This window comes from Pseudoalteromonas sp. NSLLW24 (genome assembly GCF_015864725.1).
In the GTDB taxonomy this organism is placed as follows: domain Bacteria; phylum Pseudomonadota; class Gammaproteobacteria; order Enterobacterales; family Alteromonadaceae; genus Pseudoalteromonas; species Pseudoalteromonas arctica.
On sequence record NZ_JADYWQ010000013.1, the window covers coordinates 57,672 to 115,342 of the forward strand.

Sequence of the window (57,671 nt, forward strand, 5' to 3'; positions counted from 1 at the left end):
CTGTTTCACAGTCAGATACTGGCTCTAGCCGTGTATCACTATCTAATCACTTTTATGACCAAAGTGCAGAATTCACTTCAATCATTGCATCTGTTTACTCTGATTGGTCAGATGACTTTTCTACTGAAGTTCGTATTGGTAAGTCTGAGCTAGATGCAACAGTACAATCACTAGATGCAGCAAGCAGCTTTGGTGAAATGCAAATTCGTACCGAAGATGGTGGTACAGTTTATATTGGTCCAGATGACTCACGTCAATCTAATGACTTAGACTACGATACAACTACATTTAAAGTTGCAGGTACTTACTACCTTGATCAGCACACAATTACTGCTGGTTACGAGTTTGAAGAGTTAGATGTATTTAACTTATTCGTTCAGCATACTGAAGGTGAATACCGTTTCAACAATGTTGATGATTTTGAAAATGGTATTGCAAGTGCTGTTTACTACAACAATGCTGCTGCTACAAATGATCCAAACGATGCTGCTGCGAGTTTTTCGTACGCTCAGCATACATTTTACGTGCAAGACGAGTATTCGTTTACTGACTTAGACGCAAATATTACGTTTGGTTTACGTTACGATAAATACACCAGTGATGATGTACCTAACTTAAATCAAAACTTTACTGATCGCTATGGCTACAGTAACCAAAGTACATTTGATGGTATTGATTTAATTCAACCTCGTGTAGGCTTCCAATGGTACGCGACAGATGCACTTGAAGTACGTGCAGGTGTTGGCTTGTTCTCAGGCGGTAACCCTAACGTTTGGCTATCTAACTCTTACTCAAACGACGGCATTACTAACATTAGTGCAAACCAGTTTGGTTCTATCGACTTGTTCGCAACACCTAATGTAAATAATGGTACTCCAGGATTTGAAGTTCCTCAGTCTCAATTTGATGCAGTAGCTGACACTGTAATCGGCTCAGGCGATTCACAAGCAAACGCTGTTGACCCAGACTTTGAAATCCCATCAGAGTGGAAATACTCACTTGGTGCAACGTACACAACAGAAAATGAATATGTAATCTCTCTTGATTACTTATACTCGAAGAAAAAAGATGCTGCGTTAATGCGTGACATCGCACTTCAAGATACAGGTACAACTACGTTTGACGGCCGCCCTATTTACGAATCAATTGAAGGTCGTTCTAACGAATACTTACTAACAAATGTAAGTGGTGATAGCGGTGATTCATCTGTTATCTCATTAGCGGTTAGCAAGATGTTTGATAATGGTGTAAGCGTTAACTTTGGTTATGCCTACACAGATTCTGATGATGTTAACCCAATGACAAGCTCTGTAGCTGGTTCAAACTACGGTAACATTGCACTAACTGATCCAGGTAACCCAGGTGTTGCTTCATCTGATTACGAAATCCCACATCGCTTTACTATGACTCTTGGTTATAGTCATGAGTTTGTTGATGGATTTGCTACTCGCTTTAACTTATTTGGTGAAGCATATAAAGGCTTACCATACAGCTACACGTTTGATGGAAGTGATGGTACTTTTGGTGACAACAACTGGAATGGTAACCGCCAACTATTGTATGTTCCACTTGAAAACGATCCTAACGTTGTTTACGACATGAGTGCTGCTGATATCAATGAATTCAATGAATTTATTGCATCAAATGGTTTAGAGCGTGGTCAAACTACTAGCCGTAACGCTGAAAACTCAGATTGGTTTGTTAAGTTTAACTTTAAAATGACACAAGAGCTTCCTGGTTTTATGGAAGGTCACAAAGGTGAAGCATTCTTCGTAATTGATAACCTTACAAACCTGTTAAACGATGATTGGGGCGTACTTAAAAAAGGTCCTTTCGTAGGCGCTAGCATGATCAAAACGTCAATTGATGATCAAGGCCGCTACGTTTACTCTGAATTTAATGCAAATAATGCAAATACATCAGTGCAATCAGATGCATCTGTATGGCAAATGCGTATAGGTGTTCGTTACACTTTCTAATTTAGAACTGTAACCTAAAACATCTTTTAAAAGCCCACTTTGGTGGGCTTTTTTATGCCTTTAATTTGTTATTTAACTTTTCAAAAATACTCACTAGCACTTCGTATTCTTCGTTGGTTAAAGTGCTCAGTAATTGTTTTTCCCAATTCAGTGCATCGGGCGCTATATTTTCATATAAGCTTTGACCTGCTTTACTCAGCACAAGTAATGCTGCGCGTTTGTCTTGCTTATTTAGCTCACTTCTCACTAAACTTTTATCTATTAAAACTTTTACCGCGCGCGACACTGTCGACTTGTCCATATTTGCTTGCGTGCATAAATCCTTTGCGTTGCTTTGGCCATACTGCGCTAAATTAGCAAGTATTCGCCACTGGGGAATATTTAAACCGTACTTAGTTTGATAAACCTCGGCAAAGTCGTTACTTACACGTGTTGCTACATTCGTTAATTGATAAGGTAAAAACGTTGCTAAATCAATTTTCATTTTTGGTTATCCCAGCTTTATAAGGCTTACTTTGGTGTTCATTAATATTTACACAGGTGCGTAGTTGCACATTTGATATTAGTCTCACTTGAGAGTATCTTAACTGAAATAATAATAATATTAAACCAACCCCCTCTCACAGGAGTCAGTAATGGCGACACAATTAAGTTATATGACAGGTTTTGGTAATGAATTTGAAACACAAGCGCTACCCGGTGCATTGCCGATAGGACAATTTAGCCCACAAAAGGTTAAATACGATTTATACACCGAGCAATTTAGTTCGACTGCATTTACGGCTCCTCGCGCTTCAAATCGCCGCACTTGGTTTTACCGCATTCGTCCGTCTGTAGTGCAAGGTGATTACCAAGCAATTGATAACGGCTTAATAAGAACAGCCCCAATTACTGAAGCCATAACACCACCAACAATGCTACGTTGGAATCCTATTGATATACCTTCACAGCCGACTGATTTTATTGATGGCTTGGTAACTATGGCAGCTAATGGCAGTGCCAATGGGCAATCTGGTATTGGCATTCATGTATATGTCGCTAATCGGTCAATGCAAGGGCGTTACTTTTGCAATGCCGATGGCGAAATGTTGTTTGTCCCTCAGCAAGGTGAGTTATTAATTCACACCGAGTGCGGTAAGTTAAGCATTAAACCAGGTGAAATTGCTGTGATTCCCAGAGGAATTAAGTTCGCTGTTGATTTAATTGATGATACAGCCCGTGGTTATATTTGTGAAAATTATGGCCATGCGTTAGAGCTTGCAGAGCGAGGACCTGTTGGTGCAAACGGTTATGCCAACGACAGAGACTTTCAATACCCCGTTGCTGCATTTGAAGATAAAGAAGGTGACTTTGAGCTTGTTTCTAAATTTAACGGTAATTTATTTAGCTGTGAAATAAAGCACTCTCCTTTTGATGTAGTTGCATGGACGGGTAATAGCTCACCCTACAAATACGACTTATCGCGTTTTAATGTAATGAATACAGTGAGCTTTGATCACCCCGACCCGTCTATATTCACTGTGCTAACCTCTCCTTCTGCTACTGAGGGTATGGCAAATGTCGATTTTGTGATATTTCCACCGCGTTGGATGGTAGCCGAAAATACATTCCGCCCGCCTTATTATCACCGCAATATTATGAGTGAATTTATGGGCTTGATAGAAGGTGTGTATGATGCAAAAGAGCATGGTTTTGTACCTGGTGGTGCAAGTTTACACAATTGTATGTCGCCACATGGACCTGAAGCCGACGTATTTGAAAAAGCCTCAAACGCTGAACTTACACCACAAAAATACGAAAATACACTCGCTTTTATGTTTGAGTCGCGCTATATAATTTCACCGACAAAATATGCATTAGAAGGTAGGGAACGCCAACCAAACTACACCGATTGCTGGCGTACTATTAAAAAACAATTTACAGGTTCACAGGATTAATTATGAAATTATACAGCTACTTTCGCTCATCAGCGGCCTATAGGGTACGTATAGCGCTTAACTTAAAAGCAATTGATCATGAACTTGCTATTGTTAACCTTTTAAAATCGGAGCAGCTTGGGGAAGAATACTTAGCTACGAATCCGCAAGGGTTACTACCTGCACTTGAAACCGATAATGGTGTTTTAGCACAATCACTTGCAATACTGGAATGGCTTGATGAAACTTATCCGCAAGCCCCATTAATTACAGGAACTGCGTGGCAAAAAGCACAAATAAGAAATTTAAGCTTTGCCATTGCTTGCGATATTCATCCTGTTAATAATTTACGCGTGCTGAAGTATTTATCGAACGAATTAGGTGTTGATAACGAGGCTAAAAATAAGTGGTATCGACATTGGATAGAAGTTGGTTTTGAAAAAATAGAACTGATGCTAAACGAAAATGATGACTACTGTTTTGGTAACCAACCAACACTTGCTGACATTTGTTTAGTGCCGCAAGTATTTAATGCAATTCGTTTTAACGTAGATATGAGCGCTTATCCAAAAATTGCAGCTATTTACGAACACTGTAATAAATTAGCTGCATTTAATGATGCTGCACCGCAAAATCAACCCGATGCAAATTAAGCTAGTTTAGTAACCATAGTTCAAATTAGCTAGCTTTGTAGCGCACTATGAATAACCGTAATGTGCTCAATTAAATCTAAGCCCAGATCAGTTAAATATCCGCCATCTGGGCTATCTATAATCCCTTTTTCAAATAAACGTTGCGCTGCACTAAGTAAGCTTGGCTCTGCGTCTGAGTGTAATTTAATACCCTGCATTTTACTGTCGCGAGGAAATTTTGCTAATAGTGTGAATTCTTCGATCATTGTTTGATTAAATTGCATTGTGTGCACCTTTTTATTTGAATCCAAGTTGTTCTGTGAGTAACTAAGTTTATAATTAAAATCACTTTGTGTACTTTACACTAGCACGTTTTTTATCTTAATGTATTATTTTTAACCCTCCCTATTTAAAGGCCTCTAATGCGTAACTTTTTAATTCTATGCTTTTGTTTTAGCAGCTTATCGTATTCAATACTTAGTGAAGCAACAACCCTTAAAACCCATTCAATTATTGATGCAAACCAGTTTGTAAATGAAGAATCAAACTGTTGGTACGACAACAAACGCTATAGCGAAGGCGCATTAATACAAATTCACTCATTTACACTTTTGTGCGGTGCTAAAACACCCCAGCACAGTAACAGCCAACTCATTTGGCTTAAAATAGATAAACAGGGTAATGCTATTTACCCAACCGCTCCTAAAACAATCACTGTGAATTAGCGCTAAAAGCTGATTTGAGCTACAATGCACGCAGTTTAAATAAGTAGTATGGCTATGGATAATCAACCTAAAAACCCTTTACATGGGGTAACGTTAGAACAAATACTTGTTGAGTTAGAACAGCGACTTGGCTGGAGAACACTTGGCGAGCAAGTAAAAATCAAATGCTTTACTGATCAACCGAGCATTAAATCGAGTTTAAAGTTTTTGCGTAAAACGCCTTGGGCTCGCGATAAAGTGGAAGCACTTTATATTCACACTATAAATAACAAACCTATTCGTAGACCAAAAAGTGCGCCGAGAGAAACATCTTCTCAAGCGCCGGATACAACAGGGTTTGTTTGGCCATCAATTAAAAAATGATGTAAAAAAGGAGCTAATTTAGCTCCTTTTTTGATTGTAATTAGCGCGATTTATTGCTCTTTGCAAATCACATTTAATGAGGCCGGCTCAATAGTAATAACGAGTTTGTGAGCAGTTTTAACTTCACCGTCAAGTACGTACTTAAGCTCTCCTTCGCCTGTCACCTCGACTCTTTTAGCATTTGTATGATGCGAATTTATAGCTAAATGTGTTTGCGTTAAACTGCTAAACATCAGTTCTGCAATACTCAATACTGTGGTTGAGTTTTCGTCATTTGGTGTTAGCCAATTTACATCAAGAAGCCCGTCACTATGATCTGGCTGTCCGCCACCTTGCGCTAATAGGGTTGTAAAAGGCGCTGCGTTAGCCACAATAAAGCTATTTGTACATATTTCTTTCGGCTCATTATCATCGAGTTTTACACTAAGTAACTGTGATTTTTGCTCGCCAAACGCTTCAAAAAAGCCATTTAAATAGGCAAGTTGCCCCGACTTATTTTTCGACTCTCTATCTGCTTTTTCAATCATTGATTGCTCAAAACCAATGCCCGCTAATAAAAGTACTAATTCGTTATTACAATAAGCGGTATCTATTGTGCTTGTTTGACCATCAATTATTAAATCACAAGCTTGTTCAACAGGAATAAATTTAGAGCTAATCCCCATCAATACATGCGCAAGTGCGTTTGCAGTCCCCATTGGTATAATACCTAGCTTACATTGTGTATTTACAAGTACGCTTGCAACTTCGGCCACTGTACCATCGCCTCCACACGCTATTATCATGTCTGGTTTTTGCGTAATCGCTTGTTTAGCAAGCTCAATACCGTTTACGTCTTGTGAAGTAGTAAGTACTTTTAAATCGTAATAGGCCGATAACCGCGCAACAATTAAGTGCTCTTTTTCTTGCCATAATCGTGTACCAGATACTGGATTTGCAATTAAAACTGCTTTGTTTTTAATCAGCAGCTCGCCTTTTTTATGACGCTTAGCTAAATGACGAAGTTGATGCTTATTTAAGTTTGCGGTTTCGCGGGTTTCTTTTATTTGTGCAAGTACTTCATGTACATCTGCATTTTTGTTTTGACTCAATAAATAAGCCGCCATTACAAAAACAGACCGCCCACGGCCTAAAGCACAATGTACAACTACGCGACGGTTTTCTTTAATATGATGATGTATCCAATTAATAGCCTGATTTAACTGAGAATGGGTAGGAATACTATGATCGAGCACCGGAATGTTTAAGTAATTTATATTCTCTTGTGTTGAACTCCACTCGAGTCCGTCGAATTCACACGTAACGTCTAAAATTGCAGTAATTCCGTTATCTTTTAATGTGTCTATGTCTGAGGGAAATAATCGGCAAGCTAAAAATAGGTTTTCGTTTATTTTTTGAATTGGCGGCACTTTATCGCGCTTACGTGACCAGGCATTATAAATTTGCACACCAAATAAAAATGGCACAAACGCCCACCGTATATAAAATGGGATCACCCCATTTTCACGTTTTCTAAATATTTTTGCTGTATTAAAAATATATGCGGTACTCACTAATAAAAGTGACAGCGCAGTCCAATAAAAAACAATAGCAAAGTAAACAGAGTTTACTTCCCAACCAATAAAAATAAGTAGTAATGCTAAAAGTGAATAACCAATTGCAGCCCACATAGTCTCTCCTTTGTGTAAATAATTCCGATTTTCTAATTTTAATTTAAACGGCTTTATGTACTCTTTTGCAAATATCACGCCATATAAATGGCATTTTAAATTCAAATTAAAATCATAAGCTATTGATATATAATGTTAATAATAAAATAAATTTAAGTGCAATCTGCTCTTTGTGCATTTTTTACAAACATGTGAATAAATTATACTTACACGTCTAAATTTCAAACACTGATCGGTTATTGCTTGTACTAACGTATAAAGCAGCTAATCTAAAAAGCAATTAAATTTTTTGCATCCAAATCACACTCTCAACCGTTTACTCAATGATAATAAGAAAAACAGGACCCCTATGGATAACGATGATTTACTCCCTCTTCTGTGCGCAACAGCACAAGGAGACAAAAATGCTTTCTCAAGTTTATATCAACAAACTAGCGGCAAACTTTTTGCTATTAGTTTAAATATGCTCACTAACAGAGCTTATGCGGAAGAGGCACTACAAGATGCTTTTATAAAAATTTGGCATAACGCATCTGAATATAACGCCTCTAAAGGCACCGTTATTAGTTGGATGATAAGTATAGTTAGGTATAGAAGTCTTGACTCACTGCGCTATCACAAAGTACGAAAAGAGCAGTCGTTAGGCGATGACGAATATGAACATGAAAATGAAAGTGTTGACGTTAATTACGATGAAGAAACAAAACTGGTTAATTGTATCGAACAGCTTGAGCCGCAACAAAAACAAGCTATTCACTTAGCTTATTATAAGGGGCTGAGTCATAGCGAGCTAGTGGATCATATAGAAACGCCATTAGGTACAGTTAAAAGCTGGATCAGGCGTGGGCTTATGCAGCTACAAAGGTGTTTAACATTATGAATTATAATAAACCCGAACTATTAGACGCGCTTGCTGGGCAGTACGTGCTTGGCACACTTAGAGGGCTTGCCCGTAAGCGTTTTCAGCGTCTGTTACTTAACTCAAATCAAGCACGTGAAGCAACAAGTCTATGGGAGCAAAACCTAAACAACTTAGCGAGTGCTATTACACCGCAAACACCACGTGACGATGTATGGGTAAATATACTACAGCGTATTGAAAACAGGCCACAAACAAGTAAAACAGTCATACATACCAAGCCTTCAATTTGGCGTACATGGTCTTTTGTGGCAACTGCTGCGTGTATTGTTTTAGCCTTTTTGGTTATTCAACCTAGTACCAATGTTATGCACACTCAACAAATTGCTTTGGTTCAAAATCAAGATAAACAATCATTGTGGTTTATTGATGTAAGCGAGCAAGGGCTCTCAATTAAAGCCAGTAGCCAATTGGTTGCCCAAACTAATAAAGATTATGAGTTGTGGATGATTTTAAAAGGGCAAGATGCACCTATTTCACTGGGTTTACTGCCCAAGCAAGGCAGTAAAATATTATTTAAAGATAACCGCTTTAACGCAAGTGATATCGCATTGTTAGCAGTGAGCTTAGAACCTATTGGCGGCTCGCCAAATGGCTCTCCTACTGAAGTGCTTTACACCACAGAGCTAGTACTTTTATAACCCTACTATTATGACTAAAGTTGGCTGTTTACTTAAAGCAGCCAACCTTCTTTAAAACTTTTTTAACAAAAAATAAAAATAATTTAACTTTTTTGCATCCAATTTAAATCCTGCCCCGTTATTAGCTATGACTTCAATCAAAACTAAAGGACAAAGTCATGAAAGCTTTAACTCCATCAATACTCGCAGTAGTAATATGTAGTACGTTTGTAAGTGCACCAAGTGAAGCATCTAGCCACAGAGAAGCGCCAAATATAAGCCGTTTCCCGACTTTAGATTCAACCGATTTTTATGTATTTAATAGTTACGAGCAAGGTCGTGATGATTTTGTAACATTAATTGCTAACTATATCCCGCTGCAAGATGCATACGGCGGTCCTAATTACTTTGCAATGGACCCAGATGCTACCTACAGCATTCATATAGATAACGACGGCGATGCTGTTGAAGATATTACATTTGCGTTTAACTTTAAAAGCATGCTTCCTAATGATAACCAAGGTGTGCAATTAACTGTTGGACCTGAAGGTAATCAACGCACCGTGTCTGTACCGCTTAAAAATGTAGGCGGTGTATCTGCCGGTGATGACAGCGCTGCAAATTTTAGCGAATCATACACAATGAGCATGATTAGCGGCGCGCAGCGTACTGGCGAAACAACGGTATTAAACAACACTGCATCAAACTCAAGCACATTTTCTAAACCGCTTGATTATGTCGGCAATAAAACATTTGGCTCAATGAGCGATTACCAAACTTATGCTGACCAATTTGTGTATCAGGTTTCAATTCCTAACTGTGAAAGCATGGCACAAGTTTTTGTAGGACAACGTAAAGACCCATTTGTAGTTAACCTAGGTAAAACATTTGATTTAGTTAACTATGTACCTGTAGAAGGCGATAGCGCCCCTGGTGCTGGTGACGGCGGTGGTTTTCCAGGTGGTATAACGCAATCAGCCGATAATGACGACCTTGCAGATAAAAACGTAACATCAATCGCTATCGAAATACCTAAAAGCTGTATTGTCGGTGAAGGTAACAAAGTAATTGGTGCATGGACAACAGCAAGCTTACCTCAAGCACGTGTATTAAACCCAAATGCTAAATTTGCTAATAATGCGGTAAACGGTGGTGCATTAACTCAGGTTTCACGACTAGGTAGCCCGCTTGTAAATGAGCTGGTAATTGGTATTAAAGACAAAGACACATTTTCTACTGCGCACCCTAAAGACGATGCACAATTTTTAGATTATGTATCTCACCCAGCACTACCAGAGTTATTAAATATTTTGTTTAAAGATGCTGTTAATACCACTCTTGGCGCAAACTTAGAAACTCTGGCACCCACTAACTTCCCGCGTACTGATTTAATCACTGCATTTTTAACGGGTTTTGCAGGCGTTAATCAACAAGCAACAGTAACACCTTCAGAAATGCTACGTTTAAATACAGACATTGCAGCAACAGCGCAAGCTGATCAATCTGCATTTGGTGTAGCGGGTAATGATTTAGCCGGCTTCCCAAATGGTCGTCGCCCGGGTGATGATGTGGTTGATATTGCACTTCGTGTTGTGATGGGTCGTTTATGTCATCCTATTCCTGTAAATGGTGAAGACACTGATTTAGGACTCTGTGTACCAGAGGATGCTAATACAGGCACAGTGCCATTTACTGACGGTGCACCTATTGATGCAACAATGATGGATTCATCATTCCCATACCTTGCAACACCGCTTGCTGGCTCTAAATAAGGAGTAAAATAATGCGTAATTTAAAAACTACCCATATTTGTGTTCTCCTCAGTGCATTAACATTGGGAGCATGTAGTAGCGATGATGATAAAAAACAGCCTACACCGGTTGTAAACACAGCGCCTACCGCAAGTGATGCAATGCTAACTACACAAACTGAGGTAAGCATTACCGATATGCTTAGCGCAACCGACAATGATGGCGATTCACTGACTTACTCGTTAACAAGTGAGCCAACTCTCGGAACTGTTACCGTTAATAGCGATGGTAACTTTACCTATACACCGAATAAAGAAGCGACAGGTTCAGATAGTTTTATGTTTGGTGTAAGTGATGGCGTTAATTCGCAAGTAACTGCAACAGTAAACATTACAATTGACGCACTACAAGTCGACTTTGCTCAATTTGCAACCGATGCATTTAATCAAGCCGCAAATGCAGAGCCATTAACTGTTAACGGTCGGGTGTTTACAAACACAGATACCGATGTTGATGGATTAATTTCAACAAACGGTAACTAACCAAGTAATTAAGCTGACAGGCCATGGATGGCTTTTTTCAAAGGATATTTATAATGCATTTATCAATTTTTAAGTCCGTCGCATTTATTACTTTATGCCTAACACCCCTTGCGTTAAGCGCTGCGCTTTTTACCCCAAAAGATGATGCAGTTATTGCTAAAAGTAATTCAACGCTTAGTGCTTCCCTCTCTGTTGACGAAATAAATACATTAGTCACTAACAGCCAATATGCCGGCCAAACAGAGCGCTTACAGGGGCTACTTAAAACCCGTTTAGCCCAGCTATATAAACAAACACCCTCATCTCAAATTGGTTACTTATATGCTCGCGTTTTACAAAAAGAGCACCTTTTTGACGAAGCTATTGATATTGCTAACAACGTTTTAATTGGAGAGCCAAAACATAGTAATAGCCATTTATTGCTAGCCAATATATTTATGACTCAAGGTAAGTTTGCACAAGCAAAAAAACACTGCGTCGCCTTAATTGGGCAAGTAAGCACTATTACTGCTAGCACCTGTGTACTCGATGTACAAAGCCAACATGAAAGCGTTTTAGACAGCTACCAAGCATTAGTAAAAATTATAAATAATAATCAAACTAGCCTAGCTACAAACCATGTTTTAAGTGAAATGAGCTACCGTTTAAACAACTACAAACAAGCTTTGTCTCACTTACAAAGTGTAGATTTAGTTCAAGCCCCTGTGAGCCTTATTGTTTTATGGGCCGATATTCAAATTGCTCTAAATCAACCGCAACAAGTATTAAATACATTAAGCGTACTGCTTCCTGATAAAAGTAATTTAGAGGATGCTATTTTGCTAAGACTTTCAATCGCAGAAAAAAAACTAAATAAACGCGATAAAAAATGGCAAAATACAATGGCGCAAAGAGTTACACTACGAGAGCTTCGTAAAGATTCTTTTCATGCAAGTGACTTAGCTAAATATTACCTTGATGTACAACCAAATCGCGAAAAAGCACTTTACTGGGCTCATATTAATTGGCAACAGGCTAAAATGAGCACCGATGAGCAATTACTTATTCAAGCAAAAGCGATGCAACGAGACACACTATGAAAACGCCTTATCTATTTATACTCACTTTAATGCTGTGTATTTTCTCAACTTACAGCTTTGCCCATCAACTAAGTACAAGTTATATAACCTTAAATAGCGAGAACAATAACGACACCAACAAAAACCAATACACGGGTACCTGGCAAATTAATATAGCCGACTTAGAGCACGCAGTGCCTCTGGATTTAGATAAAAACGGGCAAATTTCGTGGGCAGAAATAAAAGCAAAACGCAGCTCAATTAATAACTTCATTGAAGAAAATTTAAATATCACGCAAAACGCGCAAATATGCCCTTTAAAAAGTGAAGGAATCTATCAGCTAGATAATCATTTTAACCAACCTTATTTAGTCATTCCGCTGCTGTTTAGCTGTGATGACAATAAAGTAATCTCCCTTTCCTATTCCGCTTTTTTTAAAACCGATGCCAATCATAAGTCCATCGTAAATATAAACGGTGTATCTCGTGTATTTAATATCAACGAGGCACAACAAACGTTCAGCTTTGAGCAAACAAGTTATTTAAGTACGTTTAATCAATACGTGTATCAGGGTGTTTTACATATTTGGATTGGTATTGATCATATTTTATTTTTAATCGCCCTGTTACTTACCTGTGTTTTAAAGCGCAGCGATAAAGCATGGCAAGGTATTAGCTCTAAAAAACAAATTATTAAACACACAGCATGGATAGTAACCGCGTTTACACTTGCGCACTCTATTACGCTTACCGCAACAGCTATGAGCTTAGTCTCACCAAATAGCCGCTGGGTAGAGCTTGGAATTGCTATATCGGTTTTATTTGCAGCATTAAATAATGTGTGGCCGTTGGTACTTCGTTTAGGTTGGCTTACTTTTGCTTTTGGTTTACTGCACGGGATGGGATTTGCGAGCGTACTTGGCGAGCTTGGCTTGTCGAGCGACTATCAACTGCTTAGCATTTTAGCGTTTAATTTAGGCGTCGAAATCGGACAACTTAGTATCTTACTAGTAGCCTTACCAATACTCATTTATGTGCGACACTACACTTGGTATAAAAAGTGGTTAATGCCAATGGGCTCCGTTGCTATCGCAATCATTGCACTTCAGTGGTCAATCGAGCGCTTTTAAATAGACTAAAATAAAAAAGCTAGCCAAAATATTGGCTAGCTTACTTTTGGTTATTTATTTTGAGCGTTACTGCGCTTTATCAAATGGCATCAGTAATGTTTTCATCGCAGGGCGAAGCGCTATGAGTACCGTTTCTTCGGTGAGCTCAGGGTAGAGTAACTTTCTGAGTAATAACCCCGCCATCATCGAAAAAATAACGTTAATTCGGCTTTCAAGTTCAAGCTCATCAATGTCTTTGAGCGCACTTCGCTCGCTTGTTAAAAGCTGTCTCATGCGCCCTCTTGCTTGAATATCGGTTTCACGCAAGAGAGTTGCTACTTTAATATTTCGACCTGCTTCTGCCATCATGTCTAAATCAATAACACACGAGCCTGTGTCCATGTGCCTTTGCACACCAATATTTAAGCCATCTAAAAGAGCCGCTAAAACATCACCAGGGTGATCTTCAAACTTTTGAAAGATGGAGAACATTTCTTCCATGTCTTTTTCAATAATGCTTTCTATAATGGCTTCTTTACTTTCAAAGTAATTATAAATATGGCCTGCACTCATCCCTGCCGTTTTAGATATTTCAGCCATACCTGCACCGTGATAACCTTTTCGGCGAAAACACTCTGCAGCAGCTGTTAATATTTGCTCACGCCTAGCCAGTGCTATCGCGGGATCTGTTTGCCTTTTTGCTTTAGGCTTCATGTTCAACTCCACTACCAAGTCATAAACCCAGTAAAGCAAGAGCTATAAATAGTCTCGCCATGTAAATATGTAATGCGGCTTTAAAAGCCGAAAATATTATTTCTCTACCTGAGCTGTTTCACTGGTTACGTTCCATCCGCCACCAAGCGCTTTGTACAAGTTAATTTGGCTTGCAAGATACGCTTGCTGACCCGAAATTAACTGTTGCTGTGCGCCGTACCATGTACGCTGAGCATCAAGTACTTGCAAGTAGCTATCTGCGCCTTTTTCGTAACGCATTTTTGATAAATCAAACGTGATTTGTCGGCTACTTATAAGCATATCAAGGGCACTTAATTGCTCTTGGTAACCTTCTCTATCAGCAAGTGCATCGGCAACTTCGCGAAACGCATTTTGAATTTTTTGCTGATAAGTAGCCACTGCAATTTCTTGATCAGCTTTTGCTACATCAAGATTTGCTTGGTTACGTCCCATATTAAAAATAGGTAAGCTAATTGACGGCACAAAACTCCATGTACCTGAGCCTGAATCAAACAAGCCACTTAAATCACTTGAAGCAGACCCGGCATTGGCTGTTAAGCTAATACTTGGATAAAACGCCGCACGTGCAATACCAATATTGGCATTTGCAGCAAGCATTAAATGCTCAGCGGCTTTAATATCAGGGCGCTGCGATAACAGGTCAGACGGTAAACCGACCGGCACTTCTGGCATGCTGATCAAGTTAGTCAGGTCTTTACCAGGCAGTAAATCAGCTGAAACAGATTTACCCACTAATAAATCTAAGGCACTTTTATCACGCTTTAACAAACGTTTGTACGTTGCTATGTCTACTTTTGCTGTAGCAACTGTACTTCTAAGCTGCTCAAGGGTAATTGAAGAAGTCGCACCTAAATCAAAGCTTTTTTGCGTAAGCGATAATGATTCTTGCTGAGAGGTGAGCGTTTCTTTTGCAAGCTCTAGCAGTTGTAAGTCCGTCGCGTAACTAAGCCACGCATTTGCCAACTCTGAAATTAAAGACACCTGCGTACTGTATTGGCTAAGCTCTGTAGAGTATAAATTTTGGAGTGCTTGCGCTGATTGATTGCGTACTTTGCCCCAAATATCTAACTCGTAAGACGTAATGCCCACTGTTGCACTGTATTGTGAGCTAATAGCTGCATCGCCAGTACCTGACAAATCAGCCGGTAAACGCTGGCGCGTACCAGAAGCATTTAAATCAAGAGACGGATACAAAGCAGAGTCTTCAATTTGATACAAACCACGAACACGCTGCACATTAAGCACTGCAATTTGCATGTCTTTATTGTGCTCAAGGCTTTGACTAATTAACGTTTGTAGTTTTTCATCATTAAAAAACTGCTGCCAATTTAATTGCTGCGCAGCGCTTTGCTCAGTACCTGATGCATAAGCATCAGATACTGGTAGAGCAAGGTCTTTTTGCTCTGGCGCTAATTGACAACCACTTAGCACCAATAAAGCAATTGCACTTAGGCTGAATGTTTTAATGCTCATTCTGCGCTCTCCTTTGTTGTCTCGTTAGTTTTACCAGGGAATACACGGCGAACTAACACAAAGAACAACGGTACAAATACAACAACTAATATTGATGATGCGAGTGTGCCGCCAATAATCGAAATACCTAACGCATTTTGCGCACCAGAACCCGCACTTGAGGCTATTGCAAGTGGTAAAACACCACAAATAAAGGCCATCGAAGTCATGAGTATTGGACGTAAACGTAAGCGTACAGCTGCAATAGCCGCATCAACTAAGCCAAGCCCATCATCCATTTTATGAATCGCAAACTCTACAATCAGTATCGCATTTTTAGATGCCAAACCAATGGTGGTCAACAAGCCTACCTGCAAGTAAATATCGTTAGATAAGCCACCGCCTAGCGCTGCCATAATTGCACCAAATATACCCAGTGGGACAATCATCATTACCGCAAACGGTACCGACCAACTTTCATAAAGTGCAGCTAAACATAAAAATACAAACAACAGCGATAAGCCATATAGTAAAGGTGCTTGACCACTACTTGAGCGCTCTTGGAATGAAATACCGGTCCACTCAGACGAAATACCATTAGGCAGCTGTTTAACTAAACGCTCCATTTCATCCATTGCTTGGCCTGTACTGTAACCCGGCGCTGCACTACCTTGAATTTCCATTGCTGAAAAACCATTGTAACGCTCTAAACGTGGCGAACCATACGTCCAGTAGGCACTAGCAAACGCTGAAAACGGCACCATATCGCCATTATTATTGCGCACATACCACTTATTTAGATCCTCAGGCACCATGCGAGATTGTGCGTCACCTTGCATATACACTTTTTTAACTCGACCACGGTCAATAAAGTCATTCACATAACTACTACCCCATGCTGTCGAAAGTGTACTGTTGATATCGTTTTGCGACACGCCAAGCGCTTCGGCTTTTGCCAAATCTGTATCAAGTTGCAGCTCTGGCATGTCTTCTTGTCCATTTGGACGCACGCCCGCTAAAATTGGACTTTGGCTTGCTAAACCTAATAACTGATTTCGTGCCGCCAAAAGTGCGTCATGGCCAAGGCCTACACGGTCTTGTAAGAAAATATTGAAGCCATTAGCAGTTCCCAGTTCAACAATTGCAGGTGGCGGAAAGGCAAAAACAAATGCTTCTTTTATCGTTGAAAAGTAGCCCATCGCTTTACCTGCAACACCTTGAACAGATAACTCGTCACGTTGACGCTCATCCCAATGTTTAAGGTTAACAAAGGCAATTGCTGAGTTTTGGCCAGAGCCTGCAAAACTAAAACCAGTAACGGTAAAAATACCATTCACAGCTTCAGATTGATCGTTTAAAAAGTGATTTTCTACCTTTTTAACAACCTCAAGCGTTTGCTGTGTTGTAGAGCCTGCTGGCAGTGAAACTTGGTTAAACAAAATACCTTGGTCTTCGTCAGGTAAAAATGCCGTTGGCAAGCTTGAGAATACATAAACCATACCGCCCACAATCACACCATAAATAAGTAAGTAGCGTTTAGAGTGCGTAAGCATACGGCCTACAAAGCTTTGTGCACCTGAATTTGTTTTATCAAAACCACGGTTAAAGCCTGTAAAAAATCGGCCAAATAACGTCTCATTGTTATGTACATGGCTTGGTTTTAAAAGCGTTGCACACAATGCAGGCGTTAAAATAAGAGCAACTAAAACAGATAACCCCATCGCCGATACCAGTGTTATAGAAAACTGACGATAAATAATACCGGTAGAGCCACTAAAGAATGCCATTGGGATAAATACCGCAGAAAGCACCATGGCAATACCTACCAGCGCGCCTTTAATTTCATCCATAGATTTACGCGTAGCTTCAAGTGCCGAGAGTTTTTCCTCGGTCATTAAGCGCTCAACGTTTTCTACCACAACGATTGCGTCATCTACCAATAAGCCTATGGCAAGTACCATCGCAAACATCGTTAGCGTATTTATTGAATAACCAAAAGTGTACAAAATACCAAACGTACCTAGTAAAACCACTGGCACTGCTATTGTTGGTATAAGTGTTGCCCTAAAGTTTTGTAGGAACAAATACATAACTACAAAAACAAGTACAACAGCTTCAATTAAGGTGTGAATAACTTTTTCGATAGATAACGATACAAACGGCGTTGTGTCGTAAGGTATAACAGCATCTAACCCTTCAGGGAAAAACGGTTTTAGCTCTTCAATCGCTTTTTTAACTCCAGCGGCAGTATCAAGTGCGTTAGCACCACTGGCTAATTTAATACCTAACCCTGATGCAGGTTGCCCATCGTAACGAGCAACAACGCGGTAGCTTTCACCGCCAAGCTCTACTCTAGCAACGTCCTCTAGACGTACAAAAGAGCCATCTGGATTGGTTTTAACTAATATTTGTTCAAATTGCTCTGGCGTTTGTAATCGACTTTGCGCTGTTACTGTTGCATTAAGTTGCTGACCATCAACGGCAGGCATACCGCCAAGTTGACCAGCAGATACTTGTGCATTTTGCGCACTAATTGATGCACTAATATCAGCAGGTGTCAGCTTATAATTTTGTAACTTTGAAGGGTCTAACCAAATACGCATCGCGTACTGAGAACCAAACAGCTGCACTTCACCTACGCCTTCAACACGCGAGACAATATCTTGCACGTTTGATGAAACATAATCGCCAATATCAATATTGGTCATGCTGCCATCTTTAGACACAAAAGCATAAACCATTAAAAAGTTACGCGCTGACTTTGCAACTACAACACCTTGCCTTTGAACGGCTTCTGGTAATAGTGGAGTCGCTGTCGCTAGTTTATTTTGCACTTGAACTTGTGCAATATCAGGGTCAGTTTCAGCGCTAAACGAAAGTGTAAGCGTAGCAGAACCACTCGACTCAGACGTAGATGACATATAAAGCAGGCCATCAAGTCCTTTCATTTTTTGCTCAATAACTTGCGTTACCGTATCTTCAAGTGTGCGTGCAGATGCACCAGGGTACGTTGCAGTAATACTCACTGCAGGTGGTGCAATTGAAGGATACTGCGAAATAGGTAAACTCCTAATCGCCAAAATACCTGCAAGCATCACTACAATAGCGAGTACCCAAGCAAATATCGGTCTATCGATAAAAAATCGTGACATTAAAACTCTCCGTTATTGCGCTTGATCGGCTTTAGTAGACGATTGAATTTCAGATGGATTCACTGGTGCTCCAGGGCGGATTTTTTGTAAACCTTCAACTATTAATTTATCGCCATCCATTAAGCCATCAGTAACAAGCCAATCAGAACCAATAGTTCTATCTACTTTTAATACGCGGCTTTCTACTGTGTTATCTTTGCTGACAACCATTGCTGTTGGTTCGCCTTTTGAATTACGGCTAACACCACGTTGCGGAGCTAAAATAGCACCCGCCTTAACACCTTCCACAATAGAAGCTCGGGCATACATGCCTGGCAGTAATAATTTTTCTGGGTTTGAAAATTTAGCACGTAGTATTACTGAGCCAGTACTTGGATCAACTGTCACTTCAGAAAACTGCAATGTGCCTTTATGAGGATAAACAGAGCCATCTTCCATAATAAGTTCAACATCAGTTTGGCTAGTCGAATCAACACTTAGAGCACCTGATGATATTGCTTTTTTAAGTTTGGTAAGCTCATTACTTGATTGTGTTAAATCGATATAAATTGGATCTAACTGAGTCACTGTAGCCAGTGCAGTACTTTGGTTAGCACTAACTAGTGCACCTACAGTTACGCTTGATTTACTAATTTGACCACTAATTGGTGACGACACATGGCTGTAATCAAGGTTAATTTGCGCCGATTTTAACTGCGCTTTAGCCGTTAATAATTCTGCTTTTGCTTGCTTGTATGCAGCATCTGCTTCATCAAAGTCTTGCTGACTTACCGCTTTTATTTTTAAAAGCTCGCTAAAACGAGATGCTTTAGCTTTACTACTTGAAATACTCGCCTGAGCACGTGCAACACTTGCTTCACTTGCTGCTAAGTCTGCTTCAAATGTCGCAGGGTCTATTTGATACAGAGCCTGGCCTTGTTTAACCCCTTTACCTTCAACAAATAAACGAGATTGCACAATACCACTTACTTGTGGGCGAATTTCAGCAATTTGAAATGCACTGATACGACCAGGAAGTTCTTTTTTGAGAGTAAGCGCTTGGCTTTTTAATGTAAGTACACCCACTGGTACAGCTTTAGGAGCTGAAGCTTGTGACTGCTCAGCAGCCTGATCGCAACCAGTTAAAGCAACAGAACCGACGAGGGCTGACAATACAAATAAAGCGATGCGGGAACGCTGCATGTTAAATACCTTTTAGTTTAGAGTGAACGATCATTCTAAATTAAAACGCGCTGATAATGAATCTTAATTAGAAGAAATTTACACAAACTTACACTCCTCAGTACAATATACGTCTTAGGTTGCATTTAATGTTAATTAGATGAAAATAGAATCAAGGCTGTATGAAAATAAAACAACTTAACATATTGAAATAATATCTCATTTTAGAAACGAGGTTTTTAACAGACACAAAAAAGCCAAGCAAATACAGCTTGGCTAATTATATAGAAACTAAAGCGCACACCTTATTTTAAAGGGTATTAGCACTCTGCGGGTTAATAACCCTTGAAACTAACAACTGCTCTACCCTAATTCCTTCTACATCAACAACTTCAAACTTAAAGCCTGAAAAAGTTAAATGCTCCGCGCGTTTAGGTATTCGCTTCATATTGTAAATTAAAAAGCCAGCGACCGTTTCATAGTGCATCTGATCGGGAAATTCTTCTATATCAAGTACTTTTGCTAAATCGGTAATTGGGGTTAAGCCATCTACAAGCCATGAATTTTTATCGCGTTCTATGATTAATTCGTCGCCTTGATGAGTAATTAAATCACCCATAAACCCTTTCATTAAATCTTTTACCGTTACAATACCCACCGAAAGCGCATATTCGTTTACGACAACAGCAAATGGTTTTGCTGCGCTTTTAAACGCATTTAAAGCTTCTGATAAGCTTAATGTTTCGGGTAAGTAAAAAACATCTTTATCAATGAGATCATCGTTTATATTGGCAGCTTCGCCCTTTAGTACTTGTCGTAAAATATCTTTAGATTCAACAGAGCCATGCAACTTATCTAAATTTCCTGACACCACTAAAAAGTGGTTATGAGGGTGGTCAATAATTTTAGTCGCAATATCATGACTAGATTCGTTTAAATCAAAATATACAATTTGGTCGCGTGGCGTCATTACGCTTGATAAAAATCGCGCTTCTAGGTCAAACACATTGCCAATGAGTTCATATTCTTGCTTTTGCAAACTACCGTATGCAGCACCTGCTTCCATCATGGCAACAATGTCCTCTGTTGTCACATTGTCTTCTCGCTCAGCGGGTACTTTAAATAAGCGCAGCACAAAGTTAGTGACACCATTAAAAAACATCACCAGCGGGGTTAATGCAAAGGTAACCCAGCGCATTATTGTAACCACTCTAACAGCGACCGCTTCAGGCATGATCATCGCTAAACGCTTTGGCATTAAATCGGCGAACAATATAAACAAGGATGTAATAGTAAAAAACGAGAATAAAAAGCTAATTTTTTCTAAATGTGCACCTTGATAAAACAATACCAACACACTTTCAACATAAGGCGATAAGGCCTGCTCGCCCACAATACCACCCAATATCGCTATCGCGTTGAGTGCTATTTGGATCATGGCAAAAAAAGCCCCTGGATTTTCTTGTAGCTTTAGTACCGCTGCTGCCTTTATATTCCCTTCATCTGCCATTACTCGCAGTTTTATTTTACGCGACGCTGCAATTGCTATTTCTGACATAGCAAACAACGCACTGATCAAGATCAATAAGCTAATCCCGATTAAATCACCCATTTAACGCTCCAAAAAGTTAGTGCTTTTTTAAACAAAAAGCAGCTGGATTATAATCGGTTTTTAAAATGCGGCAATTTATATTTATAAAATATATTAAAGTAATTTAATTTCATGAGGTTACATTGATTAAACTGTTTTTTTAAACTGTTTAATTGCCTTTAAAGGCGACTTTTAATTGAACAACTAAGGCCGGATCCATATTTATATTACAAGCAAAAAATAATGGAGATTGAGCTGTATTTAGATTTAGTAATGGCTCGAGTAGCTCAAGCCTTGGCTCAGTTTTTATTCGATAGCTAAATTGCTTTTTGCTAAGAACAACAAAATCAAGAATATCGTGACGAGTGCTTATAAGTTTATCTATTTTATCTAGGCTATCGATGAGTAATAAATGCTTGTTCTCACTAAAGCCCCTCTCAAGCAAATAGTGATGACTAAAGTTATCACGCAGTACTGCTATTTTATATTTTTTAGCATCATTGAGAGTATTTAACTTTATACCTCTGGACTTTAGACCATAAATAGCAGAATCAAAGCTTTCCAGTTCACCTACCCAGTTAAACTTACTTTCTCTATTAGGTAATCGAACAATTGAAAATATACAGGTGTTTTTATCGCGTAGCGCTGCATTGTAAGATATGGCCCAACTATGCGCCAACATAGTGTATTTTATACCAGTGCCTTCTAGCGCTTTATGAACTTTATCGACAGAACGGCCAACGAGTTTATTATCTTCATTGAGATACTGAAAGTCCGGAAATACTTCCGTTACTATTGTGATTTCAGTTGCATCAACTTTAATACAGCTAATGAACAATAAAAAGATCAATAATTTCATTTAGCAAGGCCTCAACTAACTCATTATAAGTATTTAATAAATATAGCTGAGGCTTTATGAACTGCTAGTTTTTAGTCATGTAATGCACACTTATACGCTGATAGTGCTAGTATTTATAGCTCCTACAGTTTACTTGTTCATCGCACTAATTAAAAAGGCTGAAATTTTAGCGCCTTCTCTAAGTGTCGTTTCAGAGCTTGATTGGCCAACTAAAGAGCTGTCGGTAAATGGCGCTATTTCCATCATATCCGCACCCGTAATCGGGAACTCATCCGCAATGGCTGATAAAATATCAAGCGCATGCTGTGGTGTTAAACCATTATGTTCTGGCGTACCTGTGGCAGATGCAAACTCTGCATCAAGCGCATCAATATCAAAGCTTACGTATACTTCATCAACGTTATCAGCTTTTAATTGTGCAATAGCGTCGGCAGCAACCGCTGCTGCGCCGCGCTCAATGATTTCATGTGCCCAATGTTGCTTAACGCCAAAGGTACTTTCCCAGTGCGCTTTAGGCTTGCCACTTGAGCGTATACCAAATTGTATTAAATGATGTGGTGCCGGTAAAAACTCTAAAATATGTGTACACCAAGAGCCAAAACATAAATCTATGCCTAGGCGCTCAACAAGTAAATCGGTATGCGCGTCAAAGTGAATAATAGCGGTACGCTTACCTTGCTCACGTTTTGCTTTTAAGTACGCTTTGGTAAGTGGGTAACTAATTGAGTGATCGCCACCAATACCAAATATCCCTTTATCTTTAAATGTCGCGTAAAAGCTGTCGCATACATCCTCTGTGATTGATAACGGACTTACGTAGTAGTCGTTATCTTCATTACCGTATAGGGCTTTTTGGCAATTAGAAATGGTTGCATCATTTAGGTATTTATCATGAAGTAAATGTGGGATTACACGTACATCGCCTAAATCAAACGAGTGACACTGCGGTTGCTGATCAATTAAAGCTGAGCGCACAAACAGTGGCCCCCAGTTTGCACCGCGTAAAATACCACCGCCACAGTCTGAGCTAATACCTAACATAACGGCTTTATGTGGAGAATTTGGTAATTCATTTAAAGACTCGCGCCACAAATTATCAACGTTTTCAGTTTGTCCATAAAGTTTATTACGCAGTGCGGCTTTGCGCTCCTTTGCAGTATTTACTGTGTATACGCCATCACCTGGTGCGCACAAACAGTGCTCAACTTTGTTTTTAAATGCTTCAAATTGTGTGCTCATAATAAACTCCTTCGATTTTTATTCTGTACGTAGCTAATTACTTTTGATTAGTTATGCAAAATCACCAAAAGTGCCTAAACTTCAAATAAATTCCACTTTGCTAAATAAGTCTGTACCTAATATAAATAAACACGTTATCTTTTACGTGCTTAATACAAATTTAAGCCATTGAATTAATTTAATATTAATGAATATTTACCATAAACTATTTAATTGTAGTTACGCGCTTGGTTGATACTTATTATGTCTGCTTGAACATGTCAACAGCACAACAAGGCTACTTGTATAAGCACTTGATTGAATATTCATAGTTGATGAATAAATCAAATTAGTTCTTAAAATTATTAAGACTTAATTGGAGGAGTTAAGATAAAACGGACAATCGTCCTGTACTTGATAAACGTTTCTAGCAATGATGCTAGATTGACACAATTTATTATAAAAAGGCTTAGCTATGGAAAAGGTATTTCACTTAGGACTATGTATTGACGATCTTAAAGGTGCAAAACTTGCGATTGTACCGGGCGATCCAGATCGTGCTGCACGCATTTCACAATTCCTAGACAACCCAACCTGCCTTGCTCAAACTCGTGAGTTTCATGTTTACTTAGGTCAACTAAACGGCCATTCGGTGGTTGTTTGTTCTACGGGTATTGGTGGTCCATCTACGTCGATTGCAGTAGAAGAATTAGCACAACTTGGCGTGCGTAAATTTTTACGTATTGGTACAACAGGTGCGATTCAGCCACATATCAACGAAGGTGAAATTTTAATTAGCCAAGCGTCTGTACGTTTAGACGGTGCAAGCCAGCATTTTGCTCCTCTTAGCTACCCTGCTGTGTCTGACTTTTATGCAACACAAGCTATGGTACAAGCATGTAAAAACTTAAATATCGATTTTCATATTGGTATTACTGCATCAAGCGATACATTTTATCCAGGACAAGAGCGTTACGATACGCATTCTGGTTACGTTCCTAAATCACTACAAGGTAGCTGCGAAGAGTGGCAAAAACTGGGCGTGATGAACTACGAAATGGAATCAGCAACATTATTTACTATGTGTGCAGCCCTTGGTTTACAAGCAGCATGTGTTGCCGGCGTACTTGTTAATCGTACTCGCCAAGAAATACCAAATGTTGACCATGGTGAAATTGAGCGTAAATCTGTAGCGGTAGTATTAGAAGCGGCTAAAGTATTACTTGATTAATACACGTTATAGCAGTTAGTGAGTTATTTAATTCGATAGAATGGCACATTTTAATAAAGCACAGCTCTGCCTGTGCTTTATTGTTTTTGAAAGGTTATTTTAGCTGAGCGCTAATTACTTCTATTGCCGGTAGATTTTTAAAACTTGCAAGTACAGCACGTGCTACACCCGCTTGGTTTTCATGGCCTGCGGTTTCTAAAAGTGTAATTGATTTTACTGTACTTTCGTTAAAGCTAAGCCCTGCGATAAATAATTGGCTAAGCGCACTTTGCAGTGGCGACAAGCTTGGGCTGTACGCTGCGTTTTCTGCGTAACTTCCGTAAAAATCACCATTTTTAAATGTACTAATTTTTACTGCACTAAAGTTTTTACTATAGGGTACGTATGCGTTTAATGCAGTACTTGCTAGTTTTTCATCTAGTTGAGCATTTGCAAATACTTGCTGGTGAGGCTCTGGATTAAACAAGCTAAACGCGTTACCTAAATCAGTCGGCCCAAACGAGTGCGGCAGTAATTCCGCCAATTTAAAGTGTTGCTCTGGCAATAAAATATCAAACTCTTTCGCATCAGCGAGTTCGTTCATGAACTGACGACAATACCCACACGGTGCATCGCTAATCGCTATTTTAACTATTTTTTTAGCGCCGTTTAACCATGCGTTATTTATAGCCGATTGCTCTGCATGAACCACTAAACTCAATGCTTGATGATCAAACTCTACATTTGCACCAAAGTAAAAGTTTACCTCATCGTTTTCATCAAGTGCTTTAACAATTGCGCCTACATGAAAATCTGATATCGGCGCAACGGCATACTCAGAGGCTAAAGGTACTAAACCTTGTAATAATGCATCATCAGACACATTTAGTTGTGCGCATAACTGCTTAATATTATTAGAATTTAATATGCCACGCTGTGATTTTAATTGACTACGTAATGACGCTGTTTGCGCTACGTTTAATGTGATGTGCGAATTTGTAAGTGCTGTATCTTGCTGTACAGTAAAAGTTGCTGAAGCCATAACATTTTTTAATTATTCAATGGCTAAGTAGTTTAAAAGGTTAAGCCGCTAATTGCTAGGGCCTGTTGACCTTTCAGGATTAAAATTTGTTCTAACTAGGGACGATTTAATCGTGGCGCGAGGTTTGTAACCTAGTGGGCTAAGTAAAAACCGAGCAACAAAGAGTTAATCGTCCCTAGGACGAACCTTCGGGCAGCGCGTGTTTGGTCTTTATGCTGCGTTATCGCCTATTTATGGGGAATAACCACACTACATAGGCTCTGCCTTGCCTAAATACCAAATACACTGCTGCAAATTTAACCTCGAAAGATAAACAGGCCCTAGGTTATTAAACGCAAAAAAAGGGATCACATCGCGTGCTCCCTTTAATTTTAACTGGTATGCCCAACAAAATAATTAATTGGTATACCTAACAAAATAACATGTTAGCCGGTATTACGCATACCTGCTGCAATACCTGTCATCGTGATCATTAATGCATTATCAATGTCACCTTCGTTGCGTTTTTCCTCTGAGCGAGCACGGCGTAAAAGCTCAACCTGTAGTAAGTTAAGTGGATCGGTGTACGGGTTACGTAAACTAATCGACTCTTTAATCCAAGGTTGTTCGGCTAGTAGGCTTTTTTGCGGGCTAAGTGATTGCACCAAGCTAATTGCTTCTTGAAGCTCTTTACGAAGTGTTACACCCAGTGGTTTGTACATATCTTCCACCAGCGCATTATCATAATGCTCACTCAACCAACAATCGGCTTTACTAAATACCATTTCTAGCATTTCTAGGCGCGATCTAAAGAACGGCCACTGTAAGCTCATTTCGTTTAGGGTTTCTGCGCCATACTTATTAAGCGCAGCTTTTAAGCCTGTTAACGCACCTAGCCATGCAGGAAGCATTAAACGGTTTTGGCTCCACGCAAAAATCCATGGAATAGCACGCAGGCTTTCAACACCGCCATTAGGGTTACGTTTCGCAGGACGCGAGCCAAGCGGCAACTTAGACAGCTCAAGCTCAGGTGTTGCCATTCTAAAGTAAGGTACAAAGTTTTCATCATGGCGAACTACATTACGGTAATGCTCACACGACTCCTCACTTATTAGCTTCATTACTTCGCGCCACTGCGGTTTTGGCTCTGGTGGCGGTAATAAGTTACTTTGCAGAACTGCGCCTGCGTAAATATTTAAGCTTTGCAGTGCTACATCGGGTAAACCAAATTTAAAGCGAATCATCTCGCCTTGCTCGGTTACACGCAAGCCACCTTTTAATGAGCCAGGCGGTTGTGAATGCAGCGCTTGTGCAGCGGGTGCACCACCACGTCCTACTGTACCACCACGTCCGTGGAATAAAACAAGCTCAATACCACGTGCATCAGCAAGCTGTACTAGCTTATCCATTGCTTCGTACTGCGCCCAACCTGCTGCCATCATGCCAGCATCTTTAGCTGAATCAGAGTAACCAATCATTACGTTTTGGGTGTTTTTAATGTGCCCGCGATACCAAACATTATCAAGCAATGTGGTAATTACATCACTGCCTGCGTTTAAATCGTCGAGTGTTTCAAACAACGGTGCTACTGGTAAATCAAAGCTACAGCCGCTTTCTTTTAGCAACAGTTGTACTGCTAAAATGTCTGACGCTGTTCGTGCCATTGAAATAATATACAAACCAAATGTTGCTTCGTCTTGCTTGGCAATTACATCAAAGGTATCAAGTACTTCTTGTACATCAGGGCTTGGTTGCCAATGCTTTGGAATAAGCGGTCTGCGTGAGTTAAGCTCTGCAAGTAAAAATGCTTGTTTGTCTTGCTCTTGCCATTGGTTATAGTCGCCTAAACCTAAATAACGAGTCAGTTCTGAAAACACATCGCCGTGGCGAGACGAATCTTGGCGCACATCAAGTTTAGCTAAACGCAAACCAAAGCTATTTATACGGTGCAGTAAATCAAGTAATAAGCCATCCGCAACTACTTTCATATTACACTTTAATAACGAGCGATAGCACACTTCAACTGGGTGCTTAAGCTGATTAATATTAGTAATTAAATCTTGTGAATCGCTGCGCTTATTTTTAATTTTAGCACCTAAGTGCGCCACTGTTTCTGCAACCTGATTTTTAAGCTTTTTGATCACCGCTCTGTATGGTTCAAACTCTTGCCCTGCAAGCTCAACAAGCTCATCACTGGCATCTGACATAGATAATTCAGCGCACAACGTTTTTAAATCTTGAATGTATAAGTTAAGTGCCATCCAACGACCATGATCAAGCACTTCTTTTGTTACCTGCGATGTTACAAATGGATTACCATCACGGTCTCCACCCATCCACGATGTAAACTCAATTGGGCTGTAATCTATTGGCAACTCTAAGCTCAACTGGTCTTTAACATTGGCTGAAAATTCACGTAAAAAGCGCGGAACCGCATGCCAAAGGCTATTTTCTATTACTGCATAGCCCCATTTGGCTTCATCAACTGGCGTTGGGCGAGAGCGACGAATATCGTCGGTATGCCAAGCTTGGCTAATCAGCTGTTCAATACGATTTAAAATATTGTCCCGCTCTTGCACTAAGTTGTCTTTTCGCTCTAATGACGCTAAGCAATCACTTAGTTCAACGTGTTTGTTAATAATAGTACGGCGCGTAACCTCGGTTGGGTGAGCGGTCAATACTAAGTTTATGTGGAGTTTTGAGAGTGTTTCGGCCAAATGATTACTGTCTAACTGGCCTTGTTCTGCTTTTGTAGCTAACGTTTTTAATGTTTGAGTGAGAGGGTTTTGTTGACCAAGGCCAACGTCATTAAAACGCGAAACGGTATGAAATTGCTCTGCTACATTAGCAAGGTTTAAAAAATGATTAAATGAACGGGCAACCGGTAAAAGCTCTTCATCACTAAGCGCATGTAAAACATCTATTAGCGCTTGTCTGTCGTCTTCGTTACCACTGCGAGATGATTTTGATAAAGCACGAATTTCTTCCACTTTATCTAAAATCGCTTGACCTTGGGCATCTTTGATTGTTTGTCCTAGTAGTTGCCCTAGTAAATTTACATTACCTCGCAAGGCGGCGTATTGTTCACTCATTTATCAGTCTCCATTTTTTCGTAGGACACTATTAATATCATCATGAAGAGATATTTAATAGATCCATTTGCAATGTCTTGTCGTAAAAAAGTATATATAAAATAATCACAAAGAATTCACATGATCATTTTTTACGATGGTAACTGCCCTCTTTGTAGCACCGAAATGCAGCAACTAAAACACGCTGATAACAAAAACTTAATTACGCTTGAAGATCTTAACGCGAGCGACTTCAGTGAGCGCTACCCGTATATTGATAAAGACAAAGCAATGAACTACCTTCAAGCTCAAAAGCAATCAGGTGAAATGATTTATGGGCTCGATGTAACTTACGAAGCATGGAAAATAGTGGGTAAACACAGCTGGTTGAAAATTTTTCGCTTGCCAATAATTCGCTTTTTCGCTGACTGCGGATACCTATTATTTGCTAAGTATCGGCACTCCATCAGTCGCTTTTTAATGCCAAATACTCAGTGCAGTAATGGCCAATGTGGACTAAAAGCAAAAGGTGATAAATGAAAACTATTGTTTTATTCGGCGCAAGCAGTGCCATAGCAAATGCATACATGGAACATCTACAAATAAACACGCCTACTCATCAGATCGTTTGTATTAGTTCAAAAAGTATTGAGTCTGGCTCAAGTGTTGTCCACCTGCATACTGACTACACAAAACAAAGTTTAGCGCGCGTTACTAATTACCTAAAAGAGCAAAATGCCGATATACAACAAGTTATTATATTCAATGGTACACTGCACAACGAAACCCATATGCCTGAAAAAAAGCTGGAGGATTTAGACGCTGAGTATTTTAGCCAACTTCTAAATTCAAACACCCTAACTCCCCTACTTTGCTTACAGAGCGTATTACCACTGTTAACCCACAAAACGCAGTGTACTATTACTGCATTAAGTGCGCGCGTAGGCAGCATAAACGACAATAAATTAGGTGGTTGGTATACTTACCGCGCATCTAAAGCGGCGCTTAACATGCTATTTAAAACCGCTGCTATAGAGCTTGCTCGTCGTGCTAAAAATACCAAACTCATTCTGTTTCACCCTGGCACTACAGATACAGCACTTTCAAAGCCCTTTCAAAAAAATGTACCTGAAGGCAAATTATTTACGCCTGAATTTGTAGCCAAGCAACTATTTGAATTAACAAACAATAACCCTGATTTAAAACTAAACGGTGAGCCTGCTTATTTAGACTGGCAAGGCTCTACAATACCGTGGTAAGGACTTTTAATGCATTTTACTAAAGCGCAAATAGACGCACTTGAAAAACATACCCGTACACATTTAATTAATTCTCTTTCGGGTTTTAAAAGCGCTAATTTAATTGGCACGCAAGACTTACTCGGCAATACCAACTTGTCGATTGTAAGTTCGGTTATTCACCTTGGGGCTAACCCACCTTTGGTCGCCATGATTATGCGCCCTCATAGTGTGCCGCGTCATACGTTTGAAAATATTTTACAAACGGGCACTTACACCATTAATCAAGTGAATAAGTCGATTTATAAACAAGCTCATCAAACTTCAGCCCGTTACGATAAAGACGAGTCTGAGTTTGATGCTACAGGCTTAACACCTGAATACTTAAACGACTTTGCAGCCCCTTTTGTAAAAGAAAGCCGCTTAAAGTACTCGGTTAAATTTGTAGAAAATCAACATTTAGCCATCAATGGGACTGAGCTCGTTATTGGCGAAATTATGGATGTTTTTGTTGATAAAGCCGCGCTGCAAAGCGATGGTTTCCTAGATTTACAAGCAATAGAAACAGTGGCAGTAACCGGGCTTGATAGCTACCACACAAGCAATAAACTCACGCGTTTACCTTACGCTAAAAAATAATATGATCATTTAAGAGGCTATAAACTATTAGCCTCTTATCGCATAACATTGAATTTTACCTTGGTATTAATCACACTAGCTAAAAATCCAAGGAGAAAAACATGACCACTATAGGCATAGGTACACAATCAAGCGAGCAAGCGCTGGCAAGCCTAAGTAATATGACGCAAACGCTAACCCCTATTGCTGCTGACGAACATTTAGAGCGCATAGCCAAAGCGCAAGCTTATATGCTTGCAAACAACATAGATGCAATTTATTTAAACGCTGGCACCAACCTAACCTACTTTACAGGTATGAAATGGTACGCGAGCGAGCGCATGGTTGGCGCAATATTACCGGCCCTTGGTGAAGTACAATACATTGCGCCTTATTTCGAAATTGGTTCACTAAACGGGTTTAAAGTAATAGAGGGACCTATTCATGGGTGGCAAGAGCACGAAAATCCTTATGCACTTTTTGTCGAAGTACTAAAAAAGTTAAATATTAATGAAAACGCAACCATTGGCATTGATGAAAGCGCACAATTTTTTATATTCGACGGCATTAATAAAGCGCAAACGGGTTTAACACTCATAAACGCACAACCTGTAACGGCGCATTGCCGTATGCATAAATCAATTCACGAGCTTAGCTTAATGCAGCGCGCGATGGATATGACCTTAGCCGTGCATCAAGCCACAGCAAGCATGCTTTATGAGGGAGTAACCACCACCGAAGTAGAAGCCTTTATTAAGCAAGCACATCAAAAAGTAGGCGCGCCAGGTAACTATTTTTGTATTGTTTTATTTGGTGTTGCAACGTCTTTTCCGCACGGTGTTAAAGACGCCCAAGTACTTAAAAAAGGCGATATGGTATTAATTGATACCGGCTGTAAAGTACACGATTACCTATCTGATATAACCCGTACCTATGTATTTGGCGAACCTACAATGCGCCAACGGATGTTTTGGGATCATGAAAAAGCAGCGCAAATGGCCGCGTTTAATGCCGCTAAAATCGGTGCTACCTGCGAAGACGTAGACGCGGGCGCACGTACTTATTTAGCGGCGCAAGGGCTAGGTCCGCAGTACCAAACACCGGGTTGCCCGCATCGAACGGGGCACGGCATTGGGCTAGACATTCACGAATGGCCATACTTAGTTGGCGGTGATAAAACCCCACTTGCCCCTGGCATGTGCTTTAGTAACGAGCCAATGTTAGTTATACCCGATGAATTTGGCGTGCGTTTAGAAGATCATTTTTACATGACCGACAACGGCCCTCATTGGTTTACACAACCAAGTTATAGCATTGACGACCCATTTGGGCTTAACGCCTAAAGATTATTACCTTCTAAAAGAGCAGCTGTATAGCTGCTCTTTTTAGTTTGGTATTGATAAAGCTAAATTAATCCCAATATCCTTTTTTATACTTAGTTATAAGCAATCCTCAAAAGGATAAATATGAAAAACTTTAAAATTGATATCGTTTCAGACGTAATGTGCCCTTGGTGTGTAGTGGGTTATAAAAACCTAGAAACTGCACTAGAGCAACTTAAAGACGAAATGAGCGCAGATATTACGTGGCATCCTTTTGAACTAAATCCAGATATGCCAATTGAAGGTCAGGATTTAAACGAACATTTAATGCAAAAGTACAACCTAAGTGAAGAACAAGGCGACGAAAATCGTAAAAACATGTTCGAAGCCGGTCAACGTGCTGGGTTTACCTTTAATTTTGATGGCAAACGCATCATGATCAACAGCTTTGATTTGCATCGTTTATTAATGTGGGCACGTGAAGAAGGTAAGCAAACCGAGTTAAAACTCGCCTTTTTTGAAGCGCACTTCACAGATTTAAAATACTTAAATCAAGAAGAAGCACTGCTCGACGTTGTTGAAAAAGTGGGTCTTGATAAAGAAACTGCGCGCGGTATTCTACATTCAGACAAATACGTACAAGACGTACGCCAAGAGCAAGACAACTTTAAACAGATGGGTATTACTTCCGTCCCTACATTTATCATAAACGATAAATATGCACTCACTGGCGGACAACCAAGCGACTCATTCATTCAAGCACTAAAACAAATTAGTGAAGAAGAAGCCAAGCAAGACGCTTAACGAGTAAAATTGTTGTTTAATACTTAAAAAAGGCTGCACATTGCAGCCTTTCTTATATATTTATCAGTTCAAAAATAATACAAAGTTGTTATTTACCTTAGATCTCTTTTGGTGTCATTATAGAAACTACATTTAACAAATCGATAACAATACCTATAAAGGGATTTATAATGAAATATATAATTACAACATTAACTTCACTGTTTCTTTTAACCGCATGTTCGACAACACCTCTACCTGATAACCCTCACTCTACGCTAATAATGCCCAGTCCTCCGGAGTATCCAATTAAAAGTGTCCGTGAAAAAATTGAAGGTAGTGTGACAATGTCTTTTGATGTAAATACATCTGGTAAGCCCATTAATATTAAAGTGATTAAAGCTGAGCCTGTGAAAATTTTTGATAAAGCAGCGATTCGCTCTCTTTCTAAATGGCGTTACGCACCTAAAGTAGTTAATGGTATTGCGGTAGTTGATGAGAATTTAGAAATGACTATAGATTTTAATTTAGCAAAATAATAACTAACTAAAACAGGCTGCACATTGCAGCCTTTTTCTATATAGCGAAGGTTACTTCTTACTTAAAAGTAAACTAAGTACGATAAAGCACTTTAATAACATGCCAGCCGAATTTTGTTTTAACTAGGTGGGGTTCTAAAATTGCACCTTTAAATGCAATTTTGTCAAACTGTGGGACCATTTGCCCGCGTCCAAATTCACCTAAATCCCCGCCTTTTTTACCCGATGGGCATGATGAATACTTTTTAGCTAAGGTTTGAAACTTTGCACCTTTACCCAATTGCTTAATAATATCTTCTGCAATTTCTTTGTGCTTAACCAAAATGTGAAGTGCATGTGCTGTGTTTGCCATGAAAAAAGCCTTTTATACCGTTAGCTAAAATTAAACGCGGCGATTTTAGCACAGCCACCTAAACCTAGCATCTACTTATAGCTAACCAATCTAATAATTGGCAACACTTAATAGTACACTTTAATTCACGAAACCTGATATTTGATCTAAGCAGCTATATTCAGGGTCTGAGAATGGGCTTAACCTAGTTACTTTCCTTATTCGTGGTGCTTTACTTTTTTCATGGCTGGAAATAACGCCCTCCACTAAAAGCATTCTATCGCTACAACGCTTAACAAACCCCTCCGTTACATCACCGTAAAATGGGAATACTAAGTATTGCTTTGACATATTCTCTAAAGCTGCATGATCTTCATAAAAAACAAGGTGTGTAGTGGTACAGTGTCCATAATATCCAACTAAGCACACTTTAGTTCCAATCAGCTCACTTTGATTCTTAAACAGTTGACCCCATGATACTTTTTTACATTCAATATTTTCCTGTAAAGGAAATGCTTTTACAGAAAAAACAGATACTATTAAAAATAACAATTTAGACATAGATATAAATTTTTTCATATTTTCCTCCTATGTTTACAATAAGAAAAAATTATACATTTGGCTTCTATTAATTTTCGGGGAGGATAGCCCTATAACGCATCCGTACACTCTAACCTGAGAGGCCTAGTCATTTTATAACCTATCAATTTGTATAAATTAATACCTCAAGATTAGCAGTAATCAACCAAAGGCAAGAAGAAAAAACCTAACCCAATTAGTTTTCTGCCTCTGCTATGAGCCTTTCTAAAATCAGTTTTTAAATAACCTTCTTAAATTCACGGCTGAATAAACTACCATTGCTATAAGCGCAAACAACAAAAGATAAATACCGTAGTCCACACCGACTATTAGGTAGGCTTTACTAGGCTCCTTAAGGTTATAATAAACATTAACTTTATCGCTCATTTCATATTTCTTAAGTTAGAAATCTCGATCCGTTCTATCAAGCATAGAGTTAAAGTTAGATACTCGGTTTCCAACAAATAGCTTTTTCTCAACTGAATACGAGTATTCGACCTCTATAATATAGCGCTCCTGGTTATGTTGTATACGCAATGCATTACTAAAAATAACAGTACCCTCGACCACAGGCCAACTTTTCGTAGCCAGGCCTTCTGAAACAATTGCTACTAAATAAGTACTCCAAGCGAATTAAGCTAAAAACATTACGACAAAAAAACTTTGCTTTTTTTAAACATATTAGCACCTAATTCCAGAAGGAGGGCTTCACAATACAGTGTAGCTATTTCAACCTTCTTTATAGCTGAATTTAATCCATTAGTTATACCATCGGTGGTGTCAGGTATTGAAAAAACCCTAACAGCTGACCGATGCATAAGCAGCTTATATTGCATCATTGCGGTTATTCCACTGCTTAAAGTATTTGTCTAATGGAGCACTATGATTCAAAACATTAGTAAATTTCTTTACCTGCGTTCAGGTTAAATAATGTTTGGCATCCTCTGGGTTGGGTATTCTGCAGTACTGATATTTTCCAAATAAGGTATAGCGGTTTAAAGCAACCCTATCGTATAACCAATTATTAAACCTATTTGGCAAAATACTAAATACAGTTGCTAGTTTGTATGGGTAACCTAGCTGCTTAACAACGTTAAAAAAAGCATGGCTTTGCGTATACGCTTTACCGTTTTCTAGGTAAACCATTGAGGCATATTCAATTGTTGAAAAACCAAAGTGTGTTAACAACAGTTCCCCTTTTGGAGATTGCACGCTGCATAATCTAAAAATAGTATTTTTATCGTGAGCAATAATAAAGTTACACCACGCGCTGCAAAGCTTACATTGCGCATCAAATAATATAATTTTTTGATTTTGCATTAGTGTCACTGCATCATCGCTCATAACACTTTCCTTAAATTAAGTACTAAATTACTGCTGCACCGGCTTTTTTTGTAACTTGCGCTGCAAAGTACGTCTGTGCATATTAAGTTGCCTTGCGGTAACCGACACATTGCCATTATTACTGTGTAATACTTGTTGAATATGCTCCCACTCTAAACGCTCTGGCGACATAACCGCATCATCAATAACACTCGATGCCGATGCCACAGGCTCGGTGTTAAGCGCTTTTAATAATGTTGCCATATCAACCGGTTTAGTAAGGTAGTCGTTTGCGCCTAAACGCATTGCCTCTACTGCGGTTGCTATACTTGCAAACCCAGTTAGTAAAACAATATGAGCCTGAGTGAGCAAACTACGCAGCGGCTTTATGAGTACAAGTCCGTTATCGTCACCTAGTTTCATGTCTAATAAAATAAAGTCGGGCAATAGTTTACGCGCGGTAAGTAACGCATCACTTTGGTTATGCGCCACCTCGCAGATAAAGCCTTGTTTAGTTAAGCGCCTTGCCAGTGTGCTGGCTAAATTTATGTCGTCTTCAATTATAAGTAACTTCATAAGGCGTTATTCTCAGTGTTTACAATAGCGAGTTTAACTTTGGCGACAGCGCCGCCATCTGCATGGTTAAACAAGGTAAGTGAGCCATTCAAACGCTCAAAAGTAACGTTTGATAAAAGCACAGCAAGCCCCATTCCTTGATCGCTTGGCATAAGTTGCCCGCCCAGCTCTGCTAATTGCGATGACGAAAAGCCACAGCCAAAATCACGAATTAACAAGTAAACGCATTCACTATGTAAGTTATCTTGCTGCCAACTCAGCTCTAACTGGGTTTGACCTTGTTTTTGATTAGCAAGCGCGGCATTTTGCAATAAATTTAAAATAGCGGGCAATAACATCGCATCACTCAATAATGTTGCTGCAATAGGTGGCGTAATCCATTTAATGTGCTGATCAGGGTGTTGTAGTAGAAGTGTGTCTGTAATTTGTGTTTGCAGTTGCTTTACGGTGGTATGCTCTTGCGAATTTTTAAGACGTAATTGCTCTGAGAGTTTTCTAAAGTCGTTAAGTTGTGTACTGCACTGAGTAAGCGGCGCTTGCATGTGCTTAACAATAGGATTGTTTGGTTGATCTTCTAATAACTCTTCAAACAGTAACTGTAAGTTTGCAATTGGGGTCGCTAGTTGATGGGTTATTTGTGCAGCGGCCCCATCAAGGGTAACAAGCTGTTCATTACGCAATTGTTTTTCACGCACGTTTGCAATAATTCGCTCTCGCTCTTTAAGTGCCCTGCTCATTGCGCCAATAACAAGTGCAATTACACTGGCACTTAAAACAAAATTGACCCACATGCCAATAAAGTGACCACTCATATTCATTTGATGCATACTGTGATCGGGCATCTTTATCAGTAAAAAACTGTATGCGGCAATGGCTAATACCGCAATATAAGCTAATCCTTTTTCTCGCATCGTAACAGCAGCGATCATTATTGGGAGTAATAACAACGATACAAATGCATTAGTTGCACCGCCACTTAGTGAGAGCAAAACCGTTAAAAATAATACATCAGCGGTTAACTGCATCAACATACCCAAAGGTTTAGCGCGGCTTACATTACGATAGGCAAACAGGCTAATAAGCTGAAACACAGCCTCAACGGCAATAACAATCAGCAAAGGCAGTAATGCGATTTGATGTTCTAGCAAAAAATAAACGCTAAGCACCGCAATTAATTGCACTGCAATTGCGCCACTTCGCAGCATCAATAGTCGACTAATGGTGGGGTCGGTTTGCATTAACAAGAGGTAATTGCCCAATCAAATGTTTAATATGGTTATTTTAACGGTTATGTAATTTTTAATCATCATCCATCGAAATTGAAAACGGAGCACAAGGCGTTCCTTGGTGAAACACCATTTGCCATTGCTCACCTTGCTTACGCCAAAGCGACATACGCAATGAATAATTAAATTCACTGCGAGCAGAGCGCCTATAAGCTGCTTGATAACTAAGTTGCACTACATCATCGCTCAGCATTCGGCCCTTAAAATGCTGATTATAAAACTGTGGCACAACCTCGGTAGGTAAGCGGGTAAGTACTTGGTATTTATTAAATGTAGTGCCATTGGCAGCAATTTCGATAAATTCATCATCGAGTAAAGCATCTAATGCGCGCTCAGATTGGCGAACTTCTGGGTCTAGTAACTGGCGCTCAGCGTCAATCAAATGATTAAACAACGACACTTTTATTTTGCTGCTCATAACCTTCCCTATTGTTTATAAACTTGCCCGGCTTTCATAACAAATTGCACGTTTTTAAGTACGTCGATATTTTTAAGCGGTGAGCCATTCACACTGATAATATCTGCTTGTTTACCAACACTCAAGTCGCCAATGAGTGCGCTTTGCCCCAGCAGTTTAGCTGCATGTATAGTTGCTGATTTAATAGCTTGGGCTTCGCTCATACCATTGTTTACCATTAAACTAAATTCGTTAGCATTGAGCCCATGACGCGACACCCCAGAGTCTGTTCCAAAAGCTATATTAACCTTATTTTTCAGTGCAAGTTTAAACGAAGCCTGCATTTTTGGAGTCACTTCACGCACTTTGTCGGCTATTGCCGGTGGCATATTTGGATTTGTAAGCACCTCTTCACTTACCGTTGCACCCGCTAAAAGCGTCGGTACTAAATAAGCTCCCGTTTTTTTAAATAACTTTATTGCCTCTTTATCTAAATAAGAGCCATGCTCAATAGAATCTACACCGGCTTTTAAGGCCGCTTTTATACCTTGTGTACCGTGTGCATGCGCTGTAACTTTACGCCCCAAGTGATGAGCAGTATCAACAATTGCAATCAGCTCTGCATCTGTAAGTTGTTGGTTAACACCAGCAGCGGTATTACTTAGTACTCCACCCGTGGCAGTAATTTTAATTACATCAGCTCCACTTTTAATTACCTCGCGTACCGCACGGCTACAATCATCCGCGCCATTACAAATACCAATCCCACCTGTAACCGCATCTGTAATATCTTTTCGATAACCGTGCATATCTGCGTGTCCACCGGTAGGCGATATTGTATTACCCGCTGCAAAAATACGAGGGCCGTTAATATCATTTCTCTCGATAGCGCGTTTTAGCGGAAATATAACTTTATGATCGCTACCTAAATCTCGCACTGATGTAAAACCCGCATCTAGCGTACGTTGCAAATATTTAATTGAGCGCAAAGCATAGTCGGCATCATATTCTGTTGCCCAGCGGTGAGGGTTTGCTTTAGCATCTCGCTCAAACGTAACGTGAACATGCATATCAATAAGACCAGGCATTACAAATTGATTTTTAAGATTGATAATATCGGCATCAGGTAGGTTAAGTTCTACTTTTGTGAGGTAGCCGTCTTTAATGGCTGTTATTGTATTATCTGTTATAACTAACGTTTGCTCTGTTTTTACTTTTTGATCCTCGGATGCAAGTAAACTGCCCGCATATATAATTTTATGCTGTTGAGCAAAAGCCCCGTTTGCAATTAATGCCAGCGTTATTCCAGTGAATGTTGTTATTAGTGTTGTTTTCATACTTGCTCCTTTTTTATACTAGCATTACCTTAAATAACCCGTAATTGCGAATATTTACGATACAAAGCATGCTATAAACTAGTCTTGAAAGCCGTTTTTTGGTATAACTCACCCATTAGAAATACATGTCAGACCACCTTAAGAGAACATACTATGCCTTACGCACATATCACTGGTTGGGGTAAATGCATTCCACCAGCAAGCATTAGCAACGATGAAATTAGTGAAATAGTTGATACCACCGACGAGTGGATAACCACGCGTACAGGCATTAAATCTCGCCGTGTGAGCCATGTAAGTACCGCCGAGCTGGCAACCGTTGCAGCTAAGCATGCTATTGCGTGCGCAGGCGTTGATCCCAAAGATATTGATTTAGTAATATTAGCAACCTGTACACCTTCTACTGTTGTGGCAAATACCGCCTCACAAGTGCAAAAAAACATTGGTGCAACAGGCGCTGCCGCAATGGATACAAACGCGGCATGTTCGGGCTTTTTATATGCATTGCAAGCTGCTACAGCACAAATTCAAGCGGGTATGATCAAAAAAGCAGTGGTCATTGCCGCTGAGCGTATGACCTGGTACGTAAACTGGGCACGTCGCGATAGCGCTGTTTTATTTGGCGATGGCGCAGGTGCAGTAGTACTTGAAGCGGCAGATACGCCAGCGGGTTTACTAGCAACCAAAACTGGTTGTGACAGTGAAGACCGCGATATTTTACACATCACTAACTTTGGTAGTGATTTAAATAAATATGAGCCAATTGGACCATCTGATTTATTATTTGAAGGTCGTGAAATTTTCAAACGTGCTGTTAAAGGCATGAGCGAAGCGTGCGACGATGTACTTAAACAAGCCGATTTGAGCCTTGATGACATTAATGTACTAGTTCCACACCAAGCTAACTTACGTATTATTCAAGCTATTCAGCATCGTTTAAAAGTACCTGACGAAAAAGTAATGGTTAACATTGGTGAGTATGGTAATACCTCTGCTGCTACGATTGCTATTGCGTTATGTGAAGCCGTTGAGCAAGGGTTAATTAAACCGCATTCAAACATTATGTCTGCTGCATTTGGTGCAGGCCTTACCTGGGCTGCAAGTTACATAAAATGGGGCGAACGCGTAACGCCTATTAGTGTAAGCGATGCCGCTTTACCGCCATGTGATAAAACCGGTTTAGAACTTGTAGCACCGGCCGTTAAAGCATGTAAAGAAGCGCAGCCAAGCTAACACAACATGTAATAAGTCACATATAAAACGCACTTAATTAAGTGCGTTTTTGCTTTTTAAGGAATTAAATTTGAAACTTTTAGGTATTCACCACGCTGCCATTATTTGCAGTGACTATGCACGTTCTAAACACTTTTATAGCAATGTACTTAAACTTAATGTTATTAATGAGCACTTTAGAGCTGATCGTAATTCATATAAATTAGATTTAGCCATGCCCGATGGTAGCCAAATAGAGCTATTTTCGTTTGATGGATCGCCCGCAAGACCAAGCTATCCCGAAGCACAAGGCTTAAGACATTTAGCTTTTAAGGTAGCGGATGTACAGAGTGCAAAAACGTATTTAGAGTCGTGCGATGTAAACGTTGAGGATATTAGAGTGGATGAAATAACCGGCAAAAAGTTTACCTTTTTTGCCGATCCAGATAACTTGCCACTTGAGCTTTATGAGGTTTAAAACTCATAAGCTCAAGTTCTTACTATTGAATCAAAAACTTATTTATTAAAACGATTTTGTAAGTAGTTAAATACAGCACGAATACCTAACGCTTCACCACCTGTTGGACGACCTGGTAATGCACGTAAGTTCCACGCCATTACATCAAAATGTACCCACGGTGTTGTTGGCTCAACAAATTCTTTTAAGTAAAGCGCTGCAGTAATAGCACCACCAAACGGTGTACTTGCACAGTTTGCCATATCGGCTACATCACTTTTTAGTAAGTTTTTGTATTGCTCAAATAACGGAAGTTGCCAAACAGGATCATGGACGCTTAAACCTGCATCAATAATACCGTTTGCTACATCGCGCTCTGTTGAGAAAAAGCCCGGAAGCTCCGTGCCTAACGCAACACGACATGCACCCGTGAGGGTAGCAAAATCAATAATTAGCTCAGGATTATCGTTTTGTGCTTCGCTTAATGCATCACACAATACTAAGCGCCCTTCTGCGTCTGTATTATCAATTTCGACCATAATGCCTTTGCGTGTTTTAACAACATCGCCAGGGCGAAATGCATTGCGCGATACTGCATTTTCAACAGCGGGTACAAGCACTCGTAATCTAATTGGTAAGTTAGCTGCCATAATAAGCTGTGCTAGTGCAATTACGTGCGCCGCGCCGCCCATGTCTTTTTTCATGTTACGCATGCCAGAACTTGGTTTTAAATCAAGTCCACCTGAGTCAAAACATACGCCCTTACCTACTAGTGTAATTAATGGAGCATCTGTTGCGCCCCATTTTAAATCAAGTAAACGCGGTTTATTTTCGCTTGCACGACCCACCATGTGAATAGTCGGGTAGTTTTGCTCTAGTAACTCATCGCCAATCCACTGTGAAAATTCGCCATTGTAAGTTGCAGCTAAATCTTCCATTACTTGCGATAAATGTTGCGGCATCATATCTACCGCTGGCGTATTAACTAAATCACGTGCAAGTGTAATAGCATCAGCTTGTTGGCTAATACGCTCAAACAACGCTTTATCGCTAATGGCTAATTGCGCTTTTGCTGTTGGTTTTTCTTTATATTCACTAAATTCGTAACCACCAAGCACAAACCCTAAAGCAACTTGCTCTACAAAAGCGCTCTCGCCTTGAATTTGATAAGTACCAGTAGGAAGTGTATTTGCTAAATTACCCGCAGCCCAAAAATCATCGCTACTTTGCATTAAACAAAATACCTGGCTTAACTCGCCCGTTTTAGCATCAGGGATTAAAGCAACACCTTGCTTTTCGAAACCTGTATTAGTTAACCAATTTTGTATAAATGCAGGCTGCTGTGCTTGCCAGTCAGATAATTCGTTTTTAAGAATAAAAGATAAAGGAATACCAGAAGATGTATGACGTAGTAATGCACTCATTAAAAAGCTCATATAATATAAAAATGGTACTTAAGAGCATATCAATAAGCGCACCTAAAAGGTATCGCTAATTTGAAGGGATTTTAGCTACTTTTTTAAGCTGTTTTTGGATTCTTGCTTTTGATTTTCTTGATCTATTTTAGCATCAAGTTCTTTAATAGATTTGTTTATATTAAACGAGCTTGGCAGTACATCAACTCCCACTAAACTCCCTAATTTAACAACTAAAGGAATTGTAAGCGGGGCAAAAGGTAATACAGCAAACACACCGAGCCCTAGCCCTTTTAGAATATCAACAAACTGTTCATTAGCGCGTTTTAACTCCTCTTTACTTGTTTGGCCTTGGGTATAGCGCCTATAAATAGAGAGCATTTCTTTGGTTTCTTGTTTTTCTTGCGCAAGTGCAATTTTAAGCGCCACCATAGCACGGCGAAAACGCAGCTGTTGGCGTTTCTTACTAATTTTAACTACCCGCCAAGGTGCACGGTGAATAACTTTATATAATCGCATAACTTTTATTTTCACACAGCAGCACGGGTTCACAAAGAATAATTTACTTACAACATCCTTTAACTTATCCTTTGCACCAAATTAGTATTAAATACATACAACAACACTGAATATGACAAACCAACTACCGCAAAAACCTGAAAAACCAAAATCTGATGAATGTTGTGGTGGTGGCAGTTGCTGCCCCTGCGTGTGGGATGAATATAAAGAAAAATTAGCAACTTGGCGATGCGCACAAAACATTGAAAACCCCACCAAAAAGAAACAAATAAATAACATTTAAATACTGATAACGCATTAATTTTCCTCTCAACAACCCTATTTGCACTTATTTAGTTCATTTTAGCTTTACTTTGCACCATTGTTGCATTTTTTCTTAAATTGAATCTTTTTGTTATCAAATGGTTAATTAGTAATTGCCCTTCCCGTTTTTTACCTATAGTCTGTAAATAGGACTTCACAAAAAGTAAGCTTAATTGATTAGGCTTTTGAGCTAAACCCTCAAACTTATGTGAAACAAAAAATTAAGTTAAAAATAAATGATGTGAAATTAGCATCAAAAATAAGAATTATTCTAACTGGGGAAAATTAGAATGAAATTAAAAAATAATGCGCTAAACCAAGCAATCAAATTTGCTTTAGCTACAACCACTGCAGGGTTGTTTTTTTCGGGTTCTGCTATTGCAGCAGACGAGCAACAGCAAACTAAAGTAAATAAAAACGTAGAGAAAATTGCCGTAGTAGGTACGCGCTCAGCTCCACGTTCAATCGGTGACTCACCAGTTCCAATCGATATTATTGGCGGCGAAGAATTAGAAAGATCAGGCAATACCGACATGCTTGAGCTTTTAAAAGGTGCCGTGCCATCTTTTAACGTACATCAAAATCCTATTAGTGATGCGGCCTCTCTTGTTCGCCCAGCTAACTTACGTGGTTTACCATCAGACAGCACATTGGTTCTTTTAAACGGCAAACGTCGTCATCGTGCTTCTGTAATTGCATTTTTAGGCGGTGGTATTAACGATGGCGCGCAAGGCGCAGATATTTCAGTTATTCCAAGCATTGCTATTAAACAAGTAGAAGTACTTCGTGATGGCGCAGCAGCACAGTATGGTTCTGATGCAATTGCCGGTGTAATGAACTTCCAGTTAAAAGACGCTTCAGAAGGCGGTAAATTAGAAATCCGCCATGGTCAATTTTATGAAGGTGATGGCGATACAACACAAGTGTCGGGTAACGTGGGTTTACCGTTTACCGACAATGGCTTTGCTAATTTAAGTTTTCAGTACAAAACAGCTGATGCAACAAGCCGCTCGGTTCAACGTGCCGATGCCGCAGCACTTTCAGCTGCCGGTGTTCCAGATGTATCTTCGCTCGCACAAGTATGGGGCGCACCAGAAGTTGATGACGATATTACAATTTTTGGTAACGTGGGTTTAGAGCTAACGAACGATTCTGAATTTTACATGTTTGGTAATTACTCTGAACGTGATGTACGTGGTGGCTTTTACTACCGTAACCCTCAAACGCGTTCTGGTGTTTATTCAAATGATGGTGGCGAAACTCTGCTTGTTGCAGATTTAACACCTGATATGAGCGCTAACTGTCCTACTATTGCAATAACAGATGGCAACGTACTAGATGATCCAGCTTACATAAATGGTGTAGCGAACAATCCAGATTGTTTTGCATTTAACGAATCGCTTCCAGGTGGTTTTACACCTAACTTTGGCGGCAACATTACTGATACTTCTTTAACTATCGGTACTAAAGGGCGATTCACTGGTGGTTTCTTAAAAGATACTTACTATGACTTAAGTGGTACTGTGGGCTTAAATGAATCACGTTACTTTATTTACGATACGGTTAATGCTTCTTTAGGCGCAGATACACCGCGTGATTTCAGCCCAGGTAAATATGAGCAACTAGAGAAAAACTTTAACTTTGATTTATCAAAGGGTGTCGACTTTGGTTTAGCTTATGATGTAAATATTGCCGGTGGTTTTGAATGGCACGAAGAAACATTCACTATCATTTCTGGTGATGAAGCATCTTACACTGCAGGCCCTTTAACAGAACAGGGTTTTGGTATTGGCTCTAACGGCTTCCCTGGTTTTAAACCATCACAAGCAGGGGAGTTTTCTCGTCGTAACTATGCAGCATACGTTGATGTTGAAGCACCGTTCACTGAAGATTTCCTAATGGGTGTGGCGCTTCGCTTTGAAGACTACGACAGCTTTGGTACTACAACTAACTACAAAGTAATGGCTCAATACCATTTAACTGAAGATTTAAATATTCGTGGCTCTGTAAGTAGCGGTTTCCGTGCACCTACAGTTGGTCAAGCTAACGTAAGTAACGTACAAACAAGCTTAGACAGCGGCGTATTACAAGATTCAGCGCTTCTTCCACCAACAAACCCAATTGCAGTGCAATTAGGTGGTACAGAGCTTGAGCCGGAAGAATCACAAAGCTATACGCTTGGTGCTGTATACACAATCGGCGAGTTATTTTTAACGCTTGATTACTACAACATTCAAGTAGATGACCGTATTAGCCAATCAGATAAAATCAACTTAAGCCAAGCAGATAAAGATACACTTACAGCGGCTGGAGTTCCTAATGTACAAGGTCTTGCTCAAGTAAGCTTTTTTACAAATGACTTTGATACAACAACACAAGGTATCGATTTAGTTGCCAACTATACAGCTGAGCTAATGGGCGGTAGCTCTACATTTAGCCTTGCTTATAACTGGAATGATACTGAAGTAACTCAATTTAGTGAGATTACAGGTGCGTTTAAAGTTAAGCGCTTAGAAGAAGACTTACCTAATCATCGTGCAACGTTCACATTATCTCAGCAATGGGAATCAGTTTCTGCATTTGCTCGTGCAAACTACTACGGCGAATACCAAGGTGTTCACGTTGATTATGATGCAACAGCTAAAACAGCTGATGCTGCAGTCACTATTGATGCTGAAGTAACTTACTTCTTAAATGAATCAGTTAGCTTCTCTGTAGGCGCTCAAAACATATTTGACCAAGACGCTGAAAAGCTAGATTTTGCTGATAGAATTGATACGCCTAACAATAACTGGGGTGGTCAGTTCTACGAGACATCTCCGTTTGGTATTAACGGTGGCTTTTACTACGCTAAAGCAACATATACTTTTTAAACTATTTTCATGAAGAACCAAAGGCGAAATGTTAAAGACATTTCGCCTTTTTAATTTTATAGTTAATAAAAATAATAATAATGTCTAACTATGTTACTTAATAAAGCCAACCAATTATTTCAAGAGAATAAACTCAAAGAAGCCGAGTTCCATTTTAAAGCGATTTTAAATAGTAATCCCGAAAATGGTGAAGCTTTATTTGGCTTAGGCAGAATTGCCCTACGACTAGAGCGTTATGACGCTGCCGTGTACTTACTCCAAAAAGCGTGTGAGCGCATGCCTCATATGCTTGAACCATTACATGCCCTTGCTGATGCATTTAACGGTGTTAATTCGCCAAACGATGCGTTAACTGTTCTCGAATATGCAAAAAAGTTAGCGAGTCATAACCCAGAACCCCACTACTACCTAGCCCAACACTACTTAACATATGGCGAATTAGATAAAGCCCATACAACGTTTGCCCAAGCTCTCAGTATTGGCACCTACCCAGTAACAGCCTATATTTTATTTGAACTTGTACAGTTAGGCCGCTTTAATAAAGAGCATAATTATGTAAGTAATTTACACCACTTATTAACTCAAACGAGCAATTTACGTTTAAAAATGGTGTGTTACTACGCATTAGCAAACAGTTACGATGCACTTGAAGATACCGAGCAAGCATTTAATTACTTTATATTGGCGAATAAATTACAAAAAAAATTAAGTGAATTTAACACTAAAGATTTAATCCCTTTTTACGATGAAATAATAAAATACAACACCGAGGAATTTATTGCCTCTGCCGATAAAAAATTTACAGGTAATATTACACCTGTATTTATTATTGGTATGCCTCGTAGTGGCTCTACCCTCCTGGAGCAAATGTTGGCAAGCCATAGTCAGTTTTCGAGCCTAGGAGAAAGTACGAGTATTAGTAATAACGCGGTTGCTTTTATCGAGCAAAAAACGGGAGTTGCTTACCCGCAATGTTTAGCGCATTTAACGCCTGACTTAATCAAAAAAGCCCGCGAGCTTTATATCACAACATTAAAAACAGCATCGCCCATCAGACCTTTTATAATAAATAAACTGCCGAGTAATTATCAGTCGCTCGGACTAATATATATCCTATTTCCAAATGCCAAATTTATAAACTTAAGTCGTAATTTTAATGCTACAGCGTTTTCTATTTTCACTAATTACTTTGCTGAAAACGAGCCTTATTTTTGCTCACTACCTGAGTTTAAGCTTTACCATAGTGTGTATGAAAAACTGATGAGCCATTGGCACTCCTTTAAAGGTATGCCAATTTATGATGTCAGTTACGAAGATTTAGTGAGTAACCCAAAAGAGCAGCTAACGCAGTTACTTGGTTTTTTAAACTGTCATTTTGAAGAGCGCTGCTTAGCGTTTTATAAACAAAAAACACCGGTAACCACGTTGAGTAAACATGCTATTCGCCAACCTATTAATAACGCCGCAATCGCTAAGTGGGAGCGTTACAAAACACCTCTTTTAAAGTTACTTGATGAGAATTAATTAGGGCCTGTTTATCTTTCGAGGTTAAATTTGCAGTAGGCTGTTTGGTTTTTAGACAAGGCAGAGCCTATGAAGTGTGGTCATTCCCCATAAATAGGCGATAACGTAGCATAAAGACCAAACATGCGCTGCCTTTTGGGTTCAACCCTGAAAGGTCAACAGGTCCTACAGATGTGCTTTAAACCAATTAAGTAAATCTTTAAATTGATCATCACGCGCACTTGGGTGGGTAAGCATATTAATATGATCGTAATCAAAATTATGCCCGTGTTTACGACCGTAAATTCGCATTTGTTGAATGCCAGGCCCTGATTCGTCCATAAACTTTTGAATATCGATTGGTTGCGCTAATGCTTTATCTTTTACCGCAGCAATATGAAGCGTTGGCGGTAAATGCAGATTGTTTAGAGCTTTTGCATAATCAAAATTATCATCATAATCTATCCATGGCTTCTTTTTAGCCCATTGCATACTTTGATAATGCGACTTTTGAGTTTCGTTATCGCTTCCCCACTTATAACCTTTAGCATTTAAATAGCCGTGTTTTTTAGCAAGTAAAGGTGCCATAAAATACCAAATTAAATTGGCTTGTAATAATTTTTGAGGATGATTATTAAATAAAGAGCGCTTAGAGCCAAAATACACACACGCTTTTACATCATTAATATATTCTGGAAAACGTGCAAACGCGCTGTTCATCAATACCCCGCCCCAAGAGTGAGCGACCCAGTAGTCAGGCTTCTTGCCTTCAATCAACTCTATTTGCTTAATAAAGGTAGGGATGTCTTCTAAAATGGCTTCAGTTTGCCCGTACTTAGCGTCACTTGAAATAACCGGTTTACTATCACCTCGGCCACGTAAATCAGCAACATAACAACAATATCCATGCTCAGCTAAAAATGGTGCGAGCCCTTTATTGGAGTGCGTGTAAAAAATTTTACCGTTTTCTACAGCTCCATGCATAAAAAATACGATAGGCCCTTGCTGACCTTCATCGCTAATACGGCGTAAATGAAGTGTTTGGTGAGCGTCTAAATTGATAATTATTGATTGCTGAGAAATTGCCACAGTTATTCCTTTTTATTATTTTCAACTCATCCTACCAGTAATATTAAATATACCAAAGGAAATGTCTGCACTTTACTCATCAGCATTTGTTACAATCACCACATCATATCTGTTGTTAAAATGAAGCCATGAAAGAAAATAATACACGTTCAAAACTACACCCTCGTAACCTACATAAAAATGGGTACGACTTCGATTTATTAACAACAGAGCACCCTGCTCTACTGCCTTTTGTTATAACCACACCTGCAGGCACTAAAAGCATTGATTTTAGTGATAACAAAGCCGTTAAAACACTTAATCAAGGGCTTTTAAAAGCTCACTACAATATTGATTTTTGGGATATTCCTGAGCATAATTTATGCCCACCTATACCTGGGCGTGTTGACTACATTCATTACTTAGCCGATTTATTAAGTGATGATAACCAACAACAAATACCTTTAGGTAAGCAAATTAAAGTGCTTGATATTGGTACTGGCGCTAACTTAGTTTATCCGCTTACTGGTACAAGTGAATATAAGTGGCATTTTACAGGGACTGATATTGATCCAGCTTCGGTAAAAATAGCAAAGCAAATTGCTCAGTTTAATGGTTTAAAAATAATCCTAAAACAACAAAAAAACGCATCACATATTTTTAAAGGCGTTGTAAATCAAAAAGATCTATATCATTTAACGCTCTGTAACCCTCCGTTTCATGCAAGCGAAGAAGAGGCAAGTAAAGGCAGTGAACGTAAGTGGAAAAACCTAGGAAAAACACCCAGTAGCACGCTTAATTTTGGTGGTCATAATAATGAATTGTGGTGTGAAGGCGGTGAAGTACAGTTTATCTCTAATATGATTAAAGAAAGCGAAGACTTTGCAGAGCAAGTACTGTGGTTTACGTCGTTAGTCTCTAAAAAAGATAATATTGCAGCCCTTGAAGAAGTATTAAAAGCTCACCCAATAGCACAGTATAAAATAGTTGATATGGCACAAGGTCAAAAAATTAGCCGCTTTATTGCATGGAGCTACTTTGATAAAGAAACCCGTGAACAAATATGTAGTGAACTGGCTTAATACCAATTTTATTAAAAACAATAAAAAGGATAAGGCAATCATGATAGATTTTCGCTCTGATACAGTTACAAAGCCCTCAAAAATAATGCGCGATATTATGCACAACGCACCGGTTGGTGACGATGTATATGGCGATGATGAAAGCGTTAACCAACTAGAAGCCTATGCGTGTAAGCGTTTTAACTTTAAAGCCGCACTTTATTGTAGCTCAGGTACACAAGCCAACTTACTTGCAATAATGGCGCATTGTGAGCGAGGTGACGAATACATTTGTGGCCAAAATGCTCACAATTATAAGTTTGAGGGCGGCGGAGCAGCTGTTTTAGGGTCTGTGCAACCACAGCCTATTGAAAATGAAGCCGATGGTAGCATCCCCTTCAGTAAAATAGCTGCAGCAATAAAACCAGACGATTGCCATTTTGCAAACACGCGATTACTTAGCTTAGAAAATACCATAGGCGGAAAAGTACTCCCGCTTGAGTACTTAGCCCAAGCTCGTGACTTTGTTAATACGCATAATTTAGCGCTGCACTTAGACGGCGCACGTGCTTTTAATGCCGCTGTTGAGCTAAATGTTGATATCACTGAAATCACAAAGCACTTTGACTCAATTTCTATTTGTTTATCTAAAGGTTTGGGGGCGCCCGTAGGCTCTTTATTATTAGGCTCACCAGCACTTATTAATAAAGCAAGACGATGGAGAAAAGTACTTGGTGGCGGTATGCGCCAAGCCGGAATGCTTGCAGCTGCCGGGCAGTTTGCACTTGAGCACAATGTAGAGCGCTTAAAAGACGATCATGCAAATGCACGTTATTTGGCTCAACAATTAAGTGAAATCAGTGGCTTTACTGTAGATATGAGTAACACCACTAATATGGTTTACGCAACATACACTAGCAGTATAAATATTGAAGAGATTGCTGAGGCACTTAAACAACAAGGTATACTATTTAGCCCAAGCAAGCAGCTTAGGCTAGTAACGCATTTAGATATTACGCGCGAAGATATTGATACATTTTTAAATGCTTTGTCGGCCCATATTTAACGCGGCTTTATAATGTTTGCGGCATACCGAAACGTATCGGTCATTGCCGCCAATTTCTACTTGGTTACCATCGGCTATTGCTTCACCATTTTCATCGGTACGCAGTACATGGTTTGCTTTACGTCCACAGTGGCATACAGTTTTAAGCTCAACTAACTTATCAGCCCACGCAAGCAAATATTGCGACCCTATAAATAGCTCGCCTCTAAAGTCGTTACGCAAGCCATAACACAATACCGGTATACCTAATTCATCAACCACATCGGTTAATTGCATTACTTGTTCTTTTGATAAAAATTGGCACTCGTCAACTAACACACAATGGCGTTTTTTTTCATTATTGAGTGATTGAATAAGATCAAAAACATCTTTGCTAGCATCAAATACATGCGCATCTGCTTGCAAGCCAATACGAGACGATACTTTACCCACGCCTTGTCTATCATCAATGGCAGCAGTAAGGATCACAGGTTCCATGCCACGTTCTTTATAATTAAATGCAGATTGTAATAACGTGGTTGATTTACCTGCATTCATTGCAGAGTAGTAAAAGTATAATTGAGCCATTGTGGTGCCATTTTATAAAAAGTGCGCTTATGCTACCTTAATATTAAATTAATACCAATTTACAAACGCGAATTTAATGAGGTTATTTAGGTGTTTGTAAGTATTTAATATACACAGGTGCACTTTCAAATTTTGATAGCCAATGCCATATTTCCCAACTTAGAGTGTTATTTTCTTCGTAGAATTTTTTTGAAAAAACAAGGTAACCATGGCTGGTTTCGTAAGGGGGATAAATAGGTTTGACATTATTACCCTCATACGGATAACTCGACACTTTTAAGCCATCAACTTGGCATAGATCAACGCTCGCCTGCACCACGCCCTTATCTAGCAACTCAAAAGCTTTGCTTTTAGAAAACGTATTATGAATAAAAAATGGCTCTTCTTTTAACGCGCTATTTAGTCCATAGCCATTAGGAATAGCTATCGTAAATGCTTTATTTTGAAATACTTCGCGAGTCTCCCATTCTTTATGAAATTTATAACGCCCTATAAGGCAGCTACTAAATTCACTTACTGCATAGTCATCTTGTAACTTACCTTGCTGATCAACAGGGTAAACAGCAACGTTTTCTCGTCCTTTGCGGTAACTGGCAATAACAGCATTAACTCGATTAAATTCTAAATCGCTTAAGCATCTACGCCATGGTTTTCTAACAAACTTAATCTCAACACCATCAATCGCTTTATCTAATAAACTTAAAACCTCAACTGAGGCATCAGGTTGATCGATAGGTATAGCCTTATCAAAACCTAAAAATAGTGGTGCTGTGTTTTTATCTTCATAACAAAAAAGTAATTCTTTGGCCGTAACGCCATCGCAAAAAACAATACACTTCAAAACAAAAATATAAAGTAACGTTCTAATTTTCATAGTGATTTTTATTTATAAACTAAATCTACAGTGTAGTATGTAGAACTAAACATACAAAATATTCGTTAAATTAATTTACATTAATCCTTCGTGTTTCAGCAACCAAAGTTTCCTATTAAGCCCACCAGCATAGCCCGTTAGCTTTGTATTTGCGCCAATAATTCGGTGGCAAGGCACTATAATACTAATCGGGTTTTTACCATTCGCGGCACCTACTGCCCTCACTGCTTTTGGGTTATTGAGTTGGTTTGCAATATAGCCGTATGTTTGCGACTGTCCAAAAGGTACCGTTAATAATGCTTGCCATACACTTTGCTGAAATACCGTACCGCTTGTATCAAGTGGTACATCAAAAGTAGTGCGACTTTTTGCAAAATACTCATTTAACTGCGCAGCGCAAATAAGCACCGCCTTGTTAGTGACTTGCTCAAATGGCGTATAAGGGTGTTCAACTAGTGGATAAAACCCAACGTAACTCACGCCTTTCTCGGTCGCTTGAATAATTATGTCGTCTATAGGGCTCGAAATTGATGTTTGAATGATCATTATAATTGCTGCCAAAGTTGAAAAGTTAAGTAAGAGCGAAAAGGAGCGCTGTTAGCAGGTACGAAAGGGTTTGCCGCTGCTTGTGCTTTTTTAACACCTAAATCACCATCAAGTAATATATCGGGTTGGCTTTGTCCTCGCAGCTTTGCATAATTTACTGTCCAAGGGCCAATTCCTTTTAAGCTAAGCCATTCATCTAAATCGTCATTTTCAGGATTTAGTGCACAAAAATGGGCTAAATTGTGCAGTGCATTTTTGCGTGCTTGTGGCATTTTAAAAAATGCAAAATCACTATTAGCAACAATTTTAGCTGTAGGAAAATAAACGGGATCGCCCTCTTTTTCGCCTAATTCGTCAACTAACTTTGTTACTAAATTATGCGCCGCAGTAACACTCACTTGTTGTCCGAGTACCGCCCTTATACCGGCTTCAAAACTTGACCAAATCCCTGGAAGCCTGAGCCCTTCACACACTGTAAACGCATTGTTTATATTGGCGCTTAAATGCGTTTGAATTAAATTAATATCGGCATCTAAATCAAGCACACGGCGTATATTATTTATAACAGGTTGTAAGTACACTGTATTGTCTATATTGATAGATACACTAAAGTGGTTTTTACTCGCTATAAATTCAGCGGTAAAGCTTCCTTTGTATTCCTCACTTGCAAAAGTACGTCCGTAGCTCGTTTGTGTTATCCACTCCATTGGTTTTATCAAGCGCCTTTGTAAAAAGCCCTGCAAAGCAGGCCAATTATAAGGCGGCCTAAATGGCAGGGTTAAAGTGAGTGTTGACGTTGGTTTTTTATCGCCACTGCGCAGCTTCGAGGGAGCTATATTTAACTGCTGTAAAAATGCATCATTAAAGCGCCTAATGCTTTTAAAACCTGCGGAAAACGCTATTTCGGTAAGGGGTAAATGTGTTTCTTGAATCAGCTTTTTAGCAAAGTGACATTGGTTAAATAATCGATATTGCGTAATCGACACGCCAAAATACTGCTTAAACAACTGTCTTAAATAACGACTACTTACACCTAAACGAGCTGCTAATTTTTCGCAGTCGTGCTCGTCATTTTGATCTATTAACTGTTTTGCTCTAAGTGCAGTCGTTTTTGTACCCTGCCATGCTGCGCTGCCAGGGGCACTATCGGGCCTGCAACGAATACAGGGTCTAAAACCATCTTGCGCCGCATTATGGGCAAACTGATAATAAGCAACGTTTTTTTCGTGAGCCGTTGGCGCAGGGCAAATAGGTCTGCAATAAATACCGGTACTTTTTACCGCTACGTAAAAAAGCCCGTCAAAACGAGGATCGCGACTCTGACGTGCTTTTTGCCAATGTGAAGTGTCCATAAACGGCTCTATAAGTTAAGCTAATAGAGCCTAGCTTATAGAAAAAAACTCACATTACTAGCCATATTCGGCACTCAACCAATAGCCAATAAATAACGCCTTTGTACTTCTTGCCAATTAATTACATTATAAAATGCAGCAATATAGTCAGGACGTTTATTTTGATACTTCAAATAATAGGCATGCTCCCATACATCAAGTCCCAAAATAGGGATATTTCCCTGCATTAAAGGGCAATCTTGATTAGCACTATTTTCTACAATCAACTTTTCATCCGGCGTTACACATAACCACGCCCAACCACTACCAAATTGGCTAATTGCCGCGGCTGTAAATTGGTCTTTAAATTTATCAAAACTGCCTAGTTGCTCATTTATAACCTGAGCCACAATACCTTCAGGTTCACCTCCTCCTTGTGGGCTCATTACTTGCCAAAATAAGCTGTGATTAAAATGCCCTCCTACATGCTCTTGTACTGCTTTTTGCAAATTACTAGGCAGGCTGTTTATTCCCTTAAGTAATTTTTCAGCATTTGCGGTTGCATATACAGTATCTGCTAAAGCAGCATTGGCTTTATTGATATACGTTTGATGATGCAATGTGTGGTGAATATGCATAGTTTTGCTGTCTAAATGAGGCTCAAGCGCATCATATTCATAATCAAGTGCTGGCAATGTAAACGCCATAAATTACTCCTTTATTTTAATGTAGCAGGCTGTTTGTTGAGTCTTTAGAGCATAAGCAAAAATTCACTTGCTCTATTAGCTCAGGTAAAAAATGATAACGTCTTGCAAATGATACAAGTTCAGAGGAAGTTTTAATGTAATGATGCTTACTCACTTTTTGTATATCGTAATGAGTATGCTTAATTAATGAAGAGAGTGTTAAGTGTACTTCGCATAGCCATTTGCATGCATTTTCAGGCTGTTGCATAGCTATATAGGTATCAGCTAAATTATGTGACGCAACAACAAGTGCGGGTATACAGTGCTCAATAGCATGAATGACAGTGTTATTAATCTGAGCATATAAAAATTGCTGAAGAAGATGATCTGCAAGTGTTTTAGCTAATAAGTATTTATCGCGGGCTTCGAGAAGTGCACCTTGTTCAAATGCATAATTACCTTGCATTATATTCGACTGCCAAGGGCTTAATGCTTGATCAAGATAAAGTAAATCTGAGTGGGGTTGTTTTTGACTTGAGATCATATAATCATCTGCACGTTTATTTATGAGTGTGTATTTAACTTACACACCCATAAAACTAAATGCAAATGATTTTCATTAACTATTTAGCGAAGTCTAATAATTCCTGCCCTGTTAAGCGATATATAATCCATTCGTTTTGAGGCTTTGCACCAATGCTATTGTAAAAATCGATAGCGGGTTTATTCCAATCAAGCACTACCCATTCAAAACGCCCACAGTTATTACTAATCGCCTTATTAGCTAAGTGCTTCATAATGGCTTTACCTGCGCCATTGCCACGGCTACCTGGGCTTACGTATAAATCTTCAAGGTATAGGCCATTTTTACCTAACCAGGTAGAGTAATTATAAAAATATACCGCAAAACCAATTGCCTCATCACCTTCTAAACAAATTATGCTGTGCGCAGTTGCACCTTCACTAAACAGAGTATCTAAAATTGCCTGCTCGTCTGTTTTTACTGCATCAGGTTCTTTTTCATATATGGCAAGTTCGGTAATAAAGTGCAAAATTGTTTTTGCATCACTTGGTTTTGCATCACGTATTATAACGGGTTGGCTCATTGTATTTTTACCTTAAATATACTGCTCTAATTTATCTTTTAAAATATCTAATTGAATAGGTTTACTCAAGTAGTCATCCATTCCAGCGGTTATACAACGCTCTTTATCTGAGTTCATTGCATTTGCGGTGATAGCGATTATTTTAATGTTTTTATGCTGTATGCCCGCCACGCCTTTACGAATAGCAGCGGTTGCTGCAAAACCATCCATAACAGGCATTTGGCAATCCATAAGTACAAGCTTAAAATATCCTGAATCATGCGCTTCTAATATATCAATCGCTAATTGGCCATTCCCAGCAATAGTAACGTCACAATTAAGCTTTTTGAGCATTAATTTAGCCACCTGTTGGTTAATTGGATTATCTTCTACCAGTAGTATTTGGGAAGACTCCTGCATTTTTTCTTTTTTAAGTGACGAAATATAGCCTGACGTAACAAGTGGGAGCGCCTCGCCTGCATCATTACTCGTTATAACCGACAGTGCAGAAATTAAATCGGCAGTGGTTACTGGTTTAGGAAAATATGCCTGAAAGCCAGCATCAGAATAACGCTGCGCGCCTTCCATACCTGCAATACTGGTCATCATTACAAGTGGCATTGATTTATAATGTTCATGTGCTTTTAGTGCTTTACACAGCTCTATGCCATCCATTCCTGGCATTTGCATATCAAGCACTGCAATATCATACATGCAATTTTTATCTTTATAGTGCTGCGCGCACATATCAAGTGCTTCATGTGCATCACATGCGAGTGCAACCTTAGCGCCCCAATGTTCAAGCTGTTGTGAAATTACAATTCGATTTGTCTCGTTATCGTCAACAACTAAAACTGTTAGCTCTTCCATATTAATATTAGGAATATAACGCTCTTTTTGATCTCCCGGAGTTAGCATTATAGTGGCGGTAAAGGTACTCCCTTTACCTGCTTCACTTGTAAGAGAAATTGCTCCTCCCATTAACTCACAAAGCTGCTTACAAATAGCCAGCCCTAAGCCACTGCCCCCGTATTCACGCGTTGTTGATGCATCTACTTGAGAAAACGGGGTAAATAACTGCTGTTGCTTTTCTTCACTTATTCCTATGCCTGAATCTTTTATACTTGCAACAAATTCTAAACCTTGAGCCACTTTATTAATTTTGGCGCTTACCACAACCTCGCCCTTACTCGTAAACTTAACGGCGTTACTCAGCAAATTAGTAAGTACTTGTCGAATGCGCCCAGGATCTCCGCATAACTGCGAAGGCTCTAGCGCTACCAAATCTAAAATTATTTCTATACCTTTTTCTTGAGCAGTCAATGCTTGTGCGGCAGCAACTTCGCCAATTAAATCACGTCCATTAAAGTTAATCTCTTCAAGTTCGATTTTACCCGCTTCGGCTTTAGAGAAATCTAAAATATCGTTAATTACACCCAATAAAGAATGCGCACTTGTTTTGGCTATACCTACTTTTGTTTCTATTGGTTTAGGGAGTGACTCTAATTGAACAAGTTCTAGCATACCGAGTACACCATTCATTGGCGTTCTTATTTCATGGCTCATCGTTGCTAAAAATTGGCTCTTCGCAATGGCTGCATCTTCAGCTTTTACAAGGGCTACTTTCAACTCCTCACTGATTACTTTTCGTTGCTGAGAAATCAAAGTACTTCCCACTAAAGTAGCCAATGATCGAAGATACGTTTCTTCGCTTTGCGTCCAATTGTGATATTCGCCTACCGTTTCAGCGCACAAAATACCTAAATTACCATCACCAGTTGCTATTACTGCATCAAGCATCGATTTAATATTTAATGGCTTTGTATACGCTTCTATAAAATCAACAGTTGCTGGATGGGTATAAACATCATCAATGGCTACTAAGTTTTGCTTATAAATGGCGTTATAATATGCAGGATAGCCTTTAGCAGTTAAAACAGCATCTGTATCTACAAACCCTTGTCCATCTATGTATAAACTATGACATGTCATTACATCTCG

General features: G+C 39.3%; 55 protein-coding genes (2 of these 55 cut by a window edge). 25 read left to right on the forward strand and 30 right to left on the reverse strand.

Features of this window, described 5'->3' with window-relative positions; translation table 11 throughout:
* Positions 1-1,979, forward strand: partial view of a TonB-dependent receptor gene (locus I6E72_RS13855; protein ID WP_197112710.1) — the 3' portion only. Its footprint begins 1,141 nt before the window's first position; 1,979 of the gene's 3,120 nt are visible here — the last part of the coding sequence; its start codon lies beyond the left edge, outside the window; it ends in the stop codon at positions 1,977-1,979.
* A gap of 52 nt (positions 1,980-2,031) precedes the next feature.
* On the opposite strand, the gene I6E72_RS13860 is transcribed toward I6E72_RS13855, so the two are convergent.
* A complete protein-coding gene (locus I6E72_RS13860; protein WP_024607517.1) occupies positions 2,032-2,463 on the reverse strand; it encodes a MarR family winged helix-turn-helix transcriptional regulator in 432 nt (143 codons plus the stop codon).
* Positions 2,464-2,614: 151 nt separating this feature from the next.
* Here I6E72_RS13860 and hmgA point away from each other — a divergent pair, with 151 nt between their 5' ends.
* Both hmgA and maiA read left to right on the forward strand, forming a co-directional pair.
* Positions 2,615-3,916, forward strand: coding sequence for a homogentisate 1,2-dioxygenase (hmgA, locus tag I6E72_RS13865; RefSeq protein ID WP_197112712.1), 1,302 nt, complete (start codon positions 2,615-2,617; stop codon positions 3,914-3,916).
* Positions 3,917-3,918: 2 nt separating this feature from the next.
* Complete coding sequence (gene maiA, locus I6E72_RS13870) at positions 3,919-4,548, forward strand: maleylacetoacetate isomerase (RefSeq protein ID WP_197112714.1); 630 nt, start codon at positions 3,919-3,921, stop codon at positions 4,546-4,548.
* A gap of 29 nt (positions 4,549-4,577) precedes the next feature.
* Here maiA and I6E72_RS13875 read toward each other — a convergent pair whose 3' ends face one another.
* On the reverse strand, positions 4,578-4,811 hold the full coding sequence (locus I6E72_RS13875) for a TIGR02647 family protein (RefSeq protein WP_007582405.1): 234 nt from the start codon (positions 4,809-4,811) through the stop codon (positions 4,578-4,580).
* Between the two features lie 138 nt (positions 4,812-4,949).
* On the opposite strand from I6E72_RS13875, the gene I6E72_RS13880 reads away from it, so the two are divergent.
* The gene (locus tag I6E72_RS13880; protein ID WP_008134362.1) at positions 4,950-5,252 is read left to right on the forward strand and encodes a DUF1496 domain-containing protein; all 303 of its coding nucleotides are present in this window, start codon (positions 4,950-4,952) and stop codon (positions 5,250-5,252) included.
* Between the two features lie 54 nt (positions 5,253-5,306).
* Complete coding sequence (locus I6E72_RS13885) at positions 5,307-5,615, forward strand: VF530 family DNA-binding protein (protein WP_010553962.1); 309 nt, start codon at positions 5,307-5,309, stop codon at positions 5,613-5,615.
* A 50-nt stretch (positions 5,616-5,665) separates the two neighbouring features.
* On the opposite strand, the gene I6E72_RS13890 is transcribed toward I6E72_RS13885, so the two are convergent.
* The gene (locus I6E72_RS13890) at positions 5,666-7,285 is read right to left on the reverse strand and encodes a diacylglycerol kinase family protein (protein ID WP_197112716.1); all 1,620 of its coding nucleotides are present in this window, start codon (positions 7,283-7,285) and stop codon (positions 5,666-5,668) included.
* 349 nt (positions 7,286-7,634) lie between these two features.
* Between I6E72_RS13890 and I6E72_RS13895 the strand changes: the two genes are divergently transcribed.
* From I6E72_RS13895 to I6E72_RS13920, 6 genes are all read left to right on the forward strand, one after another.
* On the forward strand, positions 7,635-8,165 hold the full coding sequence (locus I6E72_RS13895) for a sigma-70 family RNA polymerase sigma factor (RefSeq protein WP_197112718.1): 531 nt from the start codon (positions 7,635-7,637) through the stop codon (positions 8,163-8,165).
* The gene (locus tag I6E72_RS13900; RefSeq protein ID WP_165742202.1) at positions 8,162-8,845 is read left to right on the forward strand and encodes an anti-sigma factor; all 684 of its coding nucleotides are present in this window, start codon (positions 8,162-8,164) and stop codon (positions 8,843-8,845) included. Before I6E72_RS13895 ends, I6E72_RS13900 begins: the two co-directional genes overlap by 4 nt.
* Before the next feature lie 158 nt (positions 8,846-9,003).
* On the forward strand, positions 9,004-10,596 hold the full coding sequence (locus I6E72_RS13905; RefSeq protein ID WP_165735915.1) for a DUF4331 domain-containing protein: 1,593 nt from the start codon (positions 9,004-9,006) through the stop codon (positions 10,594-10,596).
* 11 nt (positions 10,597-10,607) lie between these two features.
* Positions 10,608-11,117: an Ig-like domain-containing protein gene (locus I6E72_RS13910; RefSeq protein WP_121953590.1), complete on the forward strand. Its 510-nt coding sequence runs from the start codon at positions 10,608-10,610 to the stop codon at positions 11,115-11,117.
* 53 nt (positions 11,118-11,170) lie between these two features.
* The gene (locus I6E72_RS13915) at positions 11,171-12,196 is read left to right on the forward strand and encodes a hypothetical protein (RefSeq protein WP_024607523.1); all 1,026 of its coding nucleotides are present in this window, start codon (positions 11,171-11,173) and stop codon (positions 12,194-12,196) included.
* Positions 12,193-13,305, forward strand: coding sequence for a HupE/UreJ family protein (locus tag I6E72_RS13920; RefSeq protein WP_121953592.1), 1,113 nt, complete (start codon positions 12,193-12,195; stop codon positions 13,303-13,305). The genes I6E72_RS13915 and I6E72_RS13920 overlap by 4 nt, the downstream gene beginning before the upstream one ends.
* A gap of 66 nt (positions 13,306-13,371) precedes the next feature.
* On the opposite strand, the gene I6E72_RS13925 is transcribed toward I6E72_RS13920, so the two are convergent.
* From I6E72_RS13925 to I6E72_RS13955, 7 genes are all read right to left on the reverse strand, one after another.
* Positions 13,372-13,998, reverse strand: a complete 627-nt coding sequence (locus I6E72_RS13925) for a TetR/AcrR family transcriptional regulator (protein ID WP_121953593.1) — start codon at positions 13,996-13,998, stop codon at positions 13,372-13,374.
* 96 nt (positions 13,999-14,094) lie between these two features.
* Positions 14,095-15,513 (reverse strand): efflux transporter outer membrane subunit, encoded by a 1,419-nt coding sequence (locus tag I6E72_RS13930; RefSeq protein ID WP_197112720.1) that lies wholly within the window; start codon positions 15,511-15,513, stop codon positions 14,095-14,097.
* Entirely contained in the window at positions 15,510-18,644 is a 3,135-nt protein-coding gene (locus tag I6E72_RS13935) for an efflux RND transporter permease subunit (RefSeq protein WP_165724942.1), read from the reverse strand. The genes I6E72_RS13930 and I6E72_RS13935 overlap by 4 nt, the downstream gene beginning before the upstream one ends.
* Before the next feature lie 12 nt (positions 18,645-18,656).
* The gene (locus I6E72_RS13940) at positions 18,657-19,826 is read right to left on the reverse strand and encodes an efflux RND transporter periplasmic adaptor subunit (RefSeq protein ID WP_197112722.1); all 1,170 of its coding nucleotides are present in this window, start codon (positions 19,824-19,826) and stop codon (positions 18,657-18,659) included.
* Positions 19,827-20,115: 289 nt separating this feature from the next.
* Positions 20,116-21,417, reverse strand: a complete 1,302-nt coding sequence (locus tag I6E72_RS13945; RefSeq protein WP_024607789.1) for a hemolysin family protein — start codon at positions 21,415-21,417, stop codon at positions 20,116-20,118.
* A 148-nt stretch (positions 21,418-21,565) separates the two neighbouring features.
* Complete coding sequence (locus I6E72_RS13950; protein WP_024591832.1) at positions 21,566-22,255, reverse strand: transporter substrate-binding domain-containing protein; 690 nt, start codon at positions 22,253-22,255, stop codon at positions 21,566-21,568.
* A 129-nt stretch (positions 22,256-22,384) separates the two neighbouring features.
* Positions 22,385-23,494: an arginase family protein gene (locus I6E72_RS13955; RefSeq protein ID WP_007582386.1), complete on the reverse strand. Its 1,110-nt coding sequence runs from the start codon at positions 23,492-23,494 to the stop codon at positions 22,385-22,387.
* Positions 23,495-23,948: 454 nt separating this feature from the next.
* On the opposite strand from I6E72_RS13955, the gene udp reads away from it, so the two are divergent.
* A complete protein-coding gene (udp, locus tag I6E72_RS13960; RefSeq protein ID WP_007582384.1) occupies positions 23,949-24,704 on the forward strand; it encodes a uridine phosphorylase in 756 nt (251 codons plus the stop codon).
* Positions 24,705-24,798: 94 nt separating this feature from the next.
* On the opposite strand, the gene cdd is transcribed toward udp, so the two are convergent.
* Positions 24,799-25,725: a cytidine deaminase gene (gene cdd, locus I6E72_RS13965; RefSeq protein ID WP_197112724.1), complete on the reverse strand. Its 927-nt coding sequence runs from the start codon at positions 25,723-25,725 to the stop codon at positions 24,799-24,801.
* A 425-nt stretch (positions 25,726-26,150) separates the two neighbouring features.
* The gene (ppc, locus tag I6E72_RS13970) at positions 26,151-28,796 is read right to left on the reverse strand and encodes a phosphoenolpyruvate carboxylase (protein WP_007582382.1); all 2,646 of its coding nucleotides are present in this window, start codon (positions 28,794-28,796) and stop codon (positions 26,151-26,153) included.
* 120 nt (positions 28,797-28,916) lie between these two features.
* Here ppc and I6E72_RS13975 point away from each other — a divergent pair, with 120 nt between their 5' ends.
* The 6 genes from I6E72_RS13975 to I6E72_RS14000 all read left to right on the forward strand — a co-directional run bounded on the left by I6E72_RS13975 (position 28,917) and on the right by I6E72_RS14000 (position 33,275).
* Positions 28,917-29,315, forward strand: coding sequence for a thiol-disulfide oxidoreductase DCC family protein (locus I6E72_RS13975; RefSeq protein ID WP_121953599.1), 399 nt, complete (start codon positions 28,917-28,919; stop codon positions 29,313-29,315).
* Complete coding sequence (locus I6E72_RS13980) at positions 29,312-30,034, forward strand: SDR family NAD(P)-dependent oxidoreductase (protein ID WP_197112726.1); 723 nt, start codon at positions 29,312-29,314, stop codon at positions 30,032-30,034. The genes I6E72_RS13975 and I6E72_RS13980 overlap by 4 nt, the downstream gene beginning before the upstream one ends.
* A gap of 9 nt (positions 30,035-30,043) precedes the next feature.
* The gene (locus tag I6E72_RS13985; protein WP_121953601.1) at positions 30,044-30,652 is read left to right on the forward strand and encodes a flavin reductase family protein; all 609 of its coding nucleotides are present in this window, start codon (positions 30,044-30,046) and stop codon (positions 30,650-30,652) included.
* A gap of 101 nt (positions 30,653-30,753) precedes the next feature.
* Positions 30,754-31,974 carry a M24 family metallopeptidase gene (locus I6E72_RS13990; RefSeq protein WP_197112728.1) on the forward strand — a complete coding sequence of 407 codons (1,221 nt, stop codon included), beginning with the start codon at positions 30,754-30,756 and terminating at the stop codon, positions 31,972-31,974.
* A gap of 123 nt (positions 31,975-32,097) precedes the next feature.
* Positions 32,098-32,757 carry a DsbA family oxidoreductase gene (locus I6E72_RS13995; protein ID WP_008134379.1) on the forward strand — a complete coding sequence of 220 codons (660 nt, stop codon included), beginning with the start codon at positions 32,098-32,100 and terminating at the stop codon, positions 32,755-32,757.
* Positions 32,758-32,927: 170 nt separating this feature from the next.
* Entirely contained in the window at positions 32,928-33,275 is a 348-nt protein-coding gene (locus I6E72_RS14000; protein ID WP_197100660.1) for an energy transducer TonB, read from the forward strand.
* A 73-nt stretch (positions 33,276-33,348) separates the two neighbouring features.
* Here I6E72_RS14000 and I6E72_RS14005 read toward each other — a convergent pair whose 3' ends face one another.
* The 7 genes from I6E72_RS14005 to I6E72_RS14035 all read right to left on the reverse strand — a co-directional run bounded on the left by I6E72_RS14005 (position 33,349) and on the right by I6E72_RS14035 (position 39,104).
* Positions 33,349-33,627 (reverse strand): peptidylprolyl isomerase, encoded by a 279-nt coding sequence (locus tag I6E72_RS14005; protein ID WP_008171402.1) that lies wholly within the window; start codon positions 33,625-33,627, stop codon positions 33,349-33,351.
* Between the two features lie 120 nt (positions 33,628-33,747).
* The gene (locus tag I6E72_RS14010) at positions 33,748-34,185 is read right to left on the reverse strand and encodes a hypothetical protein (protein WP_197112729.1); all 438 of its coding nucleotides are present in this window, start codon (positions 34,183-34,185) and stop codon (positions 33,748-33,750) included.
* A 918-nt stretch (positions 34,186-35,103) separates the two neighbouring features.
* On the reverse strand, positions 35,104-35,529 hold the full coding sequence (locus I6E72_RS14015) for a thiol-disulfide oxidoreductase DCC family protein (RefSeq protein ID WP_197112730.1): 426 nt from the start codon (positions 35,527-35,529) through the stop codon (positions 35,104-35,106).
* Positions 35,530-35,556: 27 nt separating this feature from the next.
* The gene (locus tag I6E72_RS14020) at positions 35,557-36,084 is read right to left on the reverse strand and encodes a response regulator transcription factor (RefSeq protein ID WP_165735898.1); all 528 of its coding nucleotides are present in this window, start codon (positions 36,082-36,084) and stop codon (positions 35,557-35,559) included.
* Positions 36,081-37,322, reverse strand: a complete 1,242-nt coding sequence (locus I6E72_RS14025; RefSeq protein ID WP_197112771.1) for a sensor histidine kinase — start codon at positions 37,320-37,322, stop codon at positions 36,081-36,083. The genes I6E72_RS14020 and I6E72_RS14025 overlap by 4 nt, the downstream gene beginning before the upstream one ends.
* 61 nt (positions 37,323-37,383) lie before the next feature.
* Positions 37,384-37,788, reverse strand: coding sequence for a nuclear transport factor 2 family protein (locus tag I6E72_RS14030; protein WP_008171412.1), 405 nt, complete (start codon positions 37,786-37,788; stop codon positions 37,384-37,386).
* 8 nt (positions 37,789-37,796) lie between these two features.
* Positions 37,797-39,104, reverse strand: coding sequence for a metal-dependent hydrolase family protein (locus I6E72_RS14035; RefSeq protein WP_197112731.1), 1,308 nt, complete (start codon positions 39,102-39,104; stop codon positions 37,797-37,799).
* A gap of 153 nt (positions 39,105-39,257) precedes the next feature.
* Between I6E72_RS14035 and I6E72_RS14040 the strand changes: the two genes are divergently transcribed.
* Positions 39,258-40,337 carry a ketoacyl-ACP synthase III gene (locus I6E72_RS14040; protein WP_008133848.1) on the forward strand — a complete coding sequence of 360 codons (1,080 nt, stop codon included), beginning with the start codon at positions 39,258-39,260 and terminating at the stop codon, positions 40,335-40,337.
* A 70-nt stretch (positions 40,338-40,407) separates the two neighbouring features.
* Positions 40,408-40,794 (forward strand): SMU1112c/YaeR family gloxylase I-like metalloprotein, encoded by a 387-nt coding sequence (gloA2, locus tag I6E72_RS14045; protein ID WP_197112732.1) that lies wholly within the window; start codon positions 40,408-40,410, stop codon positions 40,792-40,794.
* A 38-nt stretch (positions 40,795-40,832) separates the two neighbouring features.
* On the opposite strand, the gene I6E72_RS14050 is transcribed toward gloA2, so the two are convergent.
* The gene (locus tag I6E72_RS14050) at positions 40,833-42,197 is read right to left on the reverse strand and encodes a leucyl aminopeptidase family protein (RefSeq protein ID WP_024605692.1); all 1,365 of its coding nucleotides are present in this window, start codon (positions 42,195-42,197) and stop codon (positions 40,833-40,835) included.
* An 87-nt stretch (positions 42,198-42,284) separates the two neighbouring features.
* Positions 42,285-42,707: a hypothetical protein gene (locus I6E72_RS14055; RefSeq protein WP_024600540.1), complete on the reverse strand. Its 423-nt coding sequence runs from the start codon at positions 42,705-42,707 to the stop codon at positions 42,285-42,287.
* A gap of 112 nt (positions 42,708-42,819) precedes the next feature.
* On the opposite strand from I6E72_RS14055, the gene I6E72_RS14060 reads away from it, so the two are divergent.
* From I6E72_RS14060 to I6E72_RS14070, 3 genes are all read left to right on the forward strand, one after another.
* The gene (locus I6E72_RS14060; protein ID WP_010553991.1) at positions 42,820-42,990 is read left to right on the forward strand and encodes an oxidoreductase-like domain-containing protein; all 171 of its coding nucleotides are present in this window, start codon (positions 42,820-42,822) and stop codon (positions 42,988-42,990) included.
* Between the two features lie 310 nt (positions 42,991-43,300).
* The gene (locus I6E72_RS14065) at positions 43,301-45,883 is read left to right on the forward strand and encodes a TonB-dependent receptor plug domain-containing protein (protein WP_197112733.1); all 2,583 of its coding nucleotides are present in this window, start codon (positions 43,301-43,303) and stop codon (positions 45,881-45,883) included.
* A gap of 90 nt (positions 45,884-45,973) precedes the next feature.
* A complete protein-coding gene (locus I6E72_RS14070) occupies positions 45,974-47,407 on the forward strand; it encodes a tetratricopeptide repeat-containing sulfotransferase family protein (protein WP_197112734.1) in 1,434 nt (477 codons plus the stop codon).
* Between the two features lie 165 nt (positions 47,408-47,572).
* Here the strand turns inward: I6E72_RS14070 and I6E72_RS14075 are convergent, their stop codons facing one another.
* Complete coding sequence (locus tag I6E72_RS14075; RefSeq protein ID WP_197112736.1) at positions 47,573-48,475, reverse strand: alpha/beta fold hydrolase; 903 nt, start codon at positions 48,473-48,475, stop codon at positions 47,573-47,575.
* 128 nt (positions 48,476-48,603) lie between these two features.
* Between I6E72_RS14075 and rlmF the strand changes: the two genes are divergently transcribed.
* Both rlmF and ltaE read left to right on the forward strand, forming a co-directional pair.
* Positions 48,604-49,536: a 23S rRNA (adenine(1618)-N(6))-methyltransferase RlmF gene (gene rlmF, locus I6E72_RS14080; RefSeq protein ID WP_197112737.1), complete on the forward strand. Its 933-nt coding sequence runs from the start codon at positions 48,604-48,606 to the stop codon at positions 49,534-49,536.
* Between the two features lie 40 nt (positions 49,537-49,576).
* Complete coding sequence (ltaE, locus tag I6E72_RS14085; protein ID WP_197112739.1) at positions 49,577-50,581, forward strand: low-specificity L-threonine aldolase; 1,005 nt, start codon at positions 49,577-49,579, stop codon at positions 50,579-50,581.
* Here the strand turns inward: ltaE and I6E72_RS14090 are convergent.
* From I6E72_RS14090 to I6E72_RS14125, 8 genes are all read right to left on the reverse strand, one after another.
* Positions 50,555-51,148: a thymidine kinase gene (locus I6E72_RS14090; RefSeq protein WP_010553997.1), complete on the reverse strand. Its 594-nt coding sequence runs from the start codon at positions 51,146-51,148 to the stop codon at positions 50,555-50,557. The two genes, ltaE and I6E72_RS14090, sit on opposite strands and share 27 nt — an antisense overlap.
* A gap of 82 nt (positions 51,149-51,230) precedes the next feature.
* The gene (locus tag I6E72_RS14095; RefSeq protein WP_197112741.1) at positions 51,231-52,022 is read right to left on the reverse strand and encodes an amino acid ABC transporter substrate-binding protein; all 792 of its coding nucleotides are present in this window, start codon (positions 52,020-52,022) and stop codon (positions 51,231-51,233) included.
* Between the two features lie 75 nt (positions 52,023-52,097).
* Complete coding sequence (locus I6E72_RS14100; RefSeq protein ID WP_197112743.1) at positions 52,098-52,568, reverse strand: methylated-DNA--[protein]-cysteine S-methyltransferase; 471 nt, start codon at positions 52,566-52,568, stop codon at positions 52,098-52,100.
* Complete coding sequence (locus tag I6E72_RS14105) at positions 52,568-53,920, reverse strand: DNA-3-methyladenine glycosylase 2 family protein (protein WP_197112745.1); 1,353 nt, start codon at positions 53,918-53,920, stop codon at positions 52,568-52,570. The genes I6E72_RS14100 and I6E72_RS14105 overlap by 1 nt, the downstream gene beginning before the upstream one ends.
* Before the next feature lie 74 nt (positions 53,921-53,994).
* Positions 53,995-54,606: a superoxide dismutase gene (locus I6E72_RS14110; protein WP_197112747.1), complete on the reverse strand. Its 612-nt coding sequence runs from the start codon at positions 54,604-54,606 to the stop codon at positions 53,995-53,997.
* Between the two features lie 16 nt (positions 54,607-54,622).
* Entirely contained in the window at positions 54,623-55,129 is a 507-nt protein-coding gene (locus tag I6E72_RS14115; RefSeq protein WP_007582333.1) for a hypothetical protein, read from the reverse strand.
* A 79-nt stretch (positions 55,130-55,208) separates the two neighbouring features.
* On the reverse strand, positions 55,209-55,691 hold the full coding sequence (locus I6E72_RS14120; RefSeq protein ID WP_197112749.1) for a GNAT family N-acetyltransferase: 483 nt from the start codon (positions 55,689-55,691) through the stop codon (positions 55,209-55,211).
* Positions 55,692-55,703: 12 nt separating this feature from the next.
* Positions 55,704-57,671 carry the end of a PAS domain-containing protein gene (locus I6E72_RS14125; RefSeq protein ID WP_197112759.1) on the reverse strand. The gene runs 2,796 nt beyond the window's last position, so 1,968 of the gene's 4,764 nt are visible here — the last part of the coding sequence; its start codon lies off the right edge, out of view; it ends in the stop codon at positions 55,704-55,706.

What these genes read in the sequence shown, in the direction of transcription:
- I6E72_RS13860 (WP_024607517.1), bottom strand. Translation starts at nt 2,463, where the DNA reads ATGAAAATTGATTTAGCAACGTTTTTACCTTATCAATTAACGAATGTA.
- hmgA (WP_197112712.1), top strand. Translation starts at nt 2,615, where the DNA reads ATGGCGACACAATTAAGTTATATGACAGGTTTTGGTAATGAATTTGAA.
- maiA (WP_197112714.1), top strand. Translation starts at nt 3,919, where the DNA reads ATGAAATTATACAGCTACTTTCGCTCATCAGCGGCCTATAGGGTACGT.
- I6E72_RS13875 (WP_007582405.1), bottom strand. Translation starts at nt 4,811, where the DNA reads ATGCAATTTAATCAAACAATGATCGAAGAATTCACACTATTAGCAAAA.
- I6E72_RS13880 (WP_008134362.1), top strand. Translation starts at nt 4,950, where the DNA reads ATGCGTAACTTTTTAATTCTATGCTTTTGTTTTAGCAGCTTATCGTAT.
- I6E72_RS13885 (WP_010553962.1), top strand. Translation starts at nt 5,307, where the DNA reads ATGGATAATCAACCTAAAAACCCTTTACATGGGGTAACGTTAGAACAA.
- I6E72_RS13890 (WP_197112716.1), bottom strand. Translation starts at nt 7,285, where the DNA reads ATGTGGGCTGCAATTGGTTATTCACTTTTAGCATTACTACTTATTTTT.
- I6E72_RS13895 (WP_197112718.1), top strand. Translation starts at nt 7,635, where the DNA reads ATGGATAACGATGATTTACTCCCTCTTCTGTGCGCAACAGCACAAGGA.
- I6E72_RS13900 (WP_165742202.1), top strand. Translation starts at nt 8,162, where the DNA reads ATGAATTATAATAAACCCGAACTATTAGACGCGCTTGCTGGGCAGTAC.
- I6E72_RS13905 (WP_165735915.1), top strand. Translation starts at nt 9,004, where the DNA reads ATGAAAGCTTTAACTCCATCAATACTCGCAGTAGTAATATGTAGTACG.
- I6E72_RS13910 (WP_121953590.1), top strand. Translation starts at nt 10,608, where the DNA reads ATGCGTAATTTAAAAACTACCCATATTTGTGTTCTCCTCAGTGCATTA.
- I6E72_RS13915 (WP_024607523.1), top strand. Translation starts at nt 11,171, where the DNA reads ATGCATTTATCAATTTTTAAGTCCGTCGCATTTATTACTTTATGCCTA.
- I6E72_RS13920 (WP_121953592.1), top strand. Translation starts at nt 12,193, where the DNA reads ATGAAAACGCCTTATCTATTTATACTCACTTTAATGCTGTGTATTTTC.
- I6E72_RS13925 (WP_121953593.1), bottom strand. Translation starts at nt 13,998, where the DNA reads ATGAAGCCTAAAGCAAAAAGGCAAACAGATCCCGCGATAGCACTGGCT.
- I6E72_RS13930 (WP_197112720.1), bottom strand. Translation starts at nt 15,513, where the DNA reads ATGAGCATTAAAACATTCAGCCTAAGTGCAATTGCTTTATTGGTGCTA.
- I6E72_RS13935 (WP_165724942.1), bottom strand. Translation starts at nt 18,644, where the DNA reads ATGTCACGATTTTTTATCGATAGACCGATATTTGCTTGGGTACTCGCT.
- I6E72_RS13940 (WP_197112722.1), bottom strand. Translation starts at nt 19,826, where the DNA reads ATGCAGCGTTCCCGCATCGCTTTATTTGTATTGTCAGCCCTCGTCGGT.
- I6E72_RS13945 (WP_024607789.1), bottom strand. Translation starts at nt 21,417, where the DNA reads ATGGGTGATTTAATCGGGATTAGCTTATTGATCTTGATCAGTGCGTTG.
- I6E72_RS13950 (WP_024591832.1), bottom strand. Translation starts at nt 22,255, where the DNA reads ATGAAATTATTGATCTTTTTATTGTTCATTAGCTGTATTAAAGTTGAT.
- I6E72_RS13955 (WP_007582386.1), bottom strand. Translation starts at nt 23,494, where the DNA reads ATGAGCACACAATTTGAAGCATTTAAAAACAAAGTTGAGCACTGTTTG.
- udp (WP_007582384.1), top strand. Translation starts at nt 23,949, where the DNA reads ATGGAAAAGGTATTTCACTTAGGACTATGTATTGACGATCTTAAAGGT.
- cdd (WP_197112724.1), bottom strand. Translation starts at nt 25,725, where the DNA reads ATGGCTTCAGCAACTTTTACTGTACAGCAAGATACAGCACTTACAAAT.
- ppc (WP_007582382.1), bottom strand. Translation starts at nt 28,796, where the DNA reads ATGAGTGAACAATACGCCGCCTTGCGAGGTAATGTAAATTTACTAGGG.
- I6E72_RS13975 (WP_121953599.1), top strand. Translation starts at nt 28,917, where the DNA reads ATGATCATTTTTTACGATGGTAACTGCCCTCTTTGTAGCACCGAAATG.
- I6E72_RS13980 (WP_197112726.1), top strand. Translation starts at nt 29,312, where the DNA reads ATGAAAACTATTGTTTTATTCGGCGCAAGCAGTGCCATAGCAAATGCA.
- I6E72_RS13985 (WP_121953601.1), top strand. Translation starts at nt 30,044, where the DNA reads ATGCATTTTACTAAAGCGCAAATAGACGCACTTGAAAAACATACCCGT.
- I6E72_RS13990 (WP_197112728.1), top strand. Translation starts at nt 30,754, where the DNA reads ATGACCACTATAGGCATAGGTACACAATCAAGCGAGCAAGCGCTGGCA.
- I6E72_RS13995 (WP_008134379.1), top strand. Translation starts at nt 32,098, where the DNA reads ATGAAAAACTTTAAAATTGATATCGTTTCAGACGTAATGTGCCCTTGG.
- I6E72_RS14000 (WP_197100660.1), top strand. Translation starts at nt 32,928, where the DNA reads ATGAAATATATAATTACAACATTAACTTCACTGTTTCTTTTAACCGCA.
- I6E72_RS14005 (WP_008171402.1), bottom strand. Translation starts at nt 33,627, where the DNA reads ATGGCAAACACAGCACATGCACTTCACATTTTGGTTAAGCACAAAGAA.
- I6E72_RS14010 (WP_197112729.1), bottom strand. Translation starts at nt 34,185, where the DNA reads ATGAAAAAATTTATATCTATGTCTAAATTGTTATTTTTAATAGTATCT.
- I6E72_RS14015 (WP_197112730.1), bottom strand. Translation starts at nt 35,529, where the DNA reads ATGAGCGATGATGCAGTGACACTAATGCAAAATCAAAAAATTATATTA.
- I6E72_RS14020 (WP_165735898.1), bottom strand. Translation starts at nt 36,084, where the DNA reads ATGAAGTTACTTATAATTGAAGACGACATAAATTTAGCCAGCACACTG.
- I6E72_RS14025 (WP_197112771.1), bottom strand. Translation starts at nt 37,322, where the DNA reads ATGCAAACCGACCCCACCATTAGTCGACTATTGATGCTGCGAAGTGGC.
- I6E72_RS14030 (WP_008171412.1), bottom strand. Translation starts at nt 37,788, where the DNA reads ATGAGCAGCAAAATAAAAGTGTCGTTGTTTAATCATTTGATTGACGCT.
- I6E72_RS14035 (WP_197112731.1), bottom strand. Translation starts at nt 39,104, where the DNA reads ATGAAAACAACACTAATAACAACATTCACTGGAATAACGCTGGCATTA.
- I6E72_RS14040 (WP_008133848.1), top strand. Translation starts at nt 39,258, where the DNA reads ATGCCTTACGCACATATCACTGGTTGGGGTAAATGCATTCCACCAGCA.
- I6E72_RS14050 (WP_024605692.1), bottom strand. Translation starts at nt 42,197, where the DNA reads ATGAGTGCATTACTACGTCATACATCTTCTGGTATTCCTTTATCTTTT.
- I6E72_RS14055 (WP_024600540.1), bottom strand. Translation starts at nt 42,707, where the DNA reads ATGCGATTATATAAAGTTATTCACCGTGCACCTTGGCGGGTAGTTAAA.
- I6E72_RS14060 (WP_010553991.1), top strand. Translation starts at nt 42,820, where the DNA reads ATGACAAACCAACTACCGCAAAAACCTGAAAAACCAAAATCTGATGAA.
- I6E72_RS14065 (WP_197112733.1), top strand. Translation starts at nt 43,301, where the DNA reads ATGAAATTAAAAAATAATGCGCTAAACCAAGCAATCAAATTTGCTTTA.
- I6E72_RS14070 (WP_197112734.1), top strand. Translation starts at nt 45,974, where the DNA reads ATGTTACTTAATAAAGCCAACCAATTATTTCAAGAGAATAAACTCAAA.
- rlmF (WP_197112737.1), top strand. Translation starts at nt 48,604, where the DNA reads ATGAAAGAAAATAATACACGTTCAAAACTACACCCTCGTAACCTACAT.
- ltaE (WP_197112739.1), top strand. Translation starts at nt 49,577, where the DNA reads ATGATAGATTTTCGCTCTGATACAGTTACAAAGCCCTCAAAAATAATG.
- I6E72_RS14090 (WP_010553997.1), bottom strand. Translation starts at nt 51,148, where the DNA reads ATGGCTCAATTATACTTTTACTACTCTGCAATGAATGCAGGTAAATCA.
- I6E72_RS14095 (WP_197112741.1), bottom strand. Translation starts at nt 52,022, where the DNA reads ATGAAAATTAGAACGTTACTTTATATTTTTGTTTTGAAGTGTATTGTT.
- I6E72_RS14100 (WP_197112743.1), bottom strand. Translation starts at nt 52,568, where the DNA reads ATGATCATTCAAACATCAATTTCGAGCCCTATAGACGACATAATTATT.
- I6E72_RS14105 (WP_197112745.1), bottom strand. Translation starts at nt 53,920, where the DNA reads ATGGACACTTCACATTGGCAAAAAGCACGTCAGAGTCGCGATCCTCGT.
- I6E72_RS14110 (WP_197112747.1), bottom strand. Translation starts at nt 54,606, where the DNA reads ATGGCGTTTACATTGCCAGCACTTGATTATGAATATGATGCGCTTGAG.
- I6E72_RS14115 (WP_007582333.1), bottom strand. Translation starts at nt 55,129, where the DNA reads ATGATCTCAAGTCAAAAACAACCCCACTCAGATTTACTTTATCTTGAT.
- I6E72_RS14120 (WP_197112749.1), bottom strand. Translation starts at nt 55,691, where the DNA reads ATGAGCCAACCCGTTATAATACGTGATGCAAAACCAAGTGATGCAAAA.